Source organism: Bartonella sp. CE47NXGY (genome assembly GCF_042195415.1).
Taxonomy (GTDB): Bacteria; Pseudomonadota; Alphaproteobacteria; order Rhizobiales; family Rhizobiaceae; genus Bartonella.
Genome location: NZ_JBHIOI010000003.1, coordinates 57,672 through 115,342, shown reverse-complemented (window position 1 = coordinate 115,342; position 57,671 = coordinate 57,672). Strand labels below are relative to the sequence as shown.

The window sequence follows — 57,671 nt, the reverse complement described above, 5'->3', positions numbered from 1 at the left end:
TTCAGAGTAAGTCCATAGAATGGAAAACCACATTATTCTCATAAAAACGAAGAGACACAATTCTCTGCTACAACGTTGTAAAAACTTCAATAAAAAATAAATAATATATTGACATATAAAGATAATTAATTTTTTTCAACTAAAATGAGGCTCCCGAATATTATAGAATTCTTTTATTTCTAATTTATTCATGATCAAGCAATTATAATTATTTCCTCACCTATCACAAGGGGAAAAGCCACTATAGAAACAAGGAATAAAAATGCCTCATAAAGAATCAACACAATAGCGTTTTGCCTATCTAAATTTCACAAACAGTACACGCACACACCGTTGACTCTTGAAAGGCATCAAAACTTCACTCTACGTAGAAAAAGATGAAACCAATCCATTATCAACTTTATGAGCTATTTTTGTGAGTAGGAGCCATGCGGATTCCTAAATCACGTAATTGTGTAGGAGAAACATCAGACGGAGCGCTCATTAAAAGATCAAGCGCCTGTTGGTTCATAGGGAATAAAGCAACTTCACGCAAATTTTTAACACCTTGTAACAGCATAATAATGCGGTCAATTCCCGCAGCCATGCCACCATGTGGCGGAGCCCCATAATGGAATGCACGATAAAGACCACCGAAACGATCTTTCACAACTTCCTTAGAAAGTCCTACAAGTTCAAAAACTTTAAGCATCATTTCTGGTAAGTGATTACGAATTCCACCTGATGCAATTTCATAACCATTGCAAACAAGATCATATTGAAAAGCTTTAATAGTAAGAGGATCTTGGCAGGCAAGGGCATTTTCTCCCCCTTGAGGCATGGAAAAAGGATTATGTCCAAAATCAATCTTTTTTTCATCTTCATTCCATTCAAAAAATGGAAAATCAACAATCCACGCCATAGAGAAACTATCTCTATCAAGAAGATCTAATTCTTCCCCTACCCTTGTGCGTGCTGCTCCGGCAAAAGATGAAAACTTTTTTGGATCGCCAGCTACAAAAAAACAGGCATCCCCACTTTCAAGACCAAGCTGTATACGGATTGCTTCAGTCCTCTGTTCACCAATATTTTTGGCGATAGGCCCTGCTCCTTCAAATTTTCCTTCTTCTTCACGCCAGAAAATATAGCCGAGCCCTGGTTGCCCCTCGCCTTGTGCCCATACATTCATACGATCACAAAAAGCACGACTTCCACCCGTTTTAGCTGGAATAGCCCACACTTGTGCATTCTCATCATTCGCTAAAATTTGAGCAAAGACTTTGAAACCAGAATTATAAAAATGCTGAGAAACATCTTCCATAATGATCGGATTACGCAGATCAGGCTTATCAGAACCATATTTTCGCATTGCTTCATCATAAGAAATGCGAGGAAAGCTTTGTGTCACAGTCTTTCCATCTGCAAATTCTTCAAAAATAGAACGCATAATAGGTTCCATAGTTGCTAAAACATCTTCTTGCTCAACAAAACTCATTTCAACATCTAATTGATAAAATTCACCAGGAAGACGGTCGGCCCTTGGATCTTCATCTCTAAAACATGGAGCAATCTGAAAATAACGATCAAAACCTGACATCATCAACAACTGTTTATATTGCTGTGGCGCTTGCGGTAACGCATAAAATTTTCCCTGATGAACACGACTTGGAACCAAAAAATCACGTGCGCCTTCCGGCGATGAAGCTGTCAAAAGTGGCGTCGTAAATTCCGTAAAACCATTATTTTGCATAGCTCGTCTCATAGCCGCAATAATTTCAGTCCGACGCATGATATTTTTGTGCATAGTCTCCCGACGCAAATCAAGAAAACGATATTTTAATCGAATATCTTCTGGATAATCAGGCTCACCAAAAACCGGTAAAGGAAGCTCATCAGATTTTGAAAGAATTTCTACCTCTTGTGCAAAAATTTCAATCTCACCTGTTGGAAGCGTTGCATTAATAACCTCATCAGAACGAGCACATACCTCCCCATCCACACGAATAACCCATTCAGAACGCACTTTTTCAATAACTTTAAAAGCTGGTGAAGCAGGGTCAGCAACAATTTGTGTGATTCCAAAATGATCACGTAAATCCACAAAAAGAATCCCTCCATGATCACGAACACGATGAACCCACCCCGAAAGACGAACTTGTGTTCCTACATCACATCTACGGAGAGCCGCACAATGATGACTGCGATAACGATGCATGTTTTTTGCCTTTGATTATAATATTCACATGCGCTACAAACGCTTTTTAATAACCATTTGTCAAGATATGAGAATAAAAACTCAAAAATAAAGTCAACAAAGGACAAATTTAATTTATCGAATTATAATAAAATGATGAATCTTATTACACAAACAACAGATCTTGAAATTGCACTTAACGCTCTACGTACCTCTGATTTTGTAACAGTCGATACTGAGTTTATCCGCGAAACAACTTTTTGGCCTCAACTGTGTTTAATACAGCTCGCCTCACCAGATGTTACAGTTTTGATTGATCCCATAGCACCAGATATTGATTTACAACCATTTTTTGACCTTATGGTCGATAAAAAAGTTGTAAAAGTTTTTCATGCTGCGCGCCAAGATATTGAAACAATTTATCACCTTGGAGGTGTTATTCCTTCCCCTCTCTTTGATACGCAAATAGCAGGATCCATTTGTGGATTTGGTGATTCTATCTCCTATGATCAAATTGTACAACGCTGTACAGGGCATCATCTTGATAAATCCTCCCGCTTTACAGACTGGAGTTACCGCCCTTTGTCTGAAAAACAACTGCTCTATGCACTTTCCGATGTAACTTACTTAAGAGATGTTTACTTGTTATTGAAAAAAAGGTTAGAGAAAAATCAACGAGCTCACTGGATGGATGATGAAATAACAATCCTTTTAAATCCTAAAACCTATGATATGCCAGAAGATGAAGCATGGAAAAAAGTGAAAGGAAAAATTAAAAAGCCACGTGAACTTGCTGTATTACAAAAGATAGCAGCTTGGCGGGAACGTGAAGCACGAAAATACAATATGCCACGTCGTCATATCATAAAAGATGAATGTCTTATAGAAATAGCAACCCAACAACCAAAAGATGAATCTGCATTAAAACGGTTGCGCAGTCTTAATAAGAACTGGGATAAACTCTCAATTGCTCAATCATTAATCAAAGCTGTCCACGAAGGATTAGAGGTGGATCTTTCTACTTTACCCCCCATTCCTAAACATAATCCACTCAATGATACGACAGCCGCTGTTATCGATCTGCTCAAAGTGTTATTAAAAATTGTTGCAAATGAAAACAGCATTGCCCCTAAAATTATTGCAACATCTAATGATTTAGAAAAAATTGCCAATGGAGGAATAAAGAAAAATATTCCCGCTATGAATGGCTGGCGCTATGAAATATTTGGTAAAAAAGCCGAACAACTGCTAAAGGGCCAGATAGGGTTTTACTTTAACGATGGAAAAATAAGCACAAAACAGCTTTAATTTACATTTTCATTTTGAAAAATCCATTACGCTACTCATTATCTACATCAATTGGTATGCCCTATAGGCCAACGCAAACAGGATAAATAAAGCCTACTTCTGACAAAGTTAAAAAATTAAATAGTAAACTCTTATTAAAATGATAGCTAAATCTTTATCAGGTCAATTAAATAGAAATCCCATTAAAAATAATCTAAAAAAACAGACAGTTCCTTATTTAAAAGTTTTGAAAAAAAAAGTTCTGATAATAAAAGCGCATTCATTACAAAAATAGCAGCCTAGAAATAGGAACAAACAAAGATATAATGCCTCACGTCACCATATCGTATTAAAAACTACCAAGATTGCAATCTAACAATCAAAAACGAGCCAGCATAACAACTAAAATACCTAACAAAAGCAATATATTGATTTCTAACGATAATCTAGCGTTATTTATATTGAATTAGACCTCCGAATATCGTAAGATTCTCTCATTCCATCTCAATAAGACTCATAAAGTTTCACATAAGAAATTATATGATAAAGCGCTGTTTTTTATAAATTAAACACCTTTCAAAGGATTCGAAAATCATGGTTAATAAATAGTTGTGATTTATTTCTATTTTTTATAGTGAAAGGATTTTATAATGACTGAAATGATATTCTTTTGACAGACCGTGAAAGTGCAAAACTGTTTCATATGAGTATTTCAACATTCCAGCGTCATGTAACCAATGGATCTCTCCCAAAATCTTTAAAACTTGTTTTTTATCGCGTTGGTTACAATCGTAATCTTATCAAGATAATCGAGCAAGCTAAACAGAAACGTTATAACGACGCAGCATAAAAAGAAAACCTTTTCACGTAAAAATGGACAAAACTTTTCATTTTCACATGAAGCTTATGAAGTGAAAAATCCATCCTGTGATGCAAGTAACAGAATAAAAAATTATGTTTTCTTTTATGAATGCGGCATTACAAATGCTTTGCGTGGTGTCTAGCATGGGCGTTATGGAACAAGTCCTATTGTCCAGCTCATGATGATAGGCTACCTAGTTTATCCCTCGTCAATGGCCCTATTATTAAGACATAAAACACGAATAAATTAGGAAAAAAATCAAAAAATTTCAAAAGCGAGAGGTTGTTTTATTATTTTTGATAACTTCTGTAATCGTCCAAGAGGACGTTCTCCTAATAACCCAGCGTAATTCTTTGGGATCTGCAGGATAATATGATCTGCTTTTTTATGCCACAATAAATGAGGTAAAATTCCTGCAACAGAAGCACTAAAAAGATGAGCAATACGCATAGTTTCGCCAAGAATACGTGCTTTTTCAATTATATTTTGAGTTGCTAATTGAAAAATGGGAAGAGATTCTTTATCAACCAATAAACTCGTATTGCGAAAAAAAACAGCAAGTGCCGCATAAAGGCGCCCTTCATGAGAAATTCCTGGATAAGATCCTAAAGCTATTTGATTTGCTGCTTCATTGCCTCGATAATCTGGATGTATACGCCAACCAATATCCGCAAGAAGACAAGCGGCTTGACGATAACGGCATTCATTTTCGGTTTCTGAAATTCCAAAAACTTCAAAAGCATTCGTCGTAAAATCAATGAGTTCTTCTGCTTGTTTTGGTGAACGTGCCCGTAAAATAGCCATTTCTGTGCATGCTGCAATGAGAGGATCTGAAAGCCGAATCGCCTGCGGCAAACGTGAATAAAGAAAACCTTCACGAACGCCAGCACCAGAAAAGATTATCTTTTCAAACTCCATACACTGAATGAGTTCAATAAGAACTATTGCCCCATAAGATAAAAGTTTTCGACGATTCTGAGAAACCGCTGCAATCCCTCTCATATTATCAATATTGCCACGTGCTACAAGACGTAAAAAGTTCTCCATTTCAACGGCATCAACTTCATAGCCATGCATAACAGGGAGCCGATAGTGTTTCATTGCCATATGGAGTTTTGCCAAATTACGCCATGTCCCCCCTACTGCATAAAAATAACGTGCTATACCTTTACGAGTACGAACAACAGACGATTTATAAAATTGCTCATGTACAATTTTTGTAGCTACAGCACTATCATTATTTGACATATACTGTAGCCTTAAACCACCCAATGGGAGCGTTATCCCTTCACCAACATCAGAATGATCAATATCAATCAGCTCAAGACTTCCACCACCAAGATCCCCAGAAATACCTTTTGGTTGATAAAAAGTAGACACAACTCCATATGCTGAATACATAGCTTCTTCACTTCCTGAAAGAAGATATATTTTATTTTGCAAAATATCTTCAGCATGCTGAATAAATGCTACGCCATTCTGTGCATCTCGTGCTGCTGCTGTTGCTAAAGTATAGACCTCATCTGCCCCAATCTGTCGACAAAGCGTACGAAACCGTTTCAGTGTTTGCAACGCCATTTTCATCGATTTTTCTTCTAAAAATCCTGTTTTCGCCACACCATGACCGAGACCACAAAGAATCTTTTCATTAAATAAAACTGTTGGTGATCGAACAAGCCCCTCATAAATAACCAACCGAACAGAATTTGAGCCAATGTCAATAACAGCAACAGGCTTACGCCCTTTTAACCGACCTTGAGCATCTCTATATGTCATTGGATTTTAGTCTTTATGTATTTCGGCTTGTTGCCGATGCAACGCAACCAAGCGCGAAACAGAAGACTCAAAAGACTCATTTTCCCCCGCAAAACTTGTATTGGCCATAAAATACTCCTGCGCATTAAATAGACTTTCACCTATCTGCGGTGTAATACGTTTTGATGTTCCATCCTTAAGTATATCAAAGCTTTGTTGATTATCAATGATATTAGCTAACATAATCTGTAAAAGAATTTTTTGACGCACTATTTTATTAAAAACCGGAACCAATATTTCAATACGATAGTCCAAATTACGAGGCATCATATCAGCAGAGCCTAAGTAAACGAGTGCATTTTCATTAGGCAAATCTTGACCATTCCCAAAACAAAAAATGCGACTATGTTCAAGAAAACGCCCGACAATTGATTTTACACGAATATTATCCGAAATTCCTAGAATACCAGGACGTAAACAACATATCCCCCGCACAACCAAATCAATTTGCACCCCTGCTTGACTGGCACGATATAAAGCATCAATAATTTCAGGATCAACCAATGCATTAACTTTCATCCAAATAGCAGCAAACCTTCCCTGTTGTGCATGAACAATTTCTCCCTCAATATGCTCTAAGATACGACCACGCAGTGTTAAGGGTGAAAAAGCAATCTTCATTGTTTCATTTGGACGCTCATATTGCGCAATATAATTGAATAATAACGCAACATCATGAGCGATATCATCATCCGTGGAAAAAAAAGAAAGATCGGTATAAGTTTTAGCATTAATGGGATGATAATTTCCTGTTCCAAGATGAACATAAGAGCGAAGACGTTTTCCCTCACGTCTCACAACTAATGACATCTTAGCATGCGTTTTTAATGCAATAAAACCAAAAATAACTTGAACCCCAGCACATTCAAGATCCCTGGCCCAACGAATATTTGCTTCCTCATCAAAACGTGCTTTAAGTTCTACCAAAGCAGTCACAGACTTTCCCTGTTCAGCTGCTTTAATCAAAGCGCCAACAATTGGACTATCATTTGATGTACGATAAAGTGTTTGTTTTATTTCTACAACATCAGGATCGCAAGCAGCTTGACGTAAAAATTGGACAACAACATCAAATGTCTCATAGGGGTGATGAATCACAATATCATTTTCACGAATAGCCGCAAAACAATCCCCTTTATGTTTACGAATACATTCTGGAACACGAGAAATATAAGGAATAAATTTAAGATCATCGCGGGGAATAGAAACAATTTCTGATACCGTATTAAGCGCTAAAAATCCGTCAAGGACATTAATACAATTATCAGGAACAGCGAGACTATTCGCTATAAATTGGCGTAAACTCTCTGGCATTTTTGCGTCAAACTCAACTCGAATAACCTGCCCACGGCGCCGCCTTTTAAGAGCAGTTTCAAAAAAATGAACAAGATCCTCAGCTTCTTCTTCTACTTCAATATCACTATCTCGGATTATTCTAAATATACCAATTTCTTTAACCTCATAGTTAGGAAATACATATTTAATAAAAAGGCAAATAACATCTTCAGATGCAATAAAACGAAAATGATTGCCTTCTTGAGGAAGAAGAATAAAACGCCTTAAAAGCATTGAAATAGATAACAACACTGTGTGTGAATTCTGATCAGTTTCTCCAGACAATTGAAGCCCAATAGAAAGCCCTAAATTAGGAATAAATGGAAAAGGATGAGTAGAATCAACAGGTAAAGGTTTTAAAACAGGAAAAATTGTCTCAAGAAAATATTTTTCAAGCCATGATTTTTCAATTTCTGAAAGATCATCAGAACAAATAATTTCAATATCATTCTTTTTTAATTCATCACGTAAAACATTCAATTCTCGTAGTTGGTGAGCCTGCAGCTTTGAAATCTCAGCTAATACAATATCAAGTTGTTCCTGTGGAGTGTGCCCATCTGCACTGCACGCTGTAACGCGAGCACGAATTTGAGCTGCTAGTCCTGCAACACGAACCATAAAAAACTCATCAAGATTTGCAGCTGAAATAGAAAGAAATTGTAGACGTTCTAATAAAGGATGTTTCGAATTAGCCGCTTCCATCAAAACACGATTATTAAATTGTAGCCATGAAAACTCTCGATTAATAAATCGTACCGGATTTTTCATTGTTATATTCGATATAGAAATTTTATCTACCACCCTCTGTTCCATATATCCTAAATAATTTTCTTTTATATTTTCTAAAATCCTTGACGAAATATCTCACATAACATTTGATAATATGTTATCATCATAATAATATATCAATGCCTAACTTCCCTCATCATTTTTCCATTTAATATTTAAAAGTACTTGGAATTATTGCTATGCGCAAAGCACTAAAAGTAAGACAACTATTCTAATATAGCATAAAAGAAGAGAAATTTGTCTTAAAAAGCATCTTGCATTATTATACGCTTTATTACAAACTCACGCCTATAAAATAGAAGAGCCCAATCATAGCTGATGAGAAAATTTATTCTGGAGTTTGTATGCCATGGCTGATCACAATATTCCTCATTTCCAAAATGACCTTGGATATAAAACAATCGAAATTGGTGTGAAAGAATTTATGTGTGTAGGCGCTACACACCCATTCGATCATCCTCATATCTTTATCGATATGGGAGCAGCAGATGAGAAAATTTGCCCTTACTGCTCAACCCTTTATCGTTATGTTCCCTCGCTATCATACGATCAAACAAACCCAACAGGATGCTTATATCATCCAGAAAAGCTATTATAATTGCGTTTTTTGGCTTTCTTAATAACCCCTCTTTTAATTCTGCTTGTTTAATATGAAATCATTTGTGGAACAATCACCCATCATCGTTGGAGGAGGAATTGCTGGTTTAAGCACTGCTTTAGCACTCGCTCATAAAGGAATTGCAAGCACCATTATCGAAAAGTGTAAGCAACTTGAAACGATAGGCGCTGGTATTCAACTGACACCAAATGCAACATCTATTCTTGCTCGCTGGAAACTTCTTAACAAACTCACTGAAGTCGCGACAATCCCATATTTTCTTGAGTTAAAAGATGGATTATCTTTAAAAATACATCTACGGGCTCATCTTATTAATCTAACAGAAAAATATTGGAAAGCCCCTTATATGACGATTCACCGCGCGGCTTTACAAAAAATTTTATATAATGCAGTGATTGAAAATCCTTTGATCAAATACAAAGCAGGCGAAACGATTGTATCTTCTACCCAATCGGCAACCAACATTAAAATCACGACAATAAAAACAGATACGGCAACAGAACAGCTTTATTCAACGCCCCTCTTGATCGGATGTGATGGCGTTTGGTCAACATTACGGCAACAATCTCCTTTTCATGAAAAAGCAAATTTTAGTGGCTTTATTGCTTGGCGTGCAACAACAACATCTGATAATCTTCCTCAAAACTTTCGTTCTTCATTGCAAAATATGAAGACAATTACGGCTTGGATGGGACCAAAAAATCATCTTGTTGTCTACCCCATTCAATCGTCAGAAAAAATTTTTAATTTTGTCGCCATTACGCATGGAGAAAGTTCAAAAGAAGGATGGGCCCATAAAGGAGATAAAGAAAAACTCAAATCTCTTTTTAAAGATTGGAATTCAAAAATCTTACAAATCTTCGATCATATTGATGAATGGAGTTATTGGCCACTTTTTCAAATGAAACAAAATCGTTTTATCGGTTTAGAGAGACAAGTATTTGTTGGCGATTGCGCACATGCTGCCTTACCTTTTGCAGCACAAGGTGCCGCTATGGCAATCGAAGATGCCGCCACATTAGCAAAAGCACTTTCATTGAAAGATTTTTCATTAACGAAAGCACTTTCGCTTTACGAAACAACACGCACCCCGCGTATTGCAGCAGTAAAAAAACGCGGAGATTTCAATAGATTAGCCTATCACGCAACCGGTCCCATAGCAATTGCACGCAATCTCATGATGAAAATTCGTACACCAGAGAGCATTATGTCAGATCTCAATTGGCTTTACATGTATGATGCGATGAATTCTATAAAAAATAATGATAAAAACTTATAAAATTCTTCCGGCACTTTGAATATTACGAAAGAACGAGATTTTTTTAATTTTATGACACTAAAAAATATCATAATTTACTCTAATAAAAGCAATATTTTTCGAAACCTACAATCCGATTTTAAAAGCTCCATTTTTAGCTCTCCTAAAAGCAAAAACACCACTCAAAATCAGCTCCCATCTTTAATCTTTCTTTAACTCAATTCTACATCAACAACACCCTGAATTAATTTCATAGCATTTGCGACATGTGAATTTACCTTATATCGCTTAGGAAGCGCAATTTCGACTTCTCGCAATCCATCCTCTTGAATTAAAATAAGCCCAACCTCTCCATTCCCCCCAAGATTTAAATTTTGTTCAATTTGTGGAAGCATATCAACTGTTTTTATAAAGAGACGCATCATTTTATGCTGTTGTAATGATTCATTTTCCAAAGACTGAATTGTTTCAATTCGCAAACTAACTCCTTCAGAACGATTTTCTGCGCTCACCGTAATAATAAAAGATTTTCCGGGTTCTAGCATCTCTTCATAATCCGAGAGTGCCTCAGAAAAAAGAACTGCTTCATATTGTCCACTTGTATCAGAAAAATGAATAATTCCCATTTTTTTACCAGATTTTGTTTTGCGCACGTTTTTTGCCACAACAGTTCCAGCAAGCCGTGCAGCCGTTGCTCCCCCTTTAACGGCATTGGCAAAATTACCCCAAGTCTGAATGCGTTTTTTGTTTAGAATAGCTTGATACTCCTCCAAAGGATGCGCAGAAAAGTAAAAACCTATAGCTTGAAATTCTCGATAAAGTTTCTCAGCCGGCAACCAAGGGGTTGTTTGCGATAAAATCAATGGTTCTTTTAATCCGCCTGCCATTCCAAATATATCAACCTGCCCGCTAGAATTGTCATCGAGAATACGAAGTGCACGCGCATGAAGGGTTCCTAGATTGGCTAATAAAACCTCACGTGCAATGTTAAAACAATCAAAAGCACCAGCACAAACTAAACTTTCCATCGCACGCTTATTAACAATACGAGGATCAACACGCGCACAAAAATCTTCCAAATCCTTAAAAATCTTACTCCCACGACAAGAAACAATATGATCTACAACAGTTTCTCCCACACCTTTAATGGCAGCAAGAGAATAATAAATACAATTATCACCAACCTCAAAAACACGATGAGATGTTTGTATAGAAGGTGCAATAACTTCAATACCCAACCTTAATGCTTCACGCCGAAAATCATTGAGCTTATCTGTATTCGTCATATCATATGTCATTGAAGCAGCTAAAAACTCAACGGGATAGTTTGCTTTCATATAAGCCGTTTGGTAAGAAACAATTGCATAAGCAGCAGCGTGCGATTTATTAAAACCATAATCGGCAAATTTCGCTAAAAGATCAAAGATAATATCAGCTTGATCTTTATCCACGCCACCTGCAACAGCTCCATTGACAAAACGCGTACGCTGTTTTTGCATTTCAGCATGAATTTTTTTCCCCATAGCACGACGTAATAAATCGGCTTCCCCAAGCGAATAGCCAGCAAGCACCTGAGCAATCTGCATCACCTGTTCTTGATAAACAATAACACCTTGTGTTTCTTTGATCAGATGATCTATTTTAGGATGAATAGAAGCAATTTCCTCTTCCCCATGTTTGCGTGCATTATAGGTTGGAATATTCTCCATTGGACCTGGACGATAAAGTGCAACCAGCGCAATAATATCTTCAATACGGTCTGGCTTCATTCCAATCAACGCCTTGCGCATACCAGAACTTTCCACCTGAAACACGCCAACCGTTTCACCACGTGCCATCATAGCGTAGGTTGCTTCATCATTCAGAGGAATATTTGATAAATCTATTTTAATCCCCTTTCTGGCAACAAAATCGACTGCCATTTTCAAAACAGTAAGCGTTTTTAATCCAAGAAAATCAAATTTTACCAGCCCCGCTTGTTCAACATATTTCATGTTAAATTGTGTAACAGGCATATCAGAACGAGGATCACGATACATCGGGACAAGCTCCCAAAGTGGACGATCTCCGATAACAATCCCAGCAGCATGAGTTGAAGCATGACGATAAAGTCCCTCCAACTGAAGCGCTATATCTAATGCGCGTCCAACAACGGGATCTTTTTTCTTTTCTTCTTCAAATTTAGGTTCATCCTTAATAGCATCTGCTAATTCTACCTGACTTCCTGGGGTGGCAGGAATTAATTTTGTAAGATAATCCACCTGACGATAAGGAACTTCTAAAACACGCCCCACATCACGCAAAACTGCACGTGCCTGTAACTTACCAAAAGTAATAATTTGAGCAACTTGATCACGTCCATATTTTTTTTGAACATATTGAATAACTTCTTCGCGCCGCTCTTGACAAAAGTCGATATCAAAATCTGGCATCGAAACACGATCTGGATTGAGAAAACGTTCAAAGAGAAGAGAAAATCGCAAGGGATCCACATCAGTAATCGTTAATGCATAAGCAACAAGTGAACCAGCACCAGAACCTCGGCCTGGTCCAACGGGAATGTCATGAACCTTTGCCCATTTTATGAAATCTGAAACGATAAGAAAATATCCAGAAAATTGCATACGCGTAATAACTGAAATTTCATAATCAAGCCGCTGCTCATAATCTGCAATCGTATACCCTTCAGCCAATCCAATTGTTTCAAGGCGCATCTTCAAACCAGCTTTAGCTTGATTTAACAATTCACTATCTTCTGCTTCTAAAGTATTTTCTGAATTAGAAGATTGTTCTATAAAACGAGGCAAGATCGGTTTTCGAAGAGGCGTGGCAATATGACAACGCAATGCAATTTCAACACTATTTTCCAAAGCTTCTGGAAGATCAGAAAACAGTGTAACCATTTCATCTTGTGACTTCAAATAATGATCTGGTGTCACACGTTTGCGATCTGGATTAGAGACAATTTGTCCTTCTGAAACAGCCATCAGCGCATCATGCGCTTCATACCCTTCTCTTTGCAGAAAAAAAGCTTCATTCGTTGCTACAAGAGGAATTTCATGCGCATAAGCCAATTCAATAAGATCAGCTTCTACTCTCCGGTCATAAGAGCCATGCCGTTGTAACTCCACATAAAGACGATCAGCAAAAGATTTTTTCAAATAAATTAAGCGCTCAACAGCATGTTCTTTTTTCTCTTCTGCCAAAGAAAGATTAATAGGTCCTCCCTTTCCACCCGTTAAAGCGATTATGCCTTCACTGTGTTCTGACAACCAATCAGCTTTAATATGAGGAGGATCAGTATCACACTTATCAAGATAAGCACGGCTCACAAGACGAACCAAATGAGCATAACCGGTTTCGCTAGCAGCCAAAAGAACAATAGAGCAAAAATCAGAAGGATTACGCCATTTAGCCAAACGTGAATGATCATTTTCATCACAAAAATCAACAGTAAGCTGACAACCAATAATAGGTTGGACCCCATGAGAAAGACAATGCTGTGAAAATTCCAAAGCACCAAATAAATTATTGGTATCGGTAATAGCAACCGCTGGTGCATGATCTGAAATCGTCTGTTGAATAATTTGGGGGATTTTTAAAGCCCCTTCGAGCAAGGAATAAGCTGAGTGCACTCTCAAATGAATAAAGCGAGGAAGAGAATTTTTGTTCTCTTGCATTTGCATTTTAGTTTTTACCACTCTCACAATTTCCCACTACAAAATAAATGCTAAACAGCACCCCTTATAAAAGAAAAAACTTCTGTTTATCATCAAACTTTAAAGCTATAAATTCATCATCCTACATAGGAGCAATATCCCAATTTTATTAATATTTATAAGAGAGTTCTATCAAGAAAATGCTTCTATTCACAGCAAATAAACACCTAAAATAAAAAGAAAAACAATATACCTCATCTAAGCACTTTAATTTTTGACCATTTATTTAATTTTTGACCATTTAATTGTATTTTTCTTTAAATATTAATTTCTCTTCCTAAAGTTCAATGTGTAAATAAAGCAACCTCCTCTTTATGACTTTATCCCCAAAAAGCTCTTCTAAAGGTCTAGAAAAAACAAAAAGGGCAGGTTAAATTTGCTCATGCTTCCAAGTCTTCTTACCCCACTTTTTAATTCTATCCGAACTCTTTCTGGTATTACACCTAAAGTCTATGGTTTATTGACCAAACTCTTAGATGTTAATCCCACACAACGCGAAGCAACCCTTATTGACCTTCTTCAATTAATGCCCCATTCCGTTATAGACCGCAGAATGCGTCCCAACATTACTTGTGCAAAAGAAGGAGATACTGTTACGCTCGAAATTATCATCGATCAGCATCAACCACCACCCCGTGGTCACAACCGAATTCCCTATCGTGTTATTGCCCATGATCACACAGGAAAAATAAATTTAGTCTTTTTTCATGCTCAACCTCTTTGGCTAAAAAAACAACTCCCCGAAGGAAAAAAAGTCATTATATCAGGAAAAGTTGAATGGTTTAATGGACAGCTTTCAATGGCGCATCCAGACTATATTGCCCCAAGCGAACAATCAAATCAGATACCTCTCATCGAACCTGTCTATCCCTCTACTGCAGGACTAACTGCAAAGACACTAAGACGCGCCATACAAAACACTCTTGATTTTATTCCTCTCCTCCCAGAATGGATAGATGAAAATGTAAAAAAGCAGCAAAATTTTCCTTCTTTTTCTGTTGCTTTACGCCGTATCCATGCGCCCATTAACCCCAATGATCTATCCTTAGAAAGTACAGCACGCAAACGTCTTGCCTATGATGAATTGCTCGCTTGTCAATTGGCACTAGGACTCGTGCGTTTGAAAACTAAATCTCTTGTTGGCACTTCTCGACCATCAACAGGAATTTATACTAAAAAATTGCTTAATATCCTCCCCTTTCAACTCACAACCGGACAAAAAAAAGCAGTAGAAGATATCGCAAATGATCTTGCTTCACCAGAACCGATGCTAAGACTACTTCAAGGTGATGTAGGCGCAGGAAAAACTGTTGTTGCATTGATGGCAATGGCACAAATTGCTGAAAATTCAGGACAATCAGCTTTAATGGCACCAACTGAAGTGCTTGCTAGGCAACATTTTGCCACCATCGCTCCTCTTGCCGAAAAGGTCGGATTACAAACAACGCTTTTAACAGGACGAGAAAAAGGGAAATTGCGGACAAATATCGTGAATGATATTCTGTCGGGTCAAGTTTCTATTGTCATCGGAACCCATGCTCTCATACAAAACAGTGTTACTTATAATAATCTCGCTTTAACCATTATTGATGAACAACACCGTTTTGGTGTCCATCAACGTATCGCTCTTACAGAAAAAGGCAATAAAGCTGATCTGCTGGTTATGACCGCCACGCCCATTCCGCGCACACTTGTCTTAACAGCTTTTGGTGATATGGATGTCTCTAAAATTACCGAAAAACCAATGGGACGACAACCCATTACAACAGCAACGCTTTCTTTGAAACGTCTTCATGAACTTATAGAGAGAATCGCAATTGCATTAGAAAAAGGAGAAAAGCTCTATTGGATTTGTCCTTTAGTAGAGGAATCGACAGCTCTTGATCTCACTTCAATTGAAAAGCGCTTTGCATTTCTCCATGAGCGCTTTGGAGCACACGTTGGTATGATCCATGGAAAAATGTCTACAGCAGAAAAAGAAGCCGCTATGGCATCTTTTAAATGTGGAAATACACGTATTTTAGTTGCAACCACAGTCATTGAAGTGGGAGTAGATATTCCAGATGCTTCGATCATTATCATCGAACACGCGGAACATTTTGGCCTTTCACAATTGCACCAATTACGTGGACGTGTAGGACGAGGCGATAAAAAGTCTTCCTGCATTTTGCTCTATAAAGATCCACTGACTAAAACAGCAGCAACACGCCTTAATATTATCCGCAATACAGAAGATGGTTTTGAAATTGCTGAAGAAGATTGGCGCCTACGAGGCGAAGGAGAGCTTTTAGGTACAAAACAATCTGGAGTCCCTGAATTTCATATAGCAAACCTTGCAGTTCATAGCGATCTTTTGTCAATGGCAAGAAAAGATGCTCGTTTATTTTTACAACGCGATCCTCATCTTTCTTCTGAGCAAGGACAAGCTTTACGGTTGCTCCTTTATCTTTTCGGACACAACGATGCTGCACGCCTCTTACGAGCAGGATAACAAAAACCCTCTAATAAAAAACTTAAATACCTCTCTGTTCAAATATGATTGTCTCTTAGAATTACCCATAAATGATCTACGCAGTCTCTTACCATCTTTATGCTTCATGAACGAATAACAAATCAACTGCATTAAAACAGTAGAAGCAATATTGCGTCTTTTTTTACCATTATATTCACATAACTGATCTATTTTTTGATAGGTAAGAAAATATTTTTTGTTTTATCGTAAAGGATTTAGGAATAAAAAACCTTTCTTCAGTATTCTCGTTCAACAGAGAAAAATGAAAAAATAAGTTTCATTATAAATCAATTTCTTACACTTGATTATTCTCCAAAAGATTCAGAAATATACTTTTATTCAACCGTGACTGATTTTGCTAAATTACGGGGTTGATCAACATCTGTTCCTAATAAAACAGCTGTATGATAAGCGATTAACTGAACAGGGAGTGCATAAATAATAGGAGAAATAAATTCTGGAACATCTGGCAAAGTGATCGTTGATAAAGTCTTAAGACAAGCTACTTCTGCTCCCTTTTTATCGGTTATTAAAATAATACGACCATTACGCGCTACCACTTCTTGCATATTAGAAAAAGTTTTTTCAAACCACCGATCATAAGGTGCAACAACAATAACGGGTATTGTCTCATCCACCAGAGCAATTGGTCCATGCTTTAATTCACCTGCCGCATAACCTTCAGCATGAATATAAGAAAGCTCTTTCAGTTTAAGAGCTCCCTCCAAAGCAATCGGATAAGAAGTTCCACGTCCCAGATAAAGAACACTTTTTGCATTCACCAAATCACGACAAATACATTCAATTTTTCTCTCTAATTTTAAGACCTCATTTAAAATACGTGGAACTTCTGCCAACTGTTGAACCAGTTGCTTTTCTATTTGAGCCGAGAGATAGCCACGTTGTTTAGCCGCACTAAGAGCGAGTGAAGCAAGCGTTGCCAATTGACAGGTAAAAGCTTTTGTTGAAGCAACACCTATTTCCGGTCCGGCAAGTGTTGGGAGAATAAAATCAGCCTCCCTTGCCATTGTTGATTGCTCTACATTCACAATTGTTGCTGTTTTTACACCCCGCTCACGACAATAACGCAAAGAAGCCAATGTATCAGCTGTCTCACCAGATTGAGAAACAAACAGCGATAACACATCAGACGTTATAGGAGGTTCACGATAACGAAACTCGGAAGCAACATCATTATCAACACTTAAAGCGGCAAATTTCTCAAACCAATAGCGCGCAACTAAGGTTGAATAATATGCCGTTCCACAACTCGCAAAAAGAAGCCGATGAATATTTTTCCAATCAATCAAATTCTCAAGCGGTCGAACCGCATAATTTCCAAGGTCAAGATAATGCGCCAAATTATGAGAAATCACTTCAGGTTGTTCAAACATTTCCTTGTGCATAAAATGACGATGATTACCCTTAGAAATCAATAAAGCCCCTTCGAGTAATGTCGTCACAGGACGTTTTACCGGTTGGTTGTTAGCATCATAAATTGTAACACCTTCCCGTGTGAGAACAGCCCAATCTCCATCTTCCATATAGCTAATATAATCAACGAATGGTGCCAAAGCTATGGCATCTGACCCCACAAAAAATTCATCTTTTCCATAACCAATTGCCAGAGGTGGACCAGAACAAGCCGCAATCATAAGGTTATCTTCACCTTCGAAAATAAGAGCAATAGCAAAAGCCCCCTGCAGCCTTTTCCAACTGGTACGTATGGCTTCTTGCGGAGAAAGACCATCTTTTAATGCACGCGTTATTAAATGTGCAATAACTTCCGTATCCGTCTCTGTTTCAAAGATACAACCATCCTCTATGAGTTCCTTTTGCAGTTCTACAAAATTTTCAATAATACCATTATGAACAATCGCAAGCTTTTCAGTCACATGGGGATGCGCATTGCGTTCAACAGCAATTCCATGCGTAGCCCAACGGGTATGACCAATCCCTAAACTTCCCTCCAGAGGTGTTTTTTTTAATTTTTCTTCTAAATGAACAAGCTTCCCCTCAGCACGTACACGATAAAGATGCCCATTATGGACCGTTGCCACCCCAGATGAATCATACCCTCTATATTCAAGACGTTTTAACCCCTCAACCAAAGAGGACGTAACACACCTCTTTCCAAGAACTCCAATAATTCCACACATTAAAAAGCTCCAACCCACATCTTAAGATTCAAATTTTACAAAACAATCCAACAGCCTTTATTTAAAACTATAAATAATAAAAATAATTCAAACATGGAATACGGCAATCTTTAAGAATAAATCTTCCATCCATCGTTAGATTAACACGAAACAAAAGAATAAGCTGAAAATAATCATTTTTTCTGTTTGTTTTCTAACAAACGCTCTCGAAATTTTGTCGCATAGCCCTCTTTTATAACCTGTCGTGCACGCCCAAAAGCCATACTGTTCATAGGAATATTTTCAGTAATAACACTTCCTGAAGCAACATAAGAGCCATCCCCTATTACCAATGGGGAAACAAGTGCCGTATTAGACCCAACAAAAGCATGATCACCAATCATGGTTTTATATTTGTTAAATCCATCATAATTGCAAGTAATCGTACCGGCTCCAATATTGGTATGTGCACCAATTTCGGCATCACCAATATAACTTAAATGATTGATTTTAGAAGATTCTCCTACCTTAGCTTGTTTGACTTCACAAAAATTTCCAATCTTTACGGACTTTGCCAACTCTGTTCCAGGACGCAAACGTGCATAGGGACCAATCTGTGCATCTCTACCAACCACAGCACCTTCGAGATAACTAAATGCATGAATAACCGCACCAGATTGTACTTTTACGTTTAACCCAAAATAAACATTTGGTTCTATCACCACCCCTGGTGCAATTTCTGTATCATAAGAAAAATAGAGTGTTTCTGGCTTTAAGAGTGTAACACCCGATAACATTAAATCGCGCGCTTTACGTTTTTGCCACAAAGAATCAGCCTCAGAAAGCTCAAGACCGTTGTTAATTCCTACAATATCTTCAAAAGGAACTTCAACAACACGCACATCTAATCCTTCGCGTGTTGCAAGAGAAGCAATATCTGTTAAGTAATATTCTTTTTTCACATTATTATTACCAACTTTCTCTAAAAGAGAAAGTGCATGTTTTCCACGCATAGCGAGTATTCCACCGTTACAAAAAGAAATCTTTTTTTCTTCATCGCTAGCGTCTTTTTCTTCTACAATTGCAATCAATTGACCATTTTTCTCGAGAAGACGCCCATAACCTGTTGGATGTTTGGTATGAAAACCTGCAAAAACAACATCTGCTCCATCAGCAAGCTGTGCACGCATTTGGTGCAATGAATCTTGCTGAATGAGAGGAGTATCCCCAAAAACAATGAGCACATCATCCACCTCCTTTTGCAAAGCTAAACGAGCAGACAAAACAGCATGAGCAGTTCCTAAACGCTCTTTTTGTTCAAAAATCATTACATCTTTTACAAATGACTGAACAACGTGCGTAACCTCCTTAGCACCATATCCCACAACAACCGCTAATTGTGAAGAGCCTGCCAATTCTATTTTTTTTAGAACATGGCATATAAGAGGCAATCCAGCAATTTTATGAAGTACCTTAGGCAGAGACGATTTCATGCGCGTCCCCTCACCTGCGGCAAGAACAATAGAAAGACAACTTCTAACCATAAAAACACATAAGACTAACGAGAAAATCCAAAAAAAATCATAATATTGTGCCAACGAATATCTTCAATATAACTCAACGAAGGATAATGTTCTAAAAGCCAAAATGAAAGATCCTGCATAGAACCTGTTAAAAACAAAATCCCTGTAAGAATAAGAAAAACACCAATGATTTTTTCAACTTTTCCTAAATGAATACGAAAAGCTCCTAAAAATCGCATAAAACTGCTCGAAAATAAAGCTGCTAACATAAAAGGAATAGCAAGACCTAATGCATAAACCGCTAAGAGAACAGCTCCCTCTCCCACAGTTTCTTTTGTTCCAGCAAGCGTTATAATAGGACCTAAAATAGGGCCAATACACGGTGTCCAACCAAAGGCAAAAGCTAAACCGATAATATACGCGCCTAAAGGACCAGCAGGTGTTTTTTGGGTCTGAAAACGCGCCTCACGAAATAAAAAAGCGATCTTGAAAATCCCCAAAAAATTTAAACCAAAAATAATAATGACAATTCCAGCAGCAAGGGCAAACCAATCACGATAATAACCGATGAATTTCCCAATTGTACTAGCACTGGCACCTAAAGCAACAAAAACAGTCGTAAACCCAAGAACAAAAGCAATAACAGAAGATAATAAAGCCCACCGGATAAAGACTTTCTCATCAGGCTTTTCTGAACGAAAATCATCAATACCAACCCCTGCCATATAGCACAAATAAGGAGGAACTAACGGCAAAACGCATGGTGACAAAAAAGAGAGTGCCCCAGCAAAAAACACACCAACTGTTGAAATTTCAATCAAAATTCATACCCCGTCTTTCATCATAGTTTACCCCCCCCATGAACAACAATCAATCCACATCTTCATCAACTCGCTGCATATTTTCTTCATTCGCTATCACACTTATATCTTCATCATGACCAGAAACGACTGAAAAAACTTTTTGATAGATTTTATCTTTATTTTTAGCAATTGCAATATACTCTCCCTCCGCTAACACGAGTGAAACATACGCACCTACTGTTTCATAAACGATATCACCAGAATCATTGGCAAGAGACCAACTTGTATCTGCAAGCGCTTCTCCTCTTTCTTGTCGCACCAGCTTTAAGACAATCTGAGCGGCCTGATGTTCAAGAGTAACTTCTGTTATTTTACCCGCATCCACTTGAATATCCGAACGAGCCGTCGCATTAATAGAACCATAATGGGAAGCAACATGGTAGCGGCCAGCTTTTAAACGCACAACTGATTGGGGTTTAACATTTGATATAATTACTCCCGTATCATCATTTTCTTTTTCATCCTCATAAATGGTAAAACGGAGTTCCTTTTCATTCATTACGCCATTGAGCAGTGTTGCATTTAAAATGACACCACCAGCCTCAAGATTAAAGTTTTTTACAAGACTCTGCCCATTTTCTAAACGAATATGGCGCACAGCACTCATATGACCAAATGAGACATGAACAAGATAATTTCCTGGTTCGAGATCAAAACGTGCACTTCCCCCCTTATAGGTTGCCACTAATGGTAACTTATTATCAATCCCTAGAATAGGAGCATAAACCCGCCAGACAAGCCCTTTTTCAATATCCGGATGACTATTTGTTAATCGAGCATTCAAAATGAGTTGTGTTTGAGATGCTAAGTTTTCGTTCTCCTGCTTTTGAGTCTTTACAATAAAACTCCTTGATTGTCTCTGCTGCTGATCTTGCCCTTCTCCTGCTTCAGAAAAAGCACAGTGGCTCCAAGTCAATAAAGAAAGCGCCACGCACAACCATACACATCGGTGCACTATTTTTATAAGAATACCCATTTTTGCATTGTTGATCAACATGATCTTTTTTTCAAGAAACAATATCACACAGCCATCATTTTAAATTGAGAAACTTACACCACAACCACATGATGAAACAGCATTGGGATTGTGGATTTGAAAAGACTGCCCCATAAGATCATCAACAAAATCAATCTCAGCTCCTTCCATAAAAGGAAGTGATAGTAAATCAATAAACACAACTGCCCCGTCTTTTTTGAGAACGAGGTCATCTTCACACATTTCAGAAACCAAGTCATATTTATAAGAAAAACCAGAACACCCACCACCTTCAACAGAAATACGTAATGCTATTTTATCGGGTTCACGCAAAAGTATCTGTGCAATTTTTTTGGCAGCAATATCTGAAATTTTCACATTCATTTTATATATCCTTGCATTAAACCATCAAGAAAGAGTATCCTACACTCAAAGAGCAGTTTATTTCTCATAAACCACTCTCAATTTTAAGATGATAATAGACAGCTTGCAATGGATATAGGCAATATCAACTTCAATTACCAATCTCGAGCAGTATACAGTGCTCATCCACAAACAAGCCGTGGTCGATTATACCATGAAACGATGAGCACCACACGCTCACCTTTTCAACGAGATAGAGATCGTATTATCCATTCTAATGCATTTCGACGTCTTAAACATAAAACGCAAGTGTTTATTGCTGATGAAAGCGATCATTACCGTACTCGCCTAACCCATTCCATAGAGGTTTCTCAAATTGCAAGAACATTAGCCCGTGCCCTGTGTCTTGATGAAGACCTTGCCGAAGCCATTGCCCTTGTTCACGACTTTGGACACACACCCTTTGGCCATGCAGGAGAAGATGCTCTTAATGAAGCCATGGTACTTTATGGCGGCTTTGATCATAATGCACAAGCATTACGCATTGTAACAAAACTAGAACAGCGCTATGCAAATTTTGATGGACTTAACCTTACATGGGAAACCCTCGAAGGACTTGTAAAGCATAATGGTCCCCTTTTAGGTCCTCACGCAAAGAATAAGGAGGTTCCTATCGATATTTTACAATACAATGCAAAGCAAGACCTTGCACTCGATTGTTTTGCAGGGCTAGAAGCGCAATGTGCTGCTATTGCAGATGATATCGCATACAATGCGCATGATATTGATGATGGTCTACGTTCGCAATTTTTAACACTCGATCAATTTGAACATGTTCCACTAACAGCAGCAATATTAAAAGATATAACAGATGAGCATCCCCACCTCGACCAAGCGCGTCGCGGTTACACACTTGTACGAAGACAAATAACAACCATGGTTGAAGATGTTATCAAACAATCACAAGAAAATTTAGCACGCATCAAACCAACAAGCATAAACGATATTCACCAAGCAAAACAAACCATTGTCACCTTTTCACCGACAATGACCGTTTATGAAAAAGAACTAAAAAACTTTTTATTTAAAAATCTTTACTACCATGAACAAGTTCTTAGTCGTCGCAATGCAGCAAAATGCATTGTACAAAAATTATTCAATTGTTATTATGAAAATCCAAATACAATGCCTGAAAGTTGGCAGAGCAAAACAGTGCACTTAAAAAATCAAGAGTTAGCACGTTTGATTGCTGACTTTCTTTCAGGCATGACGGATCACTACGCTCTACGTGAATATCAGCGTTTATTTGACCATACAGATAATTTCGTTTAATGGCTTTTGGCATCATCATGGAAGCTAAATATGAATATCTTTAAAAACTTCGAAAAAAAAATTAAGAGATCAATTGAATTATCTGATATAAAAGGAAAAAATGGAGAAGATCTAGATTTATCAAAAATCACTGTTGATCCTCCGCGTGATTCCTCCCACGGTCATTTATCAACCAATGCTGCTATGGTGCTTGCAAAATCTATTGGAATCAATCCACGTGCACTTGCAGATAAAATCATAGAACTTCTTAAAAATGATTCCTCTATCGAAAATATAGATGTTGCCGGTCCTGGTTTTATAAACATAAAGCTTACAAAATTATTTTGGCAAGATGCTATAAAATCTATGCTTGAATTAGGCACTTCTTATGGTCGTATTCCAATGGGACAAGGAAAATGCGTCAATGTTGAATATGTCTCAGCAAATCCCACTGGACCAATGCATGTAGGACACTGCCGCGGAGCAGTTGTTGGGGATGTTCTCTCCAATTTGCTACAATTTACGGGCTATAACATTACAAAAGAGTATTATATCAATGATGCGGGTCAACAAATCGAAGTCCTCGCCCATTCGGTACTATTGCGCTATCGTGAAGCTCTTGGGCAAGAAATTAATGAAATTCCAGAAGGACTCTATCCTGGAGAATACTTGATACCATTGGGTCAATCGCTTGCTCAAGAGTTTGGTGACCAACTCCTCACGATGGATAAAGATGAAGCCTTATCTCTTGTGAAAGAACGTGCAATTCATGCAATGATGTCCATGATTCGCGAAGATTTGGCTGCTCTTAATATTTATCATGATATCTTTTTCTCTGAGCGAATGCTTTATGCAGATAATGCACGCGCCATTCGTAACACCATCAACGACCTCACTTTAAATGGTTATATCTACAAAGGAAAACTCCCCCCTCCCAAAGGACAAAATACAGAAGACTGGGAACCAAGCGAACAAACTTTGTTCCGTTCAACAAATGTCGGTGATGACCAAGACCGTGTTTTAGTCAAATCTGACGGTTCTTACACTTATTTTGCTGCTGATGTTGCTTATTTTCGGGATAAATTTAATCGTCATTTTGATGAAATGATTTATATTCTAGGCGCAGACCATGCGGGCTATGTAAAGCGGCTAGAGGCAATGGCAAAAGCAATTTCTGGGGATAAAGCTAAATTAAGTGTCTTCTTGTGTCAATTGGTAAAACTTTTTCGCAACGGTCATCCTGTACGCATGTCAAAAAGAGCAGGATCTTTTGTCACTTTACGGGATGTTGTCGAAGAGGTTGGGCGTGATCCTGTGCGTTTTATGATGCTATACCGTAAGTGTGAAGCACCTCTTGATTTTGATTTTGCAAAAGTAACAGAACAATCAAAAGATAACCCCATCTTTTACGTACAATATGCAAGTGCACGTTGTCACTCAGTCTTTCGTCAAGCACAAGAAGCGCTTCATATTAAAAGCTTTTCAAATAATACATTGATTGCCCATCTTCATCGATTAACAGATGACCATGAAATATTGTTAATACGCAAACTTTCTGAATATCCACGTATCATTGAACAGGCCGTAATTCATAAAGAACCGCATCGATTAGCGTTTTACCTTTATGACCTTGCCTCCAGCTTTCACACCCATTGGAATAAAGGGAGTGAAAATCTCAATTTACGCTTTATTCAACCTGATGATAAAGAGTTATCCTTTGCAAGATTAGGATTGATACAAGCTGTTATCAATATTTTATCATCAGGGCTTACCATCATAGGAGTCGAAGCACCCATAGAAATGCGTTGAAAAAGTTCTATAAATACATACAATAGGTACTCTATTGATAAACTTTTTCATGTATCCTTGCATGAGAGGGGGAAAATTTATAATTTTAATATAACAAATCAAAATCAACCATTGATTGCACGTAAGTGCAAACCATCATGTGAGAAAAGCTATGAGCGATAACGATCGCAAAAATCTACACGAAACAAAACACGATCATGAACACCATGATCCTTTAGAAAGGCTTACGCGCATTTTTAATCCGCACAAACAAAGCGGAAACCAAAATGAGCAATCGTCTTTAAAAACAGAACGATCAACATCTCACCCCGAAACATCATCCCATGATGATGATTTTGATTTCTCCTTTCTAGAAGAGGAACTTGAAAAAAATTTAGCACATGACTTACCGTTTGATGATCAAAAAAAACAATGGGACTTGCATGCAACCAGCAACGCAACAGCCTCAGATATTGCACAATCTTCTTCTTTCAACCATTCAAAACAAAATAATTTATCTGAAGAGAAATATTCTTCACCTAGCAGTCATGATGAAGAACAAATTTTAGATGAGCTTTCTCCATTACCAATCCCAAAGAATCAATCACATCAACAGAAAAAAACAGCAACCAATGCTGATCCTTTTCTTGAAAAAAGTAATCTTATGTCACAATCAGAATCAGAAAATTTCTTTTTTGATAAATCTGAAAGGCACGAAAATAAGAGAGAGACGCCAGAAGATGTTGAACAAACCAATCGTTTTTCACAAATAAATTCACAACAACCTGAGACTACGAATATACAAAAAACTTATGAGGACAATCAAAACCTCTATGACACTCCTATAAACCATCCCTATAAAATTTCAGCTGATCAAGAAAATTGGATTAAAAAAGATTATCCTGATGTCTCCTCTTCTACAGAGGAAAATGAGTTTTTCTCATCTTCTAATCTTGTGTCAGAAAGACAAAACACTGCAAGAAATCAAACAACAAGTACCTTCTCCTCACCTTTAGATTCTCCACCAGTTGATAGACAATCTTATTTAAAGGGAGCTTCACAAGAAGATCATACAACCAATTATCCCCATTTTTTTGCAGCCCCCCCCTCACAACAAGAAACTTATGGCGAAAAAGTTCCGATATATGATGAGGCTCGAGCCCAATACATCAATAACGCCGAAGGTGCCTCTAACCCAAATAGAGAAATTTCATATAATGAAAATAATTTAGATGAGTTTCTTTCCTCATCCCCCTCTTTAAATACAAAACAAACGGATGGCTTTTTTGCCCATAACTATACGCACAGAGATACTCCCCCTCCCAATGTTGATACTTATAAATTTTCAGAGGAAATCGTAGAAAAAACTGGTCCTATTATGGTTCCAGAAGTCCCGTATGAAGCGCCAGAATATGATGTGCCAACTAATGGTGGTTTAGAAGAAGAATTTGCTGATGTACTCAATGTAGGGAATGTCCCAACGGATAATTTTTCTCAAAAAAAACAGAAAAACGAGGTTTTTAGTGAAGTTTTTCATCAGTCTATGCAAAATTCAAAAGAAGGTGTTTATATAAACTCTAAAGAACAAAATTCCGACTATTTTTCTTCTGCCAATATGGAATATAATTTTCCCTCTTTTAGCGAGAATTCATCATACACAAACTCAGATGAGGTTCCCACACCTCCATCAGCTCCTCCTCCCTTTAAAAGTTTTATTTTTGGTAAAACTTTCATTAAAGGTTTTTTTATACTTATTTTAATAGGACTTGGGTTTGCTGGTTATTCTCATTTTTTTATGCCATCACAAAAAAATGAAGAAACGGTCATTATCCACGCTGATAATACGCCTTTTAAATTCAAACCAGAAACAACTGAAACGAAAAATGATGTTGCACATAATTTAGATATTTATAAACAAACAACTGAACAAAATGAGAAACAAGAAAATACACAACAATTTCTTATTGATAACTCTGAACAACCTGAAAATTTAAAAGAATTAAACCCTGAAGAATCTTCAAGCGTTTCCTCATCGTCTTTAAATGAATCTGATGTTGAAGATGCAGTCACAGAAGCCATAAATCATACTATTCCAATGCGAGAAGTACAAACTGTTATTGTCAATCAAGATGGTACAGTTACACTAGCCCCCGCGCATCAAACAAACAGCAAAACTGCTGCTCAATCTGAAGAAAGCATTGATCAAACTTCTAATGAACTTCAAGATTCGTCCCTTGTTTCGTCGCATGATTCTGATATAAACGACCAAGAAAGAGATCATGATCTCAAAAATAATATTGATAAAATAATCGCAGAAAATAATTCTAGCTCAAATATTGAAGAAAAATTTATCCCTATCCCTTCCCATGCAGAAAGAAATACACAAGTTGAAACACCAGCCGCGTCTCGCCCCATATCACCAAACAGAGTCGCAGCACAAAATTCAGAAAGTTATTACGTACAACTTGCATCTCAACCAACGTATGAGCTCGCTAGAAATTCTTTAAAAAATATGAAATCTAAATTTGGATTCCTTATCGGTGCCCGTTCTTTAAATATTCAATCCGCTTTTATACCAGGAAAAGGTACTTATTACCGTGTTCGGATTCAAGCGCAAGACCGTAATGAAGCCATAATCCTTTGTGAATCCATTAAAAGTTCTGGTGGAAGCTGCTTCATCACACGCTAAACCAATAATGCAACGGTTTTAACAACCGTTGCATTATTTATTTCCATACCATTTAATTACTTATCAAAAACTTCAGAAATTAAAATCATTCCTCTCTTTTTCGCTTATCTGTTTGCACTGACTTTATTCTTTAATCTACGTCGATTTTCGCCCTATCTAAAAGATTATATTTACGAAAAAATTACTCCGTACCCTTATAGGTATAAGGTACAGGAGGAAGCGAATTTAAATCTTTTTTGGGCGTTGTTACACTTTGGCTTGTTTCTGGGGTATTATAACGCGAACTATGTTCAGGAGATTTTGCAAAAAAAGATCCTAAAAAACCAAAAATAAACCAGATAATAACCATCGCAAGAAGAATAGCAAAAATACCCTTAGCGATTGAAACAGGTTGTTCACGACCTCTTCTTTCTGCGGCCATACGTTCTTCATATGTGTGATAATTTTTATCAATCATAGTGGATTCCTTTTCTCAATTCCCTTACCTTTAAATTTCTAGAAAATATGCATATATGCAATTATTCAGATACTTATTGTGAGAAAACGATAATTATAAACAAAAGTTCCAGTTTACTTCATAAAGTTGAGAAAAAGAAGCGAGGATAGAATTAAAATATCTACCCTACTCTAGCCTTTGAATTCTATAATAAACCCCTTTGTATTCTATAATAAAACATTGACACAAAGGTTTTGTTAATAATAGAGTTATAATCAAAATATTTCATTATTTTTATTAATAAAAATGAAACATACTCAAAAGGTTTTTTATGAAATCTCCCATATCATCGCTTCCCTTTAAAATAGAAAAACACCCATCTCCTCTGTCAGAAGAAAAATATGAAGAAATTTTAAAAAGTCCCGGTTTTGGTCAATTTTTTACAGACCACATGTGTACTATTCAATGGACTGAAGACAAAGGCTGGCACAATGCCGTCATTTCTCAATACAAAGCTTTAGAAATTAACCCTGCAAGTACCGTTTTACATTACGGACAGGAAATTTTTGAGGGTTTAAAAGCATATCGTGCAAAAGATGGACGCATCTTGCTCTTCCGTCCTGATGCCAATGCACAACGCTTTATAGAATCAGCGAGGCGTTTAGCTATGCCAGAATTGCCAAAAGATATTTTTCTGGATGCCGTTCATCAATTAGTAAAGATTGATCAAAAATGGGTTTCTGATCAGCCCAACGCTAGCCTCTATATCCGTCCATTTATGTTTGGCAATGAAAACTTTTTGGGAGTCCGCCCTTCTCAAGAATATCTTTTTTGTGTCATAGCCTCTCCAGTTGAATCCTATTTCAAAGGAGAAGAAAAATCTGTCAGCGTCTGGATTGAAACAGATTATAGTCGTGCCGGTCCAAGAGGAACAGGGGCTGCCAAATGTGGTGGAAACTATGCAGCAAGCTTACTGGCACAAAAAACTGCAACTGAAAATAATTGTAGCCAAGTACTCTTCCTTGATATGATTGAACATAAATGGATTGAAGAACTTGGTGGTATGAATGTCTGCTTTATTATGGACAATAATACACTTGTAACCCCCCCACTTAATGGAACTATCCTTCCAGGGATAACCCGTGATTCAATCTTAAGGTTAGCTCAACAAATGGGATTAAAAATAGAAGAGCGTCCTTATTCTTTTACAGCGCTTCAAGAAGATGCAAAGAGTGGACACCTTAAAGAAGCCTTTGCTTGTGGTACAGCTGCCGTTGTCACATCAATTGGTCGTTTTAGATATAAAGGGGGAGAATTTATTATTGGAAATGAAACAGTTGGAGAAGTTACAAAGCAGCTTCGTACACAATTGGTTGGCATTCAAAAAGAGAACATAGAAGATAAAAATGGCTGGGTACATTCTGTCCAGATCTCATAATATTTAAGGTATTCTCATATCTATAAACGCTTCCATGAAAGTAGATTCATGGAAGCGTTTTTCCTAGAAAAACTCCCTCTATTTTTAGTGACAAAAAAGAAAGCATTAATCAAATTTCGAATGATTTCTATGCTTTGCTTTAATATTACGGACTGTACCCGTATGGGAGCGCATTACGAGAGTTTCCGTTTGAATGTAACGAGATGTAAATTTAACACCAGAAAGCATATTGCCATCTGTCACCCCTGTTGCTGAAAACAAAACATCACCCTTTGCCATTTCTTCCATTGTATAAACCTTATCGGGATCACTAATCCCCATTTTAGCTGCACGAGCAATTTTCTCTTCTGTATCAAGCAGCAAACGACCTTGCATCTGTCCTCCAATGCAGCGCAAAGCAGCAGAAGCTAAGACACCTTCAGGTGCTCCACCAATCCCCATATAGATATCAATACCTGTTTCTTCTGGATCAGTTGTATCAATAACAGCAGCCACATCTCCATCCCCAATCAAGCGAATCGACGCCCCTGTCGCTCGTACTTCATTAACCAATTTTTCATGACGAGGTCTATCCATAATACAAACAGTAATCTGATTAACGGCTACTCCTTTAGCCTTCGCAAGAGCATGTATATTATCGGTAGGACAAGCATCTATATCGACTACTCCCTTTGGATAACCAGGACCAATAGCAATTTTGTTCATATAAACATCAGGAGCATAAAGGAGATTACCCTTTTCAGCAATTGCAACTACTGCCAAAGAATTGGCAATATTTTTAGCACAAAGTGTTGTTCCCTCTAGTGGATCAAGTGCAATATCGATCGCCAATCCACTTTGAAGACCTACTTTTTCTCCAATATAAAGCATAGGCGCTTCATCCCGCTCACCTTCACCAATCACCACTGTACCATCAATAGGCAATCGATTAAGTTCCTGCCGCATTGCATCTACAGCAGCTTGATCCGCTGCCTTTTCATCGCCACGTCCGCGCCAGCGTGCAGCAGCAACAGCAGCACGTTCAGTAACACGTACCAATTCAAGCGTCAAAATACGATCAAGTCCATTTAAAATCTTCTGAGTTGTGGGCATATGAAAAAATCCTACCGAATGAATACCAGAAAAAATATGAGTCCTTATTAAATACTAAGAATAAAGTTTTTTGGCAAAGATGAAAATTTTCCACAAGAGATAAAAGAACTCAAGCGTTCCTTTTTGTCATTATCAAGAAAGTTATCAATTCTCTGTCATAGGTTCAATACGAATAAATTGAGATTTTGCAACAAGATGTCCATCTTTTTCAATTTCTGCAAGTGCCTGTCGTACATTCAGCTCTGTTGTTTCATGCGTAATTAAAATAATTGTTTTTTCAATTTGATCTTCTACAAAAGATCTTTGAACAATCGACTCCAATGAGATGTGATTATCAGCCATATGCCTTGCGACAGCGGCAAAAACACCAGTACGATCATGAACATTTAAACGAATAAAATAACCACCTGCATGATGCGAAATACGTGCTTTTTTATGAGGAGCAAGTTCTAATGCTGGACGTCTTAAAACAGGTGCATACTGAAAACCAGAACGCGCTTTTGCTATATCAGCCAAATCACCAATAACGGCTGATGCTGTTGCCTTTCCTCCGGCGCCAGGACCAGAAAACAGTAATTCACCTAATAAATCACTTTGAATAGAAAGAGCATTGGTTACACCATTTATCTGTGCAATCATTGAGGATGTTGGTACCATTGTTGGATGAACGCGTTGCTCTATTCCAGAATCCGTTTTTAATGCAACCCCTAAAAGCTTAATCCGATACCCCAATTCATCAGCTGCTCGAATATCAATTTGCGAAATATTATGAATTCCTTCAACATAAACATCATCTAACGAAACAGCAGTTCCAAATGCCAAGCTTGTCAACAAAGCTAATTTATGAGCAGTATCATTTCCCTCAATATCAAAACTTGGATCTGCTTCAGCATACCCAAGTCTCTGTGCATCTGCTAAACAATCTTTAAATGAAAGACCTTCCGTAAACATGCGTGTTAATATATAATTACAGGTTCCATTGAGAATACCATAAATTCGCGATATGCGATTACTAACAAGTGATTCTCTCATCGCTTTGATAACAGGAATCCCCCCTGCAACAGCTGCTTCAAAATGAAGAAAAACACCTTTTTTTTCTGCAATTATAGCCAGCTCTACGCCATGTTGAGCAAGAAGAGCTTTATTGGCTGTTACAACATGATGTCCCGCCTCAAGCGCTCTCTTAACAGCGGTATACACCACATCCAATTCACCACCAATTAACTCTACAAAAACATCAATCTCATCAGAAGCAGCCAACTCCACAGGTGAATCAAACCATTTTATACCACTAAGATCAATTCCACGATTGCGGCCTTTATCGCGCGCACTAACAGCAACAACTTTGATAAATCGCCCACATTGACAAGCTAAACTATTCGCTTTTTCACATAGAGTTCGAACAACTGAAGTACCAACCGTACCAAGTCCCGCAACACCAACTTTTAAAGCTTCTGCCATTATTAACCACTAATCCCTATCTTCATTGAAAAATCGTTTAAATGATGTGCCAATCAACACAAAAAGTACTTATGTTCATAAGAACAAAAGAAATACCCTGCTCTATTCACTTCATGTTCTCCAATAGAATGATCCCCGCTTGTTCAATCAACATTCCTAAAAATATAATATTTATTGTCTTCAAAGATTTCAGAATCTTTATAAAACATCTAATTCAGAATGAAAATCTGTAAAACTGATAAATGCAAGTTTCCATAAAGAAAAGTTCTAGAAAAATAATCAATCACAAGTTAAAGAATATTGAAGACTTAGTAAGAAAGAATAAAAACATCTCTTCTAAATTAACAAATACGGAACAAAAAACATTCTTTCATATGATAAATTAAAAGAATGGATAAAACAAAGTAGATCAGTAAATAATAACACATTCCTTCCTACCATTCCATAGTTTGAACTATAAATCTTTAATGCAAAAATATTAATGAACCCATATATCAAAATAGAACCTTACATTAAATTAAAAAACAAGACTTAATATGTGTATACCATAATTCTGAAATATTATAAATATGGAGAATAAATTTACAAAACTCGAATATTTTATCTAAACTTATTGCCACCTCTTTAAAAAACTAGCGAATTGAAATGACAAAAATCTCAATCTGCCCTTTATCGACGCTAATTCATTTTCAAATCAAAAACCTTCTCAATATGTAAAAGAGCAAATGAATGGTTTTTAATTTTAAAAATTTTACAGACATGTAAAAGTAAATATGAAAAAATATTTTTTTATATTTTCTATAAAAATTGCTTTAATATTTTCATTTTTATCATACAGATATCTATTTATATTTTGTTAAACTGCAAATAATTTATGGATTATTCATCAAAAAAACTTTTGTATGATTGGTATTATTTGTTAATTTGGTAATAAATATTGTCTTTCCACTTCATAAATTATACAGTTTTTGCTTTATGATAAGCTCAAATGAGAAATCTTTCTGTATAAAGGCTCTTTCAAGCAAGTTAAATAATATTCTCATGTGGTGAGCAAAGATAACAAGCGATAAAATATGCAAAAAATAAATACATTAAAAATGCTGTTTTTGATCATTTTTGCCTACTCCTCAAAACTGAAAATATCATTCCCTGAGATGATACCCACATCAAAATTTTCTATTAATCATGATAACTTTATATTTTTTCTACAAAAAATCTTAGAAAATAAAATGATCTAAACAGGAATCGCTCAAAAATTATTCAATAAAACACACTTTTTTCAAAAAAAATGACACAGAGGGCTTGCGAAGTAAAAAGATCCTCTCTATAAGCCTCATCATTGGTTTGCGCCCATCGTCTAGCGGTTAGGACATCGCCCTTTCACGGCGGAAACAGGGGTTCGATTCCCCTTGGGCGTACCATGTTTCTTTTTTATATGTGTAATATATTCATTTTATTTGTGTTTTTAAAAATGAGGGATGCATAAATAAAAATGAGGGAATAAGATTTTAAAAGGAATCTCCTTCGTAAAAAGGATACAAGAATCATTAGGTGATTAATTTCTTTGTTGCATTTCGAGGATAGTGCTTTACTGCACACAGTTAATAACAATAAGAATCGATAAAACATAAGAATTAGAAGATTCTAGCTCGCGATACGGTAATTTATAAGTCATATTTTCGCATCTGCTGTTAATTTTTAAATTAAAACCAGCCGCATCATTTATACGTTTTTTTCAACCTTCAAAATTGAAGTTTATCTCAAACGCATTTTATATGAAGCATTTCTAATTACAGTGCCTTTGTTATCACATTAAACTTTTTATAAACAAACAGACCGTAAGCTTAGAATTGAAATAGCAATATAAAAATAGTTTCTTATTCACCTAACACAACAAATCAAGAAACTATAATTCAGAATACGATCAACTTATTAAATGAAATCTCTGATAATAAAAATGCATAATCCCCGTCCCCCGGTGATCTAACTACCTTATCTATTAAACAGATTCTTCATCAATCATCGAATAATTATAGATTTGCAAACACATCACTTCTTTTCAAAAATTAAACCCTCCAACAAAATTTTATACTCTATTGATAATATATTCTAAAAGCTCATATTTGAATGCTTTTTTCCCTTGTTTTTACTTTTCATTATAAACTTGAAAGTGTTATACAAGTAGTATCGCTTAAAAGAAAAAGGATTTCTAATGGTAAAGATCAAAGTAGAAAACCCCGTTGTTGAACTTGATGGGGATGAGATGACCCGCATCATCTGGAAATATATCAAAGATAAATTAATCCATCCCTACCTCGACATTGATCTAAAATATTATGATCTTTCCGTCGTAAATCGTGATGCAACCAATGATCAGGTAACTATCGATTCTGCCAATGCTATCAAAAAATATGGGGTTGGTATAAAATGCGCAACCATCACACCTGATGAGGCACGCGTTAAAGAATTTAACCTAAAAAAAATGTGGAAATCACCTAATGGCACAATCCGCAATATTTTAGGAGGAGTCATTTTTCGCGAACCCATTATCTGTAAAAATGTCCCTCGCCTTGTTCCTAACTGGACAAAGCCAATTATTATCGGACGTCACGCTTTTGGTGATCAATACAAGGCAACAGATTTTAAATTTCCAGGAAAAGGGAAATTAAGTATTAAATTTGTCGGTGATGATAATCAAGTTATTGAACATGATGTTTTTGATGCTCCAAGCGCAGGGGTTGCCATGGCTATGTATAACCTTGATGAGTCAATTCGTGATTTTGCCCGCGCATCCTTTAATTATGGACTACAACGGAATGTTCCAGTTTATCTTTCAACAAAAAATACCATTCTAAAAACTTACGATGGTCGTTTTAAAGATATCTTTCAAGAAATATTCGATACGGAATTTAAAACTGAATTTGAAAACCGTAAATTATATTACGAACACCGTCTTATTGATGATATGGTTGCTTCTGCATTAAAGTGGTCAGGTGGATACATATGGGCATGTAAAAACTATGATGGTGATGTCCAATCTGATATTGTTGCCCAAGGCTTTGGTTCTCTGGGTCTCATGACTTCTGTTCTCATGACACCTGACGGCAAAATTGTTGAAGCAGAGGCAGCACACGGCACTGTAACACGCCATTATCGTCAGCATCAAAAGAATGAAGAAACATCAACGAACTCTATTGCATCTATTTTTGCATGGACGCGTGGACTAGCGCACCGTGCTAAACTAGATAACAATGAGAAGTTAAAAAACTTTTCCACGACATTGGAAGAAGTTTGTATTAAAACCGTCGAAGAAGGTTTTATGACCAAAGATCTCGCACTTTTGATTGGGCCTAAACAAAAGTGGCTTTCTACAACAGGTTTCCTCGATAAAATTGATGAGAATCTCAAAAAAGCAATGGGCAGTTAAGTTATTACTTAAATTAAAATTCAAAGCTCTAAACAGAGCTTTGAATTTCTCTTGGCAAATTCAAAGAAGTACCTTATAAGTAAAAAGAGGATAGATTTTTATTAAATAGCAAAAAACAGTGAAAAAACAGGGCTGGTCTGCGCTTTTATTGGGTAAAAATGGTCTTTGCTTTTTAACGTTTACAGGTGGAGTTGTGTTACACGCCACCAACGTTTATATTGTTATTACTATTTTACCCTCTCTTATGAATCATATTGGCAGTGAAATATATTATTCTTGGGTGGCTACTGTCTTTATTACAGCTTCACTCGTGGGTACTTCACTTGCAACAAAAATATTAGGGAAATTAGGTCCTCGCAATGCGTATGTTATTTCTGGACTTATCTTCACCCTAGGCACTTTTATGTGCAGCATTTCTTCATCTATGCCATTGTTTTTAATAGGACGCTTTATTCAAGGATTTGGAAGTGGTTCTTTGTTATCCCTATCCTATTCCATGGTACGGATTGTTTTCAGCCCATCTTTATGGTCACATGCATTAAGTATTATCTCTGGAATGTGGGGAATATCAACCTTGTTAGGACCAGCAATCGGGGGGCTTTCTGTATATTATGGGCTATGGCGAGCATCCTTTTTGATCATTGGCGTATTAGCTATATTTTTCTCACTCATCGCCTTTAAATTTTTACCAAAAAAGAATGAAAACGATGTTCCAACACCCCCTCTTCCTCTTCTCCAGCTTTTCACACTCACCTTATTGATTTTTATTATTTCTGTTGGAGGGGCTATGGAGTCTACAATAGCAAAAATTTGCGGATTAGTTATCGGACTTAGTCTTCTTTTTGTTCTAGCAAAAATCGAATCATCTACCCCTCATCCTATGTTGCCCCGCAAATCCTTTTCTTTCTCTTCTGAAATCTTTTCTGTTTACGCATTGATACTCGTTATGACAACAGTCGTATACAGTATAGAACTTTATTTTCCACTTTTTCTTCAAGAGCTTCATGGGCAAGCTCCACTTATTGCTGGTTATATAGCAGCACTTATGAGCCTAGGGTGGACATGTGGAGCCATCTCAAGTGCTGGTCTCTCCACAAAAAAAATTCGCAACATCATTGTATACTCGCCCCTATTAAAACTGTTAGGCATAATGATTCTTTTATGGCTCATCCCAACAGAAGTTTCCGCGCTTGAATATATTTTTATTATTTGCTTAGCACTGTTTTCTATTGGAATCAGTGCGGGCATAGCATGGCCACATTTGCTCACAAGGATCTTACAATGTGCAAATGATGAAGATGCTCTCCGTGCCAGTGAATCCCTTACCTCTGTACAACTATTTTCAGCAGCCTTAAGTGCAACTCTAGCAGGAGTCATCACCAATCTTGCAGGCCTCTTTAATCCTGGAGGAACAATAGGAATGATCTTAGCAGCAAAAACTCTTCTTATAGTGCTCATGGGTCTTTTATTTTGTCTTGCTATTCCATTAGCACTGCGCATTTCTTACTTCATATTGAAAAACCCAACAGGACATTCCAATAACTAAAAATAAATATAAAAATTCCTTCTTCATTAAAAAAATGAAAAATATTAAGCATGCTTCTCCATATACCATGAGATGCAAAAAACCATTAATCCACACAAAGTTAGAACACTTCCTAAAACAGCTGTATATTCATAACTATAGCCCAATTTTAAAACTAATGCTCCAGATTCAGCACCAAGAGCGTTGGCAATATTAAAAGCAGACTGCATTAATGCTCCTGCCAAAATCTGTCCCTGTAGTGCAACATCCATAATTTTTGTTTGTATAGAAGGCATAGCAGCAAAAGAAGTTCCAACAAAAAAGCATCCTATTGCCGCTGTTAACGGAGCATAGGATAAAAAGAAAAAAAGAAAAAAAACAAATACGCTCCAAAGCATAGAGAAAAATATCATCGGTGAAATGCCAATTTTAACAGCTAATTTAGGCCCCAAGAGATTTCCTATCACCATTCCCAATCCAACTAACGGCATAATAAATGGTACCCACTCAAGTGAAACACCAGAAATATGCATTAATGTTGGCTTGATATAAGTGAAAACAGAAAATAATCCTGACGCTCCCACCGACACCATCAACAAAAGAAGCCACACCTGCTTTTGCTTTAATACACCCATTTCTTGCAAAGGATTCGTTTTTGGAAAACTTGAATCACAAGGAAAAAAATTCCAAATAAGCAAGCTACACAATAAAGCAATCATACCCACAAGGACAAAAGCAATCTGCCAACCAATAAGTTGACCAATCCAAGTAGCACTGGGTGCTCCCAAAACGGTTGCAATTGTTAAGCCGAGCATAACATATCCAACAGCTTTAGAACGTTCTTTCATTTCTACCATTGAAGAAGCAACCATAGCCGCAAGTCCAAAATAGATTCCATGGGGAAGTCCACTGAGAAAGCGTAATACTACTAATATGCTAAAATCAGAAAAAAAGGCACTAGCAATATTTGCTAAGGCATAAAAAAGCATTAATCCCATCAAAACAGTTTTGCGTGATACCTGAGCTGTTGCCACAGCTAAAAGAGGTGCTCCAATCACAACTCCTAATGCATAAGCAGAAATATATTGACCAGCGGTAGGAATATCAACATAGGAACTTCGTGCCATCTCTGGCAGTAGCCCCATTGCGACAAACTCTGCAGTACCAATAGCAAAACTCCCCACGGCAAGAGCTAAAATTATTAAACGCCGTATTCTCGAATCAATTCCCAATGCAAGAACCTTTTGTTGATAAAAATCCTTCATACTATCACTTCTGGATAGGAGTTTTAACTGTAAATATCTGTAATACACACAAACAAAAATTCAAAACATTATTATACGCATGCCCAATAGTCCCCAATAAAGTTTTAGAAATATTTTGATATATAAAGCATTTTATAGAGTTTTAAGTAAGATTCTTTAATGGAAAATCTTTGAAAACCTCAAGATCATAGACGTATTCACCTATTTCTATCAGATCTACCAGATAATAAACTTTGTCTCCTCTTTTCAGCCATTGTAATTTTACAGTGAAAACTTTATTTTGCAACGATATACTATATCCTATAAATAATTCTAAAATTTGCCGAAGAATGCATTTCAAACAAGTGAATAATATCTCATCATTATCTTGATACAAAGATAAAACTTCTCCCCCAAAATTATTGTTGCTTTATTTTGCTACCTGAATACAGATCCCCCAAATCGATAAGCTATAATTTCAACTTTAGGCCATTCTTATAAATTATTATAGAGTCTTTTAAAAATTCTCATGATAATAGTGCTTGGTTTCTAGATTTATTAAATACCCTCTTTTAGACATCTTTACCCCTCCCTCATCTAACAGAGGAATCGCATCAGATATCTAACTCACTATCTGTAAATTAAAATATTCACGTAAATATATTATGATTATTTTCAGATAAATTCTATAAACAAAGCAAAAAACAAATATAATAAATTTTGTATAAGTATGTTTATTGATGTTTTATAAACATGACAATTACCGTGATTAATATTTAATTTATTATGACATAATATCTATATTTTTATTATATAAATAATATTACATAAATCTATTTTAAAGAATATTTATATATAAAAACTTAAAAAATAAAATTATAACATTTTAAATGTTGTAATTTTATTTTAGTTTTATTTTAATTTTCTAAAAATTTATCTGTTCGATTGTATATAATCCATTCTTTACCTTTAGTAATAAAAAACACAAAGTAGCTCATAAAAATACAATTTTCATACTTCTTTAAGAGTTCGCTAACGCCTCATTAACATTGTTGCTGTAAACAGTCATCAGAAACAGAAAAACTGTTTTTCTCCGGATCAGGTAGCGCGTACCGGAGTAACAGTTTCTGTTTTTATCTAGTAATTAGAAAAAGAATATGTGCCCTATAAAACCGCACTGTTATATCCTAAGATAGTGGAATTTTATAATTTTGGAAGATGTTTCTAATTTCATTTTTTAGCTAAATTTGTAAGTGCGAGAATAAATTCAATAAAAAAATGAGGCGCTATATTACGATTAATATTTTAGCGTCCTTGTGCCCATAGAGCACGCGTTTCAGCGCAAAAATCGGCATAACAGCCTTCCTCAATGGCATCACGAATTCCCTGCATAAGTTGTTGATAATAAAAAAGATTATTCCACGTCAACAACATTCCCCCAAGAGATTCACCAGATTTAATCAAATGATGCAAATAAGCACAACTATAATCATGTGCTGCTGGACAAAGTGACTGTGGATCAAGAGGAAGTGGATCTTCTGCATAACGCGCATTACGCAAATTAATTCTACCAAAGCGGGTAAAAGCTAAACCATGACGTCCTGCACGCGTCGGCATAACACAATCAAACATATCAACACCACGAGCAACACTTTGTAAAATATCATCAGGTGTCCCTACTCCCATAAGATAGCGTGGTTTATCCTCTGGTAAAATCGGACAAGTAGTATCCAATACTGCTGTCATAACACTCTGCGGCTCACCAACAGCAAGCCCTCCAATAGCGTAACCTTTTAAATCTATTTCTTTTAATGCTTGAGCAGAACGTTCACGCAGTTTCATATTATCACCACCTTGAACAATCCCAAACAATGCTTTATCTGGCTGCTCTCCAAAAGCTGTTTTACAACGCAGCGCCCACCGCAATGAAAGTTCCATAGCTTCTTCCATTTCTTTTTCAGTTGCGGGTAATGCAATACATTGATCCAACTGCATCTGGATATCCGCACCAAGAAGTTCTTGAATTTCGATAGAACGCTCTGGACTCATTTCATAGTAGGCTCCATTAATGTAAGAACGAAAAATCACACCTTGTTCAGTAATTTTACGGATTCCCGCCAATGACATAACCTGAAAGCCACCAGAATCGGTTAAAATAGGTCCGCTCCAGCGTGAAAATTCATGTAATCCTCCTAAACGCGCAACACGTTCAGCTCCTGGACGTAACATTAAATGATAAGTATTCCCCAAAATGATATCTGCACCAAGATCACGAATTTGATCCATATACATAGCCTTAACGGTTCCTGCCGTCCCAACAGGCATAAATGCGGGTGTACGAACACATCCTCGCCCCGTTATAATTTCGCCTCGACGTGCATACCCATCTTGAGCAATTTTTCTATAATGAAATGTCTTTATCATAACTCTCGTCTTTTTGATTCCATCAATGCATATCTCTATAGAAAGAAAAAAGATATCCCCTTACGAGCATTGTCAAAAGCTTTATGAATTAATTTTTGATTCGCTCAATATTGTAATCAGCATCAAAAATTAAACGAGATAAAAGAACATTTCTTGTTAAGAAACCACCATAATAAAAGTGATAATCTAGCTCCCAAAAAATAGTAAAATCCTTATAATATCATACCTCAAAATACCTACGCTTATCCTTAACAGAACTGCAACATTATTATCACAATAATTTCATCTTCACATACTTCCATAAGCAGTAACTTTGTACCCATAGAAGAAAATTTTGAACGCATTGTACAGCTTACATATTCTTTAACTTTTACAGATAAAAATTTTTCATCTACTGGGCACAGCGATCCTCACGCTTAATAAAAACGCAAATGAGCATAATCACTTATCCACTCACAATATTGAGATAGCTCTTGGCATTAGAGATAATTCACAAAAGAAATTAACGTGTAAATAAAAATACTTTAAAAAACTAAAAATGCTTTTTGTAAAGATTCTCAAATACCAAAAGCTCTATCGTAACATTAGAGGCTGAAAAAGCGTATGATGGTACCCGCTTGCTCCTTCATAAGCTTTAAAGAAGGTGGTACATAATAGATTTTATACTATTTATAGCTTTAAAACTATACATGCCATGAATATCATCGTGGAAGTGAACGTTGGTATGTACTAAGAAATGCTTCTTAAAAAACACGTAAATACGCAACACAAGTGTATTCCGTTTGGAGCATTCCTCTATTAAAAAACGAGAAAAATAAAAGCGTAAGTCCATGCATAATCTTCATTATTTAAAAGATATTGCATTAGATACTTTTAAAAAAGTAAAGTTGAGTTAAAAAGGAGATGGCAAGACTAGCCATTTGTTTCACTTCTGCGCCTTTATTATATTCTTCTAAGATTAAACTGTCTTCTTATTTTAAAGATTACGCCAATATATATAAATGCTGGTTTTCCACCTTGCTAGGAAAACTGGATGAGCGAGTAAAGCTCTTATCCATCTTAATATGTGTTTCAAACATGCTTCTGCATTAGGATTGGATGTTGATTTACGAGCAGAAACAAAAGCACACGCTCTCTTAAGAAAGTAACATCATAAAACCATTAAGACCGACAATGGATTGAAGAGAAATGCCGAATTTTTTATAAAACACTTTGCCAAACAACAACCATAATACAACAGACTTTGCGTTTTCTTATTCTGACAGGTGTTTGTACAAATCCGTTACGTTATATTCTTCAGGAAGATCCGATTGAAGAAAATATATGGACAATGCTTAGCTCGAAATTATAAAAGGTAAGCGTGATACTACAAAAGAGTTTCGTGTGCCTTTATTGATCAGAAAAGAGTACTTTTTCTTAGAAACTTACAATTGAAATCAGTATAGTTTATACTATTCTACATCCGCAGCAATAATGGCTTTGGTAATTGAATCTGGATCTGCAACAGGTTCACCACGTTTAATTTTATCAACATTTTCCATACCTTCAACAACCTGCCCCCATATGGAATATTGACGATCAAGCCACGGAGCATCTGCAAAACAAATAAAAAACTGAGAGTTAGCAGAATTTGGATTCTGACTCCGTGCCATAGAAACTGTACCACGCTTATGAGAAAGATTTGAAAACTCTGCTGTTAAATTTGGTTTTTCTGCTCCCCCCATACCAGCACGTGATAAATTGAATTTTTCACTATCCTTCTTTCCAAATTGCACATCCCCTGTTTGCGCCATAAAACCATCAATAACGCGATGGAAAATAACATTATCATAAGCACCTTCCCGTACCAGTTCTTTAATACGTGCAACATGACAAGGTGCCAAATCAGCAAAAAGCTCAATAACAACTCTGCCCTTTGTTGTTTCAAGAATTAAAGTATTCTCTGGATTTTTATTCTCAGCCATATGGAAAGCTCCCTTGATTCATTTCTCAACTTGTAAAGTAGCAGCATTAATAACATCAGGATTTTTTACAGATCCATTATTACTTGTCGTACCTTTTTTTATTTTATCAACAACATCCATCCCCTTTATAACCTCTCCAACAACCGTATACTGACCGTTTAAAAAAGCAGCATCCTCAAAACAAATGAAGAATTGAGAATTCGCGGAATCCGGATCTTGTGACCGTGCCATCCCAACTGTACCACGCTTAAACGGCTGTTTTGAAAACTCTGCCGGTATATTGGGATAATTTGAGCCACCCATACCAACGCGTTTCAGATCAAAATCTCTACTGCCTTTTTTTCCAAATTCTACATCACCAGTTTGCGCCATGAAATTAGGAATAACGCGATGAAACACAACATTATTATAGGCCCCCTCCTCTGTTAATCTTTTGATTTGCGCAATATGTTTTGGCGCCAAGTCAGGACGCAGACGAATAATGACATCACCATCTTTGAGAGATAAAATAAGAAGATTTGCGTCATTTGCTGGGCTAGAATTACCAGCGACAGCGAACAATGAAAAAAAACAAAACACACATATCAAAACAGCAAAAATTCTACGAGACACACTTATTCTCCCCTAAAAGATTGGTATTTCGAGCTTAAAGCTTGTGCAACATTGGGCGGTACAAATGGTGTCACATCACCTCCCATAGAGGCAATTTGGCGTACCAATGTAGAAGTTATCGCGCGCCCAGAAACACTTGCCGGCAAAAAAACAGTTTGCAATTCAGGAGCCATAACACCATTCATTCCTGCCATTTGCATTTCATAATCAAGATCAGTACCATCACGCAATCCACGAATGAGAAATGAAGCACCAACTTCACGCGCCTTCTCAATGAGAAGGTTGCTAAATGAAAGAACCTGCAATCGATTAGAATCTGCACCAAATAAGTCTTTCCCTACCTGCGTAATGAAATCAACACGCTCTTCGAAGCTAAAGAGTGTTTTTTTGTCAGCCTGTATCCCTATAGCGACGACCACCTTATCAGCTAACACAAAACACCCTTTCAAAACATCAAGATGACCATTTGTAAGAGGATCAAAAGAACCCGCGTAAAGAGCAATTTTCATGACTTTACTCCTTCCTCTTAAAAATTATTTTTCTTCGCTCATATCAACTGTATCAGAATGCTTCTCACCTTCATCATCTAATGAACTCGTATCATCTTCAGGTTCAGAAATACGTTCAACCGATACGACTCTTTCACCTTTGGCTGTATTAAAAATTGTGACTCCCTTAGTTGAGCGCCCAGCAGTACGAATTCCCTCAACAGGGACACGAATAAGCTGCCCCCCATCTGATACCAACATAATTTGATCTTGCGCCTTCACCGGAAAAGCCGCTACTAATTTACCAATTTCAGCTGTTTTAGATGGATCTGTTGCGCGAATCCCCTTTCCGCCACGTCCCGAAATCCGGAACTCATAGGAAGAAGAACGTTTACCATAACCAAACTCACTCACTGTCAAAAGCATTTGTTCACGTGCATGAAGTTCTGCATAACGTTCATCTGTTAACTCTGTTTCAGCACCCCCATCTTCTTCATCAAAAGTTATAACATCTTCAACATCAGCATCTGCACCAGAAGCACGCCGTTCATTCATTACACGTTTAATATAAGCAGAACGCTCAATGGACGTCGCCTCGACATGCTCTAAAATTGTCATCGAAATGACTTTATCGCCTTTAGCTAAATTGATACCACGAACTCCCACAGAATTACGCCCAGCAAAGACCCGAACATCAACAACTGGAAAACGGATACATTGTCCTTTGGCTGTTGTTAGAACAACATCATCATGTTCTGTACAGGTTTCAACAGAAAGAATTTCATCTTCTTCATCAAGTTTCATCGCAATTTTACCATTACGATTAACCTGAACGAAATCTGATAATTTATTACGACGCACAGTTCCACGTGTTGTCGCAAACATAATATCTAATGCACTCCAGCTCGCTTCATCTTCAGGCAAAGGCATAATCGTTGTAATACGCTCACCTTGTTGTAAAGGAAGCATATTGATCAAAGCCCGCCCACGCGATTGGGGTGTCCCCAGCGGCAGCCGCCAAACTTTTTCCTTATAAACAATCCCACGTGATGAAAAGAAAAGAACCGGAGTATGCGTATTGGCAACAAACAACCGCGTTACAAAATCCTCATCCTTCGTGGACATACCAGAACGCCCCTTACCACCACGTCGCTGTGCACGATAGGTATTAAGAGGCACACGCTTAATATAGCCACTATGGCTTACCGTTACCACCATATCCTCTGGTGCGATCAGATCTTCACTCTCCATCTCAGCGCTACCAAAACCAAATACGGTACGTCGCGGCGTTGCAAATTCCTCACGAAGAGCACTCAACTCATCCTTAACAATAGACATAATGCGTACGCGTGATGCCAAGATCTCAAGATAGTCAGCGATATCCACGCCAATTTTATTCAATTCATCAGCGATTTCATCACGCCCAAGGGCTGTCAATCGTTGCAAACGCAATTCTAAAATAGCACGCGCCTGTTCTTCAGAGAGGTTATAAGTACCATCCTCATGAATAATATGACGAGGATCATCAATAAGTTTAATCAAAGGCGCGACATCCATCGCTGGCCAGCGTCGCTCCATTAACTGTGCACGTGCTGTCTGCGGATCAGGAGCTTTGCGAATAAGCGCTATAATTTCATCAATATTGGCAACAGCAAGGGCAAGGCCAACCAAAACATGTGCTCGCTCACGCGCTTTACGCAAAAGATATTTTGTTCGCCGACTGACAACTTCTTCCCGAAAAGAAACAAATGCACGAAGCATATCAAGCAACGTCATCTGTTCGGGTTTTCCCCCATTCAAAGCAACCATATTACAACCAAAGGAAGTTTGTAGCGGCGTATACCGATATAATTGGTTTAAAACAACTTCCGCAACAACATCTTTCTTCAGCTCAATAACAACCCGATATCCATCACGATCAGATTCGTCACGCAAATCAGAGATTCCCTCAATGCGTTTATCGCGCACCAATTCAGCCATTTTCTCAATCATTGTTGCCTTATTAACTTGATAAGGGATCTCACTCACAATAATTGCTTGTCGACCACTGCGAATTTCTTCGATCTCAACTTTAGCACGCATAATGATTGAGCCACGCCCTGTTTCATAAGCTGCACGAACACCAGAGTGGCCAAGGATAATACCCCCTGTAGGAAAATCCGGACCAGGAATAATTTCAATTATTTTATCGAGTGTGATATCGGGATTATCAATCAAAGCGATACAACCATCAACGACTTCACCAAGATTATGGGGAGGAATATTGGTTGCCATTCCCACAGCAATTCCCCCTGACCCATTAACCAAAAGATTGGGAAAACGCGCTGGTAAGACAACCGGTTCACGCTCACGCCCATCGTAATTATCCTGAAAATCAACAGTATCTTTATCAATATCAGCTAAAAGTTCTTCTGAAACTTTTTCTAAACGACACTCAGTATAGCGCATAGCCGCGGGTGGATCACCATCAACGGAACCAAAATTTCCCTGACCATCAATTAATGGATTTCTTAAAGAAAAGTCCTGCGCCATACGCACTAATGCATCGTAAATTGAAGCATCACCATGGGGATGAAATTTCCCCATAACCTCACCAACAACACCAGCAGATTTACGATACGACTTATTGAAAGAAAGCCCCATCTCATTCATAGCATGAAGGATACGTCGATGAACAGGCTTAAGACCATCACGGACATCAGGGAGTGCACGTGAAACAATCACGCTCATCGCATAATCGAGATAGGAGCGTTGCATTTCATCAATAATACTGATTGGTTCAATACCGGTTAGCACATCACGTTCTGGGTGTGGAGTAAGATCGGTCACAATTTCAAAACTTTCAAAAAAGAATCATTTCACTTTATTTATAGCGAAAAATACACAAAAATGCTAATTTCTCTCCCATGACAAAAAAGAAATTTAACAATATTTTTCAAGATGTTATTAATTTATATTTTAAATTACCAATAATAATTAACAATTTTCACTTCGCTAAACTTCAAAAATCTGAAACAAGCAAACCATAAAATGATCATAATACTGCAATTTAAAGACTCTTAAAAAGGGACGTCATCATCTAATTTGTGTGAAAAACTTTCTCCCAATTGATTATTATTTTGACCAAAAGCATTTCTCTGATTTGAGTGACTATCGGCAAAGCCACCACTATAACTCCCCCCTTGACTTGCTCCTTGCTCCCCGCTCGCAGCTCCCCGCCCATCAAGCATTTGTAATTCGCCACGGTACTTTTGCAAAACAATCTCTGTTGTATAACGGTCATTTCCATTTTGATCTTGCCATTTTCGTGTCTGTAACTGCCCCTCAATATAAATTTTGCTGCCCTTTTTTAAATATTGCTCTGCAACTTTGACAAGGTTTTCATTAAAAATAACAATACTATGCCACTCAGTGCGTTCTTTTCGCTCATTTGTATTCCGATCGCGCCAACTTTCTGAAGTAGCAATACGCAGATTTGCCACTTGATCACCAGAATTCAAACGGCGGATTTCAGGATCCGCACCAAGATTACCAATCAAAATAACTTTATTAAGGCTACCAGCCATCGCATAAACTCCAAAATTTTAATTTGTAAAATACTCTGTTCTATAACAGTTATAACCATCTTGACCTTCAATTTACATGTCGCAATTGACTATCAATATGGGTATTGCTATCCTTTACCAATATTGTATTCAGTGTAATTATAACAAAAGATGATAAAAACGCATAGTTTATTCGACCACGAGAGAATAAAAAGCTGCTCATTTGTATTTTTTTCACAAAACTTATACCTTCCTTTTGCATTAAAGCAGTTAAACACATTATAATTCTAAAAAAACAGTTTTATTCCATTTTAGGTGCTCAATTTTTGCCACATATGCCAAGGATAAAGTATGACTCATCAAAAATATATCTCCATTCGCGGTGCACGTGAGCATAACCTTAAAAATATTGATCTCGATCTGCCTCGTGATAAACTCATTGTTATAACAGGACTTTCTGGATCAGGGAAATCATCCTTAGCGTTTGATACAATTTACGCTGAAGGACAACGCCGCTATGTCGAAAGCCTTTCAGCCTATGCACGCCAATTTTTGGAAGTCATGCAAAAACCCGATGTCGACCGCATAGACGGTCTCTCTCCAGCTATCTCCATTGAACAAAAAACAACCAGTCGCAACCCTCGTTCAACGGTAGGTACCGTTACTGAAATCCACGATTACATGCGTCTTCTCTTTGCACGTATTGGTATTCCTCATTCTCCTGCAACAGGACTTCCTATTGAAAGCCAGACAGTAAGCCAAATGGTGGATCAAATTATGGCCTTACCAGAAGGAACGCGAATTTTTATTATGGCACCCTTAGTGCGAGGACGAAAGGGAGAATATAAAAAAGAGCTAACAGAACTTTTAAAAAGAGGATTTCAACGCGCTAAAGTTGATGGAAAATTCTATGAAATCGCTGATATTCCACCTCTTGATAAAAAATATAAACACGACATCGATGTCGTGGTAGACCGCATTGTTGTACAGAAGGATATCACCTCTCGCTTGGCTGATAGTATAGAAACCTGTTTACAGCTAGCAAATGGGCTTGCCATAGCTGAAATGGCAGACCACCCCTTAGCACAAAAAGAAACGACAAAGGAATCTGCTCATAAATCAAAAAATGATACACACAAACGGCTCATTTTTTCAGAAAAGTTTTCCTGCCCTGTATCGGGTTTTTCTATTCCTGAAATTGAACCACGCCTTTTTTCGTTCAATAATCCTTTTGGCGCCTGTCCTCTCTGCGATGGACTGGGCATAAAAAAAGCAATGGATCCACTGAAAATTGTGCCCAATAAAAATCTTACCCTCAAGAATGGCGCCATTGCCCCTTGGGCTAAGTCAGATTCACTTTACTATAAACAAACCTTAGAAGCATTAGGAAAAGCTTACGGTTTCAAACTCACAGATCAATGGTGTGAACTCTCTAATGAAGCACAACAGGCTATTCTCTACGGTACAAAAAGAGATGAAATTTCTTTTATCTATAAAAATAATTCTGGTTCGCATAAAACGACCCAACCCTTTGAAGGAATCATCCCTAATATGGAGAGACGCTGGAAAGAAACCGATTCTGCTTGGTCTCGAGAAGAAATCGAACGTTATATGTCTTCTTCGCCCTGCCCAGCTTGTCACGGTTATCGTTTAAAACCAGAGGCACTTGCTGTAAAAATAAACGGAATGCATATTGGGCAAATATCAGATCTTTCTATTCTAAAGGCAGATGATTGGTTTGCCAATGTTCATCAATATCTCACAAAAAAACAACGTAATATCGCCGTACGTATTTTAAAAGAAATTCGTGAACGCTTGGCTTTTTTAAATCATGTAGGATTGGAATATCTTACCTTGTCTCGAAATTCAGGAACGCTTTCAGGGGGAGAAAGCCAACGCATTCGGTTGGCATCCCAAATTGGTTCTGGTCTTACAGGCGTTCTTTATATTTTAGATGAACCATCTATCGGTTTACACCAACGCGATAATGAACGCCTGTTGGAAATGCTGCGCCATTTGCGTAATCTTGGCAATACAGTTATTGTTGTTGAACATGATGAAGATGCTATTCTCACAGCAGACTATGTTGTCGATATGGGGCCTGCCGCAGGCGTTCATGGTGGAGAAATCATAGCGCAAGGAACACCGCAGGAAATTATAGAAAATTCAGCCTCTCTCACAGGCCAATACCTTTCAGGAAAAATGGCTGTTAAAATGCCGACAGAGCGACGCAAAATATCAAAAACGAAAACACTTAAAATCATCGGCGCCAAAGGCAATAACCTCAAAAATATCAATGCGAATATTCCTCTTGGAACCTTCACATGCATAACTGGTGTTTCTGGAGGAGGAAAATCAACATTTCTTATTGAAACGCTTTTCAAAGCAGCATCACATCATATCATGGGCTCTCATCACAGCCCTGCCAGCTATGACAAAATTGAAGGATTAGAATTTCTTGATAAAGTCATCGATATCAACCAGTCTCCTATTGGACGCACCCCACGCTCTAATCCCGCAACCTATACAGGTGCTTTTACACCGATTCGTGAGTGGTTTGCCGATCTTCCAGAATCAAAAGCCCGCGGTTACAAAGCTGGGCGTTTTTCATTTAATGTTAAAGGAGGACGGTGCGAAGCATGTCAAGGTGATGGAGTCATCAAAATTGAAATGCACTTTTTACCTGATGTCTATGTTACTTGCGATGTCTGTAAAGGAAAACGCTATAACCGAGAAACACTAGAAATAAAATTCAAAGGACAGTCTATAGCCGATATTTTGGATATGACAATTGAAAAGGCAGAGGAATTTTTCCAAGCTATTCCCGCTATTCATAATAAAATGGAAACTCTCATTAAAGTAGGATTGGGTTACATAAAAGTAGGACAGCAAGCAACCACACTTTCTGGTGGGGAAGCACAACGTGTAAAACTTGCGAAAGAACTTTCTCGTAAAACAACGGGACGTACACTCTATATTTTGGATGAACCGACAACAGGTTTACATTTTCATGATATTTCCAAACTTCTTGAAGTGCTTCACGAACTAGTCGAGCAAGGCAACACAGTTATAGTCATTGAACATAACCTTGATGTTATAAAGACAGCCGACTGGATTATTGATTTAGGACCAGAAGGTGGAGATCGCGGTGGTGAAATTGTTGCAATTGGACGCCCTGAAGACATCATTAAGGTTCCCGCTTCCTATACGGGAAAATTTCTAAAACATGTTTTACTGCGCCCATCTCTCTATAATTCCAATTCTTAGAAACGCTTTCTATTGTAAAATACAGCATACTAACAAAGCCTGTACTTTTATTATTACCTGTAAACCAACACCTAATTCCAGTGGTGCAACACGTTTGAAGCAAAGACTAAAAACAATTTAGCGCTTTATAAGCTGTTTCAGTTGTCGTATTGCCAAATAGGAACGCGCACATAATTGCGTATTTATTCTCTGTTTTGTTTATACCTGAAACGACCAGACAACCTAAACTGGGAAGAATATGAAGTTTTAAGGGTATAAATAAATTTCTATATTTCCATTTCCTTTTAATTTATCTTTATGATTTTCCAAGGCATCCACAGCAATATCTTATAATGAAGATTGCCATTGCTTCACACTTTTATTTATCGCGTTCCTTAATGAAGATCACATTCCTCACGAAGGAACAAAACGCCCCAAACGGAATATATTTGCGTTGCCAATTCCCACATCTGTTTTAAAGAAACATTTCTCAATGCTCTCAAGCCCATTTCACAACGGCTCCTATGAATGCTATAATGATAAACTCATTATTATACACCACCATCTTTACATTTATGAATCGGCATCATCACACTCTTTTCCAATATTTGTCTTCCCTACTCCCTAATATTGTAAAGCCTTTAATTATCGAAAGCTTTCATAAAAAGCATTTTATTTCTTTTTTCAAATGTTGTTATCCACACACTCATAACTATTTATGATATATAAAAGTATCGTTTTGATTGATTGACGATAAAAAGATCTAAAATGAGAAAATCTTACGCTATTAGAGTTTCTCATTCAATGTGGAGAGCGTCTAATTATCCTTATAAGTCAAGATATTATCTAATAAAAAAGAAACAAAACTCTTTTATTATATTATTTGAATTCTGTATAAGAATTGTAAGTTTTTTTCCCAAAAAACAGTATTTGGCTGTATTCTACAAAAGAAACTCTCCTAACAGAGCATAGAGTGTCATTATTTTCGACTTTTTGTGCACAAAGTATCTGTTGGACATCTTACAGTTGTCAATATAATGTGATGCAGTCTAAAAAGACAAAATAACGTTGGAGATAATTTCAGCATGAAAAAAATTGAAGCCATTATAAAACCTTTCAAACTTGATGAAGTGAAAGAAGCGCTTCAAAAAATTGGGTTACATGGTATTACAGTAACAGAAGCGAAAGGTTTTGGTCGTCAAAGGGAACATACAGAACTTTATCGTGGTACGAAATATGTTGTTGACTTTCTACCTAAAGTAAAGATTGAAATTGTTGTGTCCGATGAAAAACTGGAACAAACTGTTGATGCAATACGTAAAGCAGCTCAAACCAAACATATAGGGGATGGAAAGATATTTGTCTTTTCCATTGATGATGCAATTCGTATAGGCACAGACGAAACCGGTATCGATGCCCTTTAATAAATAACAGGAAAATTCACTTTTTTATCCACCTCAACGCCATATTAAGGAAATTGAATATGACAACCGCATCAGATATTATCAAACAGATTACAGACAACGAAATCCGTTTTGTTGATTTACGTTTTACTGATCCACGAGGAAAATTGCATCACATTACAATGGATATCGCAGAGATCAGCGAGGATACTTTTAGTGATGGTGTCATGTTTGATGGTTCTTCAATTGCTGGTTGGAAAACAATTAATGAATCTGACATGGTTTTAATGCCAGATCCAGCAACAGCACATATTGATCCTTTTTTTGCTCAATCTACTTTGGTCATATTTTGTGATGTACTTGATCCTGTCTCTGGTGAGTTTTATCGTAGAGATCCTCGTTCTATCGCCAAAAGGGCTGAGGTGTATATGAAATCTTTAAACATTGGAGATACAATCAATGTGGGTCCAGAAGCAGAGTTTTTTATCTTTGATGATGTGCGCTATAAAACGGACCCTTACAACACAGGGTTTAAACTCGATTCAAGTGAACTTCCCTCTAATGATGATACGGAATATGAAACAGGAAATCTAGGGCATCGCCCACGAATAAAGGGAGGCTACCTTCCTGTTCCGCCGATTGATTCCTGCCAAGATATGCGTTCTGAAATGCTCACAGCACTCAAAGATATGGGTGTACAGGTCGAAAAACACCATCACGAAGTAGCAGCGGGCCAACATGAATTGGGTATTCGTTTTGATACACTTGTTCGCGAGGCTGACAAGATGCAAATTTTTAAATATGTTGTACATCAAATAGCAAACAGTTATGGGAAAACAGCAACCTTCATGCCAAAACCAGTTTTTGGTGATAACGGCTCTGGAATGCATGTCCACATTTCCATTTGGAAAGATGGCAAACCCATTTTTGCAGGAAATGAATATGCTGGACTATCAGAAACCTGTCTGTTTTTTATCGGTGGTGTTATTAAGCACGCAAAAGCAATAAATGCTTTTACCAACCCATCCACAAACTCCTATAAACGTTTGGTTCCTGGTTATGAAGCTCCTGTTCTTCTTGCCTATTCAGCACGTAATCGTTCTGCATCTTGCCGTATTCCTATGAGCTCCTCACCAAATTCAAAACGCGTAGAAGTTCGTTTTCCAGACCCAACAGCAAATCCCTATTTGGCATTTGCAGCCCTTTTAATGGCTGGTCTTGACGGTATCAAAAACAAAATTCATCCCGGACATGCTATGGATAAAGATCTTTATGATCTTCCCTTAAAGGAACTTAAAGAAATCCCTACTGTTTCAGGAAGCCTGCGTGAAGCGCTTGAAGCACTTGACAAAGATCGTGGCTTTCTTAAAGCTGGCGACGTTTTTGATGATGATCAGATTAATTCCTTCATTCAAGTAAAGATGCAAGAAGTCTTGCGTTACGAAACAACACCCCATCCTGTTGAATTTGATATGTACTATTCTGTTTAAACAATCAATACGCATTCTTTTGATTTTTAAAATGGAGGCAAAAGCCTCCATTTTTGTGGATATTCGTCTCATGCAAAAGCGCAAGAGGCTTTTTGCTCATCCGCTTTTCCTTTATAATGTGTTGAATCTCTTCAAATGAATTAACAAAGGTTTCTAATGCCGCGAATTTGTTTTCTCGTTTCCGTTCTTTTATGCATTGTCTTTATCACATCAACAACTAAAGCACATACAATAACCAACCAAAAACTTACAACTCTTGAAAAAGCAACATCTGCTTATAGTAAAGCACTTAAAAATGCCGATGCAAATGCCATCTTAAATGCTATTCCTCCCCAAGTCATCAACCGCTTAACCGCCAAAAAAAATCTTAATCAATCGCAATTTCTACAAATCATGAAAAGCCAAATAGAACGGTTGGCAGAAAGTTACAAGATTGAAACGATCAACATTGATCAAAAACAAAAACGTGAAGGTACCCTTGATAATGGTACCCCTTATTTTGTTATACCCGTGGAGCTTGTAACCACAACAAATGCTGGAAAAAAATGCTCTATTCAAACTGAAATTATTGCCCTACTTCACGATAACCAATGGTATTTTATCCGTGGTAATGACGAAGCGCTCTTAACCATAACCAATGAACTATTTCCTGGACTTGATAAAGTAAAAACCAATCCTCAAAAAGTCACAAAAATACTCTGAGCGAAAAGAATGCACGTAAATAAAAGATTTTCCCCTATAAACAAGTTGTAACAATTGTAGCAGCAGCATTAAATTCAACTTTTTTATGAGAACGGCGTGCTATTGTTTCTTTATCCGTTCCCCATTGCTCCATCATCCAATCTTCATCTAAATGGGCAATAGACCAAGCATGATCAGCATCAATGTTTCCCGCAGCAACAGCAAGAGCAATGAGAGCAGATCCCGTTAATGTTGTCATCATATGAAGTGCAGCAAGCATATAAGCAGACTCAACTCTACGTAAATAATTACTGACTGCTTGAAGTGCTTCTGGTGATTGTTCCACATGCATCAGCCCTTCTGTCAAATAAAACCTTGCACCTAGTTTTTTTTCAGCCCAATCTAATAAAGGATCCCATTGTTCAGATTGTTTTTGCACCAACTCTTTAGGTGTTTGTGCACGATAAAAGATCATATCACATGCAACGAAACGCAATAAATCTTCAAAAACCGCCTGCATATCATCAGCGATACCATCAATAACAGTATTAACCAAACGCGTCATCGGCATTTTTGCAGGATCAACAACGTGCTTTTGGTTCTCAAATTCCTGAGCAACATATTCAGCAAACACTTCTGTTGGCACATGAAAATGACGCCTTGCGGGCGTTTTTACAGGACGTTCATCCAACAAAATCGTAAAGCCGCCCTCCTCACAAGCGATCTTCACTTGCTTATAAAACCGTTTTGGGTGTGATTGGAATGAAAGATTTTGAACCTTTTGAACAGAACTCTTCTTATTCAATGGCATATCAACATGATCCAAAATCTCACGCATATTTGTTTACCTCTGATCTTTTCAAAAAAAAACGACTGTTTCTTTAGGTTCTATAGCTTGAATAAGGTTTAATCTGACCTTCTTAACGATTCCAAAGAAGAAAAAAATCTTACCAATCTCAATCTGATTTAAGAGTTATATTTCATGTTTCTTTTACAAACAAGACAATGATGATTGCCTTTTATATATTTAATACAATCATAATAGTAAAACAATTTCTAAAAGTATTATCTTAATTAAGAAGTTAAATATATTGAGTTTTATGGCAAAGATGTTCACGCCTTACCAATTTGCTTATTATTCACCTATAATAGTATTATCAATATGAACAGATTCAAAAACGCTGCTCATCCAAAAAATGATAGAGCAGTGCGGTTTACGTATCATTTACCTTTGTTTAACCATTCCAATAATTCTCTAACATATCCAATAAATACCCTGCATAGAATTTTTCTGCTCAATTACTCCCCTAAAAGACGCTGTTTTACGGCATGATAGAATAATGAACAGACAAAATTATAATTGTAAATTTTCTTTCATATATACATTATTTTATAAAGCACTAAATTACTTAACGCATTGTTCTTGATATACTCTATCATATCACACTAATTTAAATTTAGTCGCATAATTAAAAGAATAGAGATTATGTAATCTGAAAATAATGCTTTTATCTATACACTTGGCCCTGCAGATACTAACTGTGCAGCAGCAACACAGTGGTGGCTTGACAATCACAATAAAAATATTTTGTCCACTGACTCGAGATCCCGTATTATCTTATACGCAACTCTTGAAGAAGCATTTAATGAACTTGCTCAAAAAAAAGATGCTTATCTCTTAAGTTGTGCTGCTTACCCTGATTTGCATACACTCACCGTTTAGGTGATATGCAATTATTTGACAGCTTTATCATGCCTACTCACTCTATGGTTTTAGCTAAACGCAATAACATTGATGAAATTAAAACCGTAGCGCCTCATCCTGCCCCGCAAGCTCTGATAGCTCATCAATATGACAAAGTATTTGCCAACAGCAATGCTGATGCAGCCGTTCTTTGTAAGGCTGAAAAAGCCGATGCTTGTATCACAACATCGGTTGCGGCAAATCGCTATAGGCTGAGTATTGTCGAAAATTTTGGACAAGTGCCAATGGACTTTTTGCTCCACTCACTAAAGTCAACTCATCATGAAAAAATCTGAAGCGCTTCTTTCCATTGTTAACTTAGTTGACAAATTCCGTATGCGCCAAGAACGAAATGGGAGCATTAAGGAACCAACTTCAGCAGATAGTAATATGATTAATAAATTGATCACTCTGCTGAACCACCATGCTAATATTCTTGATGGATTATCTCCAAAACTTTTAGCGATCATTTCTGATGATCTTCTTCAGTGGATGATCAGCGGTTTAACGACCCCTCCTAAATTTGATAACACTTTGGCTGCTTTCAAAGCCCCATTACCAGATGCGCCCTTGTTTTCTTGGCTCCAATGCGTGCAACAAATGGACCTGATCCAGAAGGATTCCGGCTGGAATTAGTTACAGGATATCGTCATGAAACGGCCTATCTTGCTGACGCCTCAAAATATACAAATAATTATGTATCACCATTTCAATGTATAAAAATGGGAATAGCATCAAGAGGTTTTTTAGAAGGCAATTGCATTGTTCTATTCCCAGAATCTGTAGCAGCTGCTCAAAAAATTGATAAGCAAGCATTTGCTTTGTTTTTTTTCAGTAAATTCTTTGATATTTACAACAAGCAAACAATTGTGGAAGCTGAACGTTTACTCGGTCGAGATAGTAAATTCCTGTTCGGTCAATTGCATAGTCGTAACTTATCTAAAGAAGACATTTACGATGCTCGCTGTTTGTGGGGCTATTATCATGACTATGCACATCATACCGGACCGCGGCCATTGGATAAAAATCTGTATATAAAATTAAATTGGTTTACAGGTCTTCTAGAAGAAACTAAAGTTGATTTAATTACAGTGCGTATTATGCTACAAAATCATCCAAAATTTTGGAAAGAAATAACTGAATTTATCCTATTAGAACGTATATTTCGTTATCCAAAAGATTCTGATCAGCATATGACATTCGATGCTGGTACAGGGATCTTGCTTTTTGAAATATTGATGCGGAACAAAGCATTGATTGAAACAAATCAAGGTTATCTTCAATTTGATTTGGAGCGTCTTGAAAAAGTAATAATATTGATGATAGCAGATATAGAAGCACTTGAAGCATTAGATGATGACGCTTATTTGGCAGGAGCTAAAGATTATATCCAAAATAATCTTGGAAAACCACAGACCTCAAAGTCACGAT

At 37.1% G+C, this 57,671-nt stretch carries 37 protein-coding genes, 1 tRNA gene and 1 pseudogene (1 of these 39 only partly in view); 19 read left to right on the top strand and 20 right to left on the bottom strand.

All coding sequences use genetic code 11. The annotated features are described in order from the left end of the window. Nucleotides 1-400 precede the first annotated feature (400 nt). Nucleotides 401-2,194, bottom strand: coding sequence for an aspartate--tRNA ligase (gene aspS / locus ACFIL3_RS02445; protein ID WP_375611540.1), 1,794 nt, complete (start codon nucleotides 2,192-2,194; stop codon nucleotides 401-403). Nucleotides 2,195-2,326: 132 nt separating this feature from the next. On the opposite strand from aspS, the gene rnd reads away from it, so the two are divergent. Beyond that, nucleotides 2,327-3,481 carry a ribonuclease D gene (gene rnd, locus ACFIL3_RS02440; RefSeq protein ID WP_375611539.1) on the top strand — a complete coding sequence of 385 codons (1,155 nt, stop codon included), beginning with the start codon at nucleotides 2,327-2,329 and terminating at the stop codon, nucleotides 3,479-3,481. A 643-nt stretch (nucleotides 3,482-4,124) separates the two neighbouring features. Next, nucleotides 4,125-4,310: pseudogene (locus ACFIL3_RS02435) on the top strand (helix-turn-helix transcriptional regulator). A gap of 270 nt (nucleotides 4,311-4,580) precedes the next feature. Here the strand turns inward: ACFIL3_RS02435 and ppx are convergent. Beyond that, the gene (gene ppx / locus ACFIL3_RS02430; protein WP_375638213.1) at nucleotides 4,581-6,098 is read right to left on the bottom strand and encodes an exopolyphosphatase; all 1,518 of its coding nucleotides are present in this window, start codon (nucleotides 6,096-6,098) and stop codon (nucleotides 4,581-4,583) included. Between the two features lie 6 nt (nucleotides 6,099-6,104). Beyond that, nucleotides 6,105-8,285: an RNA degradosome polyphosphate kinase gene (locus tag ACFIL3_RS02425; RefSeq protein WP_375638214.1), complete on the bottom strand. Its 2,181-nt coding sequence runs from the start codon at nucleotides 8,283-8,285 to the stop codon at nucleotides 6,105-6,107. 325 nt (nucleotides 8,286-8,610) lie between these two features. Here ACFIL3_RS02425 and ACFIL3_RS02420 point away from each other — a divergent pair, with 325 nt between their 5' ends. Further along, entirely contained in the window at nucleotides 8,611-8,859 is a 249-nt protein-coding gene (locus ACFIL3_RS02420; RefSeq protein ID WP_375611536.1) for a zinc-finger domain-containing protein, read from the top strand. Between the two features lie 52 nt (nucleotides 8,860-8,911). Then, nucleotides 8,912-10,159, top strand: coding sequence for an FAD-binding protein (locus ACFIL3_RS02415; RefSeq protein WP_375636833.1), 1,248 nt, complete (start codon nucleotides 8,912-8,914; stop codon nucleotides 10,157-10,159). 191 nt (nucleotides 10,160-10,350) lie between these two features. On the opposite strand, the gene dnaE is transcribed toward ACFIL3_RS02415, so the two are convergent. Then, the gene (dnaE, locus tag ACFIL3_RS02410; protein ID WP_375681813.1) at nucleotides 10,351-13,818 is read right to left on the bottom strand and encodes a DNA polymerase III subunit alpha; all 3,468 of its coding nucleotides are present in this window, start codon (nucleotides 13,816-13,818) and stop codon (nucleotides 10,351-10,353) included. Nucleotides 13,819-14,239: 421 nt separating this feature from the next. On the opposite strand from dnaE, the gene recG reads away from it, so the two are divergent. Beyond that, nucleotides 14,240-16,348, top strand: a complete 2,109-nt coding sequence (gene recG / locus ACFIL3_RS02405) for an ATP-dependent DNA helicase RecG (protein WP_375681810.1) — start codon at nucleotides 14,240-14,242, stop codon at nucleotides 16,346-16,348. A 356-nt stretch (nucleotides 16,349-16,704) separates the two neighbouring features. Here the strand turns inward: recG and glmS are convergent, their stop codons facing one another. From glmS to ACFIL3_RS02380, 5 genes are all read right to left on the bottom strand, one after another. Continuing rightward, nucleotides 16,705-18,528, bottom strand: a complete 1,824-nt coding sequence (glmS, locus tag ACFIL3_RS02400) for a glutamine--fructose-6-phosphate transaminase (isomerizing) (protein ID WP_375611533.1) — start codon at nucleotides 18,526-18,528, stop codon at nucleotides 16,705-16,707. A 173-nt stretch (nucleotides 18,529-18,701) separates the two neighbouring features. Further along, nucleotides 18,702-20,051: a bifunctional UDP-N-acetylglucosamine diphosphorylase/glucosamine-1-phosphate N-acetyltransferase GlmU gene (gene glmU, locus ACFIL3_RS02395; RefSeq protein WP_375611532.1), complete on the bottom strand. Its 1,350-nt coding sequence runs from the start codon at nucleotides 20,049-20,051 to the stop codon at nucleotides 18,702-18,704. Between the two features lie 14 nt (nucleotides 20,052-20,065). Further along, complete coding sequence (locus ACFIL3_RS02390) at nucleotides 20,066-20,854, bottom strand: cytochrome c biogenesis CcdA family protein (RefSeq protein WP_375611585.1); 789 nt, start codon at nucleotides 20,852-20,854, stop codon at nucleotides 20,066-20,068. Nucleotides 20,855-20,900: 46 nt separating this feature from the next. Then, complete coding sequence (locus ACFIL3_RS02385; RefSeq protein ID WP_375638218.1) at nucleotides 20,901-21,890, bottom strand: carboxypeptidase regulatory-like domain-containing protein; 990 nt, start codon at nucleotides 21,888-21,890, stop codon at nucleotides 20,901-20,903. Nucleotides 21,891-21,929: 39 nt separating this feature from the next. After that, entirely contained in the window at nucleotides 21,930-22,253 is a 324-nt protein-coding gene (locus tag ACFIL3_RS02380; RefSeq protein WP_375671866.1) for a HesB/IscA family protein, read from the bottom strand. Between the two features lie 108 nt (nucleotides 22,254-22,361). Here ACFIL3_RS02380 and ACFIL3_RS02375 point away from each other — a divergent pair, with 108 nt between their 5' ends. The 3 genes from ACFIL3_RS02375 (at nucleotide 22,362) to ACFIL3_RS02365 (ending at nucleotide 28,020) form a co-directional block, all read left to right on the top strand. Beyond that, the gene (locus tag ACFIL3_RS02375; RefSeq protein ID WP_375638219.1) at nucleotides 22,362-23,564 is read left to right on the top strand and encodes a deoxyguanosinetriphosphate triphosphohydrolase; all 1,203 of its coding nucleotides are present in this window, start codon (nucleotides 22,362-22,364) and stop codon (nucleotides 23,562-23,564) included. A 30-nt stretch (nucleotides 23,565-23,594) separates the two neighbouring features. Beyond that, a complete protein-coding gene (gene argS, locus ACFIL3_RS02370; protein ID WP_375627798.1) occupies nucleotides 23,595-25,352 on the top strand; it encodes an arginine--tRNA ligase in 1,758 nt (585 codons plus the stop codon). A gap of 151 nt (nucleotides 25,353-25,503) precedes the next feature. Further along, nucleotides 25,504-28,020, top strand: coding sequence for an SPOR domain-containing protein (locus tag ACFIL3_RS02365; RefSeq protein WP_375681809.1), 2,517 nt, complete (start codon nucleotides 25,504-25,506; stop codon nucleotides 28,018-28,020). A 181-nt stretch (nucleotides 28,021-28,201) separates the two neighbouring features. Here the strand turns inward: ACFIL3_RS02365 and ACFIL3_RS02360 are convergent, their stop codons facing one another. Further along, complete coding sequence (locus ACFIL3_RS02360) at nucleotides 28,202-28,477, bottom strand: hypothetical protein (RefSeq protein WP_375611528.1); 276 nt, start codon at nucleotides 28,475-28,477, stop codon at nucleotides 28,202-28,204. 310 nt (nucleotides 28,478-28,787) lie between these two features. Between ACFIL3_RS02360 and ACFIL3_RS02355 the strand changes: the two genes are divergently transcribed. Further along, entirely contained in the window at nucleotides 28,788-29,894 is a 1,107-nt protein-coding gene (locus tag ACFIL3_RS02355; RefSeq protein ID WP_375681808.1) for a branched-chain amino acid aminotransferase, read from the top strand. A gap of 105 nt (nucleotides 29,895-29,999) precedes the next feature. On the opposite strand, the gene glpX is transcribed toward ACFIL3_RS02355, so the two are convergent. Next, nucleotides 30,000-30,986 carry a class II fructose-bisphosphatase gene (gene glpX / locus ACFIL3_RS02350; RefSeq protein ID WP_375611526.1) on the bottom strand — a complete coding sequence of 329 codons (987 nt, stop codon included), beginning with the start codon at nucleotides 30,984-30,986 and terminating at the stop codon, nucleotides 30,000-30,002. Between the two features lie 144 nt (nucleotides 30,987-31,130). After that, nucleotides 31,131-32,447 (bottom strand): homoserine dehydrogenase, encoded by a 1,317-nt coding sequence (locus tag ACFIL3_RS02345; RefSeq protein WP_375681807.1) that lies wholly within the window; start codon nucleotides 32,445-32,447, stop codon nucleotides 31,131-31,133. Nucleotides 32,448-33,793: 1,346 nt separating this feature from the next. On the opposite strand from ACFIL3_RS02345, the gene ACFIL3_RS02340 reads away from it, so the two are divergent. From ACFIL3_RS02340 to ACFIL3_RS02330, 3 genes are all read left to right on the top strand, one after another. Beyond that, nucleotides 33,794-33,868 (top strand) — tRNA-Glu (locus tag ACFIL3_RS02340). Between the two features lie 791 nt (nucleotides 33,869-34,659). Continuing rightward, complete coding sequence (locus ACFIL3_RS02335) at nucleotides 34,660-35,874, top strand: NADP-dependent isocitrate dehydrogenase (RefSeq protein ID WP_375645818.1); 1,215 nt, start codon at nucleotides 34,660-34,662, stop codon at nucleotides 35,872-35,874. 118 nt (nucleotides 35,875-35,992) lie between these two features. Further along, nucleotides 35,993-37,420, top strand: coding sequence for an MFS transporter (locus ACFIL3_RS02330; protein WP_375629058.1), 1,428 nt, complete (start codon nucleotides 35,993-35,995; stop codon nucleotides 37,418-37,420). A gap of 44 nt (nucleotides 37,421-37,464) precedes the next feature. Here the strand turns inward: ACFIL3_RS02330 and ACFIL3_RS02325 are convergent, their stop codons facing one another. The 7 genes from ACFIL3_RS02325 to ssb all read right to left on the bottom strand — a co-directional run bounded on the left by ACFIL3_RS02325 (nucleotide 37,465) and on the right by ssb (nucleotide 47,697). Continuing rightward, the gene (locus ACFIL3_RS02325; protein WP_375629055.1) at nucleotides 37,465-38,664 is read right to left on the bottom strand and encodes an MFS transporter; all 1,200 of its coding nucleotides are present in this window, start codon (nucleotides 38,662-38,664) and stop codon (nucleotides 37,465-37,467) included. 1,284 nt (nucleotides 38,665-39,948) lie between these two features. Beyond that, a complete protein-coding gene (tgt, locus tag ACFIL3_RS02320; RefSeq protein ID WP_375629052.1) occupies nucleotides 39,949-41,067 on the bottom strand; it encodes a tRNA guanosine(34) transglycosylase Tgt in 1,119 nt (372 codons plus the stop codon). A 1,451-nt stretch (nucleotides 41,068-42,518) separates the two neighbouring features. After that, complete coding sequence (locus ACFIL3_RS02315) at nucleotides 42,519-43,031, bottom strand: peptidylprolyl isomerase (RefSeq protein WP_375611520.1); 513 nt, start codon at nucleotides 43,029-43,031, stop codon at nucleotides 42,519-42,521. An 18-nt stretch (nucleotides 43,032-43,049) separates the two neighbouring features. After that, nucleotides 43,050-43,643, bottom strand: a complete 594-nt coding sequence (locus tag ACFIL3_RS02310; RefSeq protein WP_375645830.1) for a peptidylprolyl isomerase — start codon at nucleotides 43,641-43,643, stop codon at nucleotides 43,050-43,052. A gap of 2 nt (nucleotides 43,644-43,645) precedes the next feature. Further along, on the bottom strand, nucleotides 43,646-44,152 hold the full coding sequence (gene coaD, locus ACFIL3_RS02305) for a pantetheine-phosphate adenylyltransferase (RefSeq protein WP_375611518.1): 507 nt from the start codon (nucleotides 44,150-44,152) through the stop codon (nucleotides 43,646-43,648). Between the two features lie 24 nt (nucleotides 44,153-44,176). Beyond that, nucleotides 44,177-46,960 carry a DNA gyrase subunit A gene (gene gyrA, locus ACFIL3_RS02300; RefSeq protein WP_375629047.1) on the bottom strand — a complete coding sequence of 928 codons (2,784 nt, stop codon included), beginning with the start codon at nucleotides 46,958-46,960 and terminating at the stop codon, nucleotides 44,177-44,179. Nucleotides 46,961-47,190: 230 nt separating this feature from the next. Beyond that, the gene (gene ssb, locus ACFIL3_RS02295; RefSeq protein WP_375611516.1) at nucleotides 47,191-47,697 is read right to left on the bottom strand and encodes a single-stranded DNA-binding protein; all 507 of its coding nucleotides are present in this window, start codon (nucleotides 47,695-47,697) and stop codon (nucleotides 47,191-47,193) included. Between the two features lie 330 nt (nucleotides 47,698-48,027). Here ssb and uvrA point away from each other — a divergent pair, with 330 nt between their 5' ends. The 4 genes from uvrA (at nucleotide 48,028) to ACFIL3_RS02275 (ending at nucleotide 54,517) form a co-directional block, all read left to right on the top strand. Then, the gene (gene uvrA, locus ACFIL3_RS02290; protein WP_375611515.1) at nucleotides 48,028-50,943 is read left to right on the top strand and encodes an excinuclease ABC subunit UvrA; all 2,916 of its coding nucleotides are present in this window, start codon (nucleotides 48,028-48,030) and stop codon (nucleotides 50,941-50,943) included. 1,064 nt (nucleotides 50,944-52,007) lie between these two features. Then, nucleotides 52,008-52,346 (top strand): P-II family nitrogen regulator, encoded by a 339-nt coding sequence (locus ACFIL3_RS02285; protein WP_015856528.1) that lies wholly within the window; start codon nucleotides 52,008-52,010, stop codon nucleotides 52,344-52,346. Between the two features lie 59 nt (nucleotides 52,347-52,405). After that, entirely contained in the window at nucleotides 52,406-53,815 is a 1,410-nt protein-coding gene (gene glnA, locus ACFIL3_RS02280) for a type I glutamate--ammonia ligase (protein ID WP_375611514.1), read from the top strand. Nucleotides 53,816-53,971: 156 nt separating this feature from the next. Then, nucleotides 53,972-54,517 (top strand): hypothetical protein, encoded by a 546-nt coding sequence (locus tag ACFIL3_RS02275; protein ID WP_375611513.1) that lies wholly within the window; start codon nucleotides 53,972-53,974, stop codon nucleotides 54,515-54,517. A gap of 34 nt (nucleotides 54,518-54,551) precedes the next feature. On the opposite strand, the gene ACFIL3_RS02270 is transcribed toward ACFIL3_RS02275, so the two are convergent. Beyond that, nucleotides 54,552-55,334, bottom strand: coding sequence for an ATP12 family chaperone protein (locus ACFIL3_RS02270; protein WP_375668443.1), 783 nt, complete (start codon nucleotides 55,332-55,334; stop codon nucleotides 54,552-54,554). 890 nt (nucleotides 55,335-56,224) lie between these two features. On the opposite strand from ACFIL3_RS02270, the gene ACFIL3_RS02265 reads away from it, so the two are divergent. The 3 genes in view from ACFIL3_RS02265 to ACFIL3_RS02255 are tightly spaced (each overlapping or abutting the next) and all read left to right on the top strand, a layout consistent with a single transcriptional unit that may run on beyond the window. Further along, nucleotides 56,225-56,536 carry a prephenate dehydratase domain-containing protein gene (locus ACFIL3_RS02265; RefSeq protein ID WP_375668442.1) on the top strand — a complete coding sequence of 104 codons (312 nt, stop codon included), beginning with the start codon at nucleotides 56,225-56,227 and terminating at the stop codon, nucleotides 56,534-56,536. Continuing rightward, on the top strand, nucleotides 56,523-56,876 hold the full coding sequence (locus ACFIL3_RS02260) for a hypothetical protein (RefSeq protein WP_375668441.1): 354 nt from the start codon (nucleotides 56,523-56,525) through the stop codon (nucleotides 56,874-56,876). Before ACFIL3_RS02265 ends, ACFIL3_RS02260 begins: the two co-directional genes overlap by 14 nt. Next, a protein-coding gene (locus tag ACFIL3_RS02255) for a DUF6421 family protein (protein ID WP_375681397.1) crosses the window boundary here: on the top strand, nucleotides 56,828-57,671 show its 5' portion. The gene runs 56 nt beyond the window's last position; the window shows 844 of its 900 coding nt (coding positions 1-844); it begins with the start codon at nucleotides 56,828-56,830; the stop codon falls past the right edge of the window. Before ACFIL3_RS02260 ends, ACFIL3_RS02255 begins: the two co-directional genes overlap by 49 nt.

Excerpts from the sequence above, each read along its gene's own strand:
- ACFIL3_RS02345 (WP_375681807.1), bottom strand. The coding sequence starts at position 32,447 with ATGGCAGAAGCTTTAAAAGTTGGTGTTGCGGGACTTGGTACGGTTGGT.
- ssb (WP_375611516.1), bottom strand. The coding sequence starts at position 47,697 with ATGGCTGGTAGCCTTAATAAAGTTATTTTGATTGGTAATCTTGGTGCG.
- ACFIL3_RS02365 (WP_375681809.1), top strand. The coding sequence starts at position 25,504 with ATGAGCGATAACGATCGCAAAAATCTACACGAAACAAAACACGATCAT.
- ACFIL3_RS02420 (WP_375611536.1), top strand. The coding sequence starts at position 8,611 with ATGGCTGATCACAATATTCCTCATTTCCAAAATGACCTTGGATATAAA.
- ACFIL3_RS02260 (WP_375668441.1), top strand. The coding sequence starts at position 56,523 with ATGAAAAAATCTGAAGCGCTTCTTTCCATTGTTAACTTAGTTGACAAA.
- ACFIL3_RS02355 (WP_375681808.1), top strand. The coding sequence starts at position 28,788 with ATGAAATCTCCCATATCATCGCTTCCCTTTAAAATAGAAAAACACCCA.
- argS (WP_375627798.1), top strand. The coding sequence starts at position 23,595 with ATGAATATCTTTAAAAACTTCGAAAAAAAAATTAAGAGATCAATTGAA.
- ACFIL3_RS02265 (WP_375668442.1), top strand. The coding sequence starts at position 56,225 with ATGCAATTATTTGACAGCTTTATCATGCCTACTCACTCTATGGTTTTA.
- rnd (WP_375611539.1), top strand. The coding sequence starts at position 2,327 with ATGATGAATCTTATTACACAAACAACAGATCTTGAAATTGCACTTAAC.
- recG (WP_375681810.1), top strand. The coding sequence starts at position 14,240 with ATGCTTCCAAGTCTTCTTACCCCACTTTTTAATTCTATCCGAACTCTT.
- tgt (WP_375629052.1), bottom strand. The coding sequence starts at position 41,067 with ATGATAAAGACATTTCATTATAGAAAAATTGCTCAAGATGGGTATGCA.
- uvrA (WP_375611515.1), top strand. The coding sequence starts at position 48,028 with ATGACTCATCAAAAATATATCTCCATTCGCGGTGCACGTGAGCATAAC.
- ACFIL3_RS02315 (WP_375611520.1), bottom strand. The coding sequence starts at position 43,031 with ATGGCTGAGAATAAAAATCCAGAGAATACTTTAATTCTTGAAACAACA.
- aspS (WP_375611540.1), bottom strand. The coding sequence starts at position 2,194 with ATGCATCGTTATCGCAGTCATCATTGTGCGGCTCTCCGTAGATGTGAT.
- ACFIL3_RS02380 (WP_375671866.1), bottom strand. The coding sequence starts at position 22,253 with ATGAATGTGAAAATTTCAGATATTGCTGCCAAAAAAATTGCACAGATA.
- ACFIL3_RS02325 (WP_375629055.1), bottom strand. The coding sequence starts at position 38,664 with ATGAAGGATTTTTATCAACAAAAGGTTCTTGCATTGGGAATTGATTCG.
- ACFIL3_RS02375 (WP_375638219.1), top strand. The coding sequence starts at position 22,362 with ATGGATATAGGCAATATCAACTTCAATTACCAATCTCGAGCAGTATAC.
- coaD (WP_375611518.1), bottom strand. The coding sequence starts at position 44,152 with ATGAAAATTGCTCTTTACGCGGGTTCTTTTGATCCTCTTACAAATGGT.
- glmU (WP_375611532.1), bottom strand. The coding sequence starts at position 20,051 with ATGGTTAGAAGTTGTCTTTCTATTGTTCTTGCCGCAGGTGAGGGGACG.
- ACFIL3_RS02360 (WP_375611528.1), bottom strand. The coding sequence starts at position 28,477 with ATGATTGATAAAAATTATCACACATATGAAGAACGTATGGCCGCAGAA.
- dnaE (WP_375681813.1), bottom strand. The coding sequence starts at position 13,818 with ATGCAAGAGAACAAAAATTCTCTTCCTCGCTTTATTCATTTGAGAGTG.
- ACFIL3_RS02285 (WP_015856528.1), top strand. The coding sequence starts at position 52,008 with ATGAAAAAAATTGAAGCCATTATAAAACCTTTCAAACTTGATGAAGTG.
- ACFIL3_RS02425 (WP_375638214.1), bottom strand. The coding sequence starts at position 8,285 with ATGGAACAGAGGGTGGTAGATAAAATTTCTATATCGAATATAACAATG.
- ACFIL3_RS02270 (WP_375668443.1), bottom strand. The coding sequence starts at position 55,334 with ATGCGTGAGATTTTGGATCATGTTGATATGCCATTGAATAAGAAGAGT.
- glnA (WP_375611514.1), top strand. The coding sequence starts at position 52,406 with ATGACAACCGCATCAGATATTATCAAACAGATTACAGACAACGAAATC.
- ACFIL3_RS02335 (WP_375645818.1), top strand. The coding sequence starts at position 34,660 with ATGGTAAAGATCAAAGTAGAAAACCCCGTTGTTGAACTTGATGGGGAT.
- glmS (WP_375611533.1), bottom strand. The coding sequence starts at position 18,528 with ATGTGTGGAATTATTGGAGTTCTTGGAAAGAGGTGTGTTACGTCCTCT.
- ACFIL3_RS02385 (WP_375638218.1), bottom strand. The coding sequence starts at position 21,890 with ATGTTGATCAACAATGCAAAAATGGGTATTCTTATAAAAATAGTGCAC.
- ACFIL3_RS02415 (WP_375636833.1), top strand. The coding sequence starts at position 8,912 with ATGAAATCATTTGTGGAACAATCACCCATCATCGTTGGAGGAGGAATT.
- ppx (WP_375638213.1), bottom strand. The coding sequence starts at position 6,098 with ATGACATATAGAGATGCTCAAGGTCGGTTAAAAGGGCGTAAGCCTGTT.
- glpX (WP_375611526.1), bottom strand. The coding sequence starts at position 30,986 with ATGCCCACAACTCAGAAGATTTTAAATGGACTTGATCGTATTTTGACG.
- ACFIL3_RS02275 (WP_375611513.1), top strand. The coding sequence starts at position 53,972 with ATGCCGCGAATTTGTTTTCTCGTTTCCGTTCTTTTATGCATTGTCTTT.